Origin of the sequence: Streptosporangium sp. DT93 (genome assembly GCF_049844535.1) — a bacterium.
In the GTDB taxonomy this organism is placed as follows: Bacteria; Actinomycetota; Actinomycetes; order Streptosporangiales; family Streptosporangiaceae; genus Streptosporangium.
Window position 1 is genome coordinate 35,144 of record NZ_JBNCLF010000025.1, and the last position, 56,273, is coordinate 91,416.

General features: G+C 72.6%; 50 protein-coding genes and 1 riboswitch (1 of these 51 cut by a window edge). Of the genes, 19 read left to right on the plus strand and 31 right to left on the minus strand.

Annotation, left to right across the window (positions count from 1 at the left end; all coding sequences use genetic code 11):
• Positions 1–186: 186 nt before the first annotated feature.
• The 4 genes from ACLQ2R_RS35035 to ACLQ2R_RS35050 all read right to left on the minus strand — a co-directional run bounded on the left by ACLQ2R_RS35035 (position 187) and on the right by ACLQ2R_RS35050 (position 7,482).
• On the minus strand, positions 187–1,674 hold the full coding sequence (locus ACLQ2R_RS35035; RefSeq protein WP_425965714.1) for a pectinesterase family protein: 1,488 nt from the start codon (positions 1,672–1,674) through the stop codon (positions 187–189).
• 180 nt (positions 1,675–1,854) lie between these two features.
• Positions 1,855–3,384 carry an RICIN domain-containing protein gene (locus tag ACLQ2R_RS35040; RefSeq protein WP_425965715.1) on the minus strand — a complete coding sequence of 510 codons (1,530 nt, stop codon included), beginning with the start codon at positions 3,382–3,384 and terminating at the stop codon, positions 1,855–1,857.
• Positions 3,385–3,801: 417 nt separating this feature from the next.
• Positions 3,802–4,851, minus strand: coding sequence for a LacI family DNA-binding transcriptional regulator (locus tag ACLQ2R_RS35045; protein ID WP_425965716.1), 1,050 nt, complete (start codon positions 4,849–4,851; stop codon positions 3,802–3,804).
• Positions 4,852–5,241: 390 nt separating this feature from the next.
• On the minus strand, positions 5,242–7,482 hold the full coding sequence (locus ACLQ2R_RS35050) for a DUF6055 domain-containing protein (protein WP_425965717.1): 2,241 nt from the start codon (positions 7,480–7,482) through the stop codon (positions 5,242–5,244).
• 911 nt (positions 7,483–8,393) lie between these two features.
• Here ACLQ2R_RS35050 and ACLQ2R_RS35055 point away from each other — a divergent pair.
• Both ACLQ2R_RS35055 and ACLQ2R_RS35060 read left to right on the plus strand, forming a co-directional pair.
• Positions 8,394–8,867, plus strand: coding sequence for an MGH1-like glycoside hydrolase domain-containing protein (locus ACLQ2R_RS35055; protein ID WP_425965777.1), 474 nt, complete (start codon positions 8,394–8,396; stop codon positions 8,865–8,867).
• Complete coding sequence (locus ACLQ2R_RS35060; protein WP_425965718.1) at positions 8,861–9,115, plus strand: Ig-like domain-containing protein; 255 nt, start codon at positions 8,861–8,863, stop codon at positions 9,113–9,115. The genes ACLQ2R_RS35055 and ACLQ2R_RS35060 overlap by 7 nt, the downstream gene beginning before the upstream one ends.
• A 152-nt stretch (positions 9,116–9,267) precedes the next feature.
• On the opposite strand, the gene ACLQ2R_RS35065 is transcribed toward ACLQ2R_RS35060, so the two are convergent.
• The 3 genes from ACLQ2R_RS35065 to ACLQ2R_RS35075 form a co-directional block, all read right to left on the minus strand.
• Positions 9,268–9,903 (minus strand): DedA family protein, encoded by a 636-nt coding sequence (locus tag ACLQ2R_RS35065; RefSeq protein WP_425965719.1) that lies wholly within the window; start codon positions 9,901–9,903, stop codon positions 9,268–9,270.
• 445 nt (positions 9,904–10,348) lie between these two features.
• A complete protein-coding gene (locus ACLQ2R_RS35070; protein ID WP_425965720.1) occupies positions 10,349–10,975 on the minus strand; it encodes an IMPACT family protein in 627 nt (208 codons plus the stop codon).
• A gap of 109 nt (positions 10,976–11,084) precedes the next feature.
• Entirely contained in the window at positions 11,085–13,109 is a 2,025-nt protein-coding gene (locus ACLQ2R_RS35075) for a sigma-70 family RNA polymerase sigma factor (protein WP_425965721.1), read from the minus strand.
• A gap of 715 nt (positions 13,110–13,824) precedes the next feature.
• Between ACLQ2R_RS35075 and ACLQ2R_RS35080 the strand changes: the two genes are divergently transcribed.
• The 3 genes from ACLQ2R_RS35080 to ACLQ2R_RS35090 all read left to right on the plus strand — a co-directional run bounded on the left by ACLQ2R_RS35080 (position 13,825) and on the right by ACLQ2R_RS35090 (position 17,333).
• Positions 13,825–14,460, plus strand: a complete 636-nt coding sequence (locus tag ACLQ2R_RS35080; protein ID WP_425965722.1) for a DUF305 domain-containing protein — start codon at positions 13,825–13,827, stop codon at positions 14,458–14,460.
• A gap of 307 nt (positions 14,461–14,767) precedes the next feature.
• A complete protein-coding gene (locus tag ACLQ2R_RS35085) occupies positions 14,768–15,751 on the plus strand; it encodes an ABC transporter substrate-binding protein (protein WP_425965723.1) in 984 nt (327 codons plus the stop codon).
• A 595-nt stretch (positions 15,752–16,346) separates the two neighbouring features.
• The gene (locus tag ACLQ2R_RS35090) at positions 16,347–17,333 is read left to right on the plus strand and encodes a sulfotransferase family protein (RefSeq protein WP_425965724.1); all 987 of its coding nucleotides are present in this window, start codon (positions 16,347–16,349) and stop codon (positions 17,331–17,333) included.
• Positions 17,334–17,438: 105 nt separating this feature from the next.
• Here ACLQ2R_RS35090 and ACLQ2R_RS35095 read toward each other — a convergent pair whose 3' ends face one another.
• The 3 genes from ACLQ2R_RS35095 to ACLQ2R_RS35105 form a co-directional block, all read right to left on the minus strand.
• Positions 17,439–18,329, minus strand: coding sequence for a hypothetical protein (locus ACLQ2R_RS35095; protein WP_425965725.1), 891 nt, complete (start codon positions 18,327–18,329; stop codon positions 17,439–17,441).
• 281 nt (positions 18,330–18,610) lie between these two features.
• A complete protein-coding gene (locus ACLQ2R_RS35100; RefSeq protein WP_425965726.1) occupies positions 18,611–19,933 on the minus strand; it encodes a lanthionine synthetase LanC family protein in 1,323 nt (440 codons plus the stop codon).
• Positions 19,934–20,060: 127 nt separating this feature from the next.
• Entirely contained in the window at positions 20,061–20,864 is an 804-nt protein-coding gene (locus ACLQ2R_RS35105) for an inositol monophosphatase family protein (RefSeq protein ID WP_425965727.1), read from the minus strand.
• A gap of 244 nt (positions 20,865–21,108) precedes the next feature.
• Here ACLQ2R_RS35105 and ACLQ2R_RS35110 point away from each other — a divergent pair, with 244 nt between their 5' ends.
• Positions 21,109–22,413, plus strand: a complete 1,305-nt coding sequence (locus ACLQ2R_RS35110) for a helix-turn-helix transcriptional regulator (protein ID WP_425965728.1) — start codon at positions 21,109–21,111, stop codon at positions 22,411–22,413.
• 46 nt (positions 22,414–22,459) lie between these two features.
• On the opposite strand, the gene ACLQ2R_RS35115 is transcribed toward ACLQ2R_RS35110, so the two are convergent.
• The 3 genes from ACLQ2R_RS35115 to ACLQ2R_RS35125 form a co-directional block, all read right to left on the minus strand.
• Positions 22,460–22,945, minus strand: a complete 486-nt coding sequence (locus tag ACLQ2R_RS35115) for a general stress protein (protein ID WP_425965729.1) — start codon at positions 22,943–22,945, stop codon at positions 22,460–22,462.
• Between the two features lie 248 nt (positions 22,946–23,193).
• Positions 23,194–23,835 (minus strand): response regulator, encoded by a 642-nt coding sequence (locus ACLQ2R_RS35120; RefSeq protein ID WP_425965730.1) that lies wholly within the window; start codon positions 23,833–23,835, stop codon positions 23,194–23,196.
• Between the two features lie 307 nt (positions 23,836–24,142).
• Positions 24,143–25,243: a sensor histidine kinase gene (locus ACLQ2R_RS35125; protein WP_425965731.1), complete on the minus strand. Its 1,101-nt coding sequence runs from the start codon at positions 25,241–25,243 to the stop codon at positions 24,143–24,145.
• A gap of 155 nt (positions 25,244–25,398) precedes the next feature.
• Between ACLQ2R_RS35125 and ACLQ2R_RS35130 the strand changes: the two genes are divergently transcribed.
• Positions 25,399–26,085, plus strand: coding sequence for an ABC transporter ATP-binding protein (locus ACLQ2R_RS35130; protein ID WP_425965732.1), 687 nt, complete (start codon positions 25,399–25,401; stop codon positions 26,083–26,085).
• Entirely contained in the window at positions 26,082–26,816 is a 735-nt protein-coding gene (locus tag ACLQ2R_RS35135; RefSeq protein WP_425965733.1) for an ABC transporter permease, read from the plus strand. Before ACLQ2R_RS35130 ends, ACLQ2R_RS35135 begins: the two co-directional genes overlap by 4 nt.
• Positions 26,817–26,932: 116 nt before the next feature.
• Here ACLQ2R_RS35135 and menD read toward each other — a convergent pair whose 3' ends face one another.
• Entirely contained in the window at positions 26,933–28,591 is a 1,659-nt protein-coding gene (menD, locus tag ACLQ2R_RS35140; RefSeq protein WP_425965734.1) for a 2-succinyl-5-enolpyruvyl-6-hydroxy-3-cyclohexene-1-carboxylic-acid synthase, read from the minus strand.
• A 159-nt stretch (positions 28,592–28,750) separates the two neighbouring features.
• Positions 28,751–29,617 carry a 1,4-dihydroxy-2-naphthoyl-CoA synthase gene (gene menB / locus ACLQ2R_RS35145; RefSeq protein WP_386247596.1) on the minus strand — a complete coding sequence of 289 codons (867 nt, stop codon included), beginning with the start codon at positions 29,615–29,617 and terminating at the stop codon, positions 28,751–28,753.
• Between the two features lie 77 nt (positions 29,618–29,694).
• Here menB and ACLQ2R_RS35150 point away from each other — a divergent pair, with 77 nt between their 5' ends.
• The 3 genes from ACLQ2R_RS35150 to ACLQ2R_RS35160 all read left to right on the plus strand — a co-directional run bounded on the left by ACLQ2R_RS35150 (position 29,695) and on the right by ACLQ2R_RS35160 (position 33,068).
• Positions 29,695–30,894, plus strand: coding sequence for an AMP-binding protein (locus tag ACLQ2R_RS35150; RefSeq protein WP_425965778.1), 1,200 nt, complete (start codon positions 29,695–29,697; stop codon positions 30,892–30,894).
• A gap of 43 nt (positions 30,895–30,937) precedes the next feature.
• Entirely contained in the window at positions 30,938–31,306 is a 369-nt protein-coding gene (locus ACLQ2R_RS35155; RefSeq protein WP_425965735.1) for a hypothetical protein, read from the plus strand.
• Positions 31,307–31,682: 376 nt separating this feature from the next.
• Positions 31,683–33,068 (plus strand): RNA polymerase sigma factor, encoded by a 1,386-nt coding sequence (locus ACLQ2R_RS35160; RefSeq protein WP_425965736.1) that lies wholly within the window; start codon positions 31,683–31,685, stop codon positions 33,066–33,068.
• Between the two features lie 118 nt (positions 33,069–33,186).
• On the opposite strand, the gene ACLQ2R_RS35165 is transcribed toward ACLQ2R_RS35160, so the two are convergent.
• Positions 33,187–33,396, minus strand: coding sequence for an MbtH family protein (locus tag ACLQ2R_RS35165; RefSeq protein ID WP_425965737.1), 210 nt, complete (start codon positions 33,394–33,396; stop codon positions 33,187–33,189).
• A gap of 329 nt (positions 33,397–33,725) precedes the next feature.
• Entirely contained in the window at positions 33,726–34,127 is a 402-nt protein-coding gene (locus ACLQ2R_RS35170) for a hypothetical protein (RefSeq protein ID WP_425965738.1), read from the minus strand.
• A 164-nt stretch (positions 34,128–34,291) separates the two neighbouring features.
• Between ACLQ2R_RS35170 and ACLQ2R_RS35175 the strand changes: the two genes are divergently transcribed.
• Together ACLQ2R_RS35175 and ACLQ2R_RS35180 are read left to right on the plus strand one after the other, a co-directional pair.
• Complete coding sequence (locus tag ACLQ2R_RS35175; RefSeq protein WP_425965739.1) at positions 34,292–34,903, plus strand: TetR/AcrR family transcriptional regulator C-terminal domain-containing protein; 612 nt, start codon at positions 34,292–34,294, stop codon at positions 34,901–34,903.
• Between the two features lie 359 nt (positions 34,904–35,262).
• The gene (locus ACLQ2R_RS35180; protein ID WP_344908614.1) at positions 35,263–35,454 is read left to right on the plus strand and encodes a DUF5999 family protein; all 192 of its coding nucleotides are present in this window, start codon (positions 35,263–35,265) and stop codon (positions 35,452–35,454) included.
• Positions 35,455–35,658: 204 nt separating this feature from the next.
• Here the strand turns inward: ACLQ2R_RS35180 and ACLQ2R_RS35185 are convergent, their stop codons facing one another.
• Positions 35,659–36,279: an alpha/beta family hydrolase gene (locus ACLQ2R_RS35185; RefSeq protein WP_425965779.1), complete on the minus strand. Its 621-nt coding sequence runs from the start codon at positions 36,277–36,279 to the stop codon at positions 35,659–35,661.
• A 157-nt stretch (positions 36,280–36,436) separates the two neighbouring features.
• On the opposite strand from ACLQ2R_RS35185, the gene ACLQ2R_RS35190 reads away from it, so the two are divergent.
• Entirely contained in the window at positions 36,437–36,760 is a 324-nt protein-coding gene (locus ACLQ2R_RS35190) for a hypothetical protein (RefSeq protein WP_425965740.1), read from the plus strand.
• A 158-nt stretch (positions 36,761–36,918) separates the two neighbouring features.
• Here the strand turns inward: ACLQ2R_RS35190 and ACLQ2R_RS35195 are convergent, their stop codons facing one another.
• The 8 genes from ACLQ2R_RS35195 to ACLQ2R_RS35230 form a co-directional block, all read right to left on the minus strand.
• A complete protein-coding gene (locus ACLQ2R_RS35195; protein WP_425965741.1) occupies positions 36,919–37,752 on the minus strand; it encodes a hypothetical protein in 834 nt (277 codons plus the stop codon).
• 252 nt (positions 37,753–38,004) lie between these two features.
• Positions 38,005–40,866: an aminomethyl-transferring glycine dehydrogenase gene (gcvP, locus tag ACLQ2R_RS35200; RefSeq protein WP_425965742.1), complete on the minus strand. Its 2,862-nt coding sequence runs from the start codon at positions 40,864–40,866 to the stop codon at positions 38,005–38,007.
• Between the two features lie 174 nt (positions 40,867–41,040).
• Positions 41,041–41,132: riboswitch (glycine riboswitch) on the minus strand.
• 15 nt (positions 41,133–41,147) lie between these two features.
• Positions 41,148–41,768, minus strand: coding sequence for a MerR family transcriptional regulator (locus ACLQ2R_RS35205; RefSeq protein ID WP_386247561.1), 621 nt, complete (start codon positions 41,766–41,768; stop codon positions 41,148–41,150).
• A gap of 144 nt (positions 41,769–41,912) precedes the next feature.
• Complete coding sequence (locus tag ACLQ2R_RS35210; RefSeq protein WP_362808356.1) at positions 41,913–42,383, minus strand: bifunctional nuclease family protein; 471 nt, start codon at positions 42,381–42,383, stop codon at positions 41,913–41,915.
• A 78-nt stretch (positions 42,384–42,461) separates the two neighbouring features.
• Positions 42,462–43,112 carry a MerR family transcriptional regulator gene (locus tag ACLQ2R_RS35215; protein ID WP_425965743.1) on the minus strand — a complete coding sequence of 217 codons (651 nt, stop codon included), beginning with the start codon at positions 43,110–43,112 and terminating at the stop codon, positions 42,462–42,464.
• Between the two features lie 26 nt (positions 43,113–43,138).
• Positions 43,139–43,651 (minus strand): FHA domain-containing protein, encoded by a 513-nt coding sequence (locus tag ACLQ2R_RS35220; RefSeq protein WP_344908558.1) that lies wholly within the window; start codon positions 43,649–43,651, stop codon positions 43,139–43,141.
• 399 nt (positions 43,652–44,050) lie between these two features.
• A complete protein-coding gene (locus tag ACLQ2R_RS35225) occupies positions 44,051–46,552 on the minus strand; it encodes a sugar phosphate nucleotidyltransferase (protein WP_425965744.1) in 2,502 nt (833 codons plus the stop codon).
• Positions 46,553–46,555: 3 nt separating this feature from the next.
• Positions 46,556–47,152, minus strand: coding sequence for a CDP-alcohol phosphatidyltransferase family protein (locus ACLQ2R_RS35230; protein WP_425965745.1), 597 nt, complete (start codon positions 47,150–47,152; stop codon positions 46,556–46,558).
• Between the two features lie 167 nt (positions 47,153–47,319).
• Here ACLQ2R_RS35230 and ACLQ2R_RS35235 point away from each other — a divergent pair, with 167 nt between their 5' ends.
• The 3 genes from ACLQ2R_RS35235 (at position 47,320) to ACLQ2R_RS35245 (ending at position 49,763) form a co-directional block, all read left to right on the plus strand.
• Complete coding sequence (locus tag ACLQ2R_RS35235) at positions 47,320–47,928, plus strand: class I SAM-dependent methyltransferase (protein ID WP_425965746.1); 609 nt, start codon at positions 47,320–47,322, stop codon at positions 47,926–47,928.
• A 155-nt stretch (positions 47,929–48,083) separates the two neighbouring features.
• Positions 48,084–49,265 carry an acyl-CoA dehydrogenase family protein gene (locus ACLQ2R_RS35240; protein ID WP_425965747.1) on the plus strand — a complete coding sequence of 394 codons (1,182 nt, stop codon included), beginning with the start codon at positions 48,084–48,086 and terminating at the stop codon, positions 49,263–49,265.
• 69 nt (positions 49,266–49,334) lie between these two features.
• Positions 49,335–49,763, plus strand: coding sequence for an SRPBCC family protein (locus tag ACLQ2R_RS35245; protein ID WP_425965748.1), 429 nt, complete (start codon positions 49,335–49,337; stop codon positions 49,761–49,763).
• Between the two features lie 155 nt (positions 49,764–49,918).
• Here the strand turns inward: ACLQ2R_RS35245 and ACLQ2R_RS35250 are convergent, their stop codons facing one another.
• The 3 genes from ACLQ2R_RS35250 to ACLQ2R_RS35260 are packed head-to-tail and all read right to left on the minus strand — an operon-like array spanning position 49,919 to position 52,331.
• Complete coding sequence (locus ACLQ2R_RS35250; protein WP_425965749.1) at positions 49,919–50,701, minus strand: enoyl-CoA hydratase/isomerase family protein; 783 nt, start codon at positions 50,699–50,701, stop codon at positions 49,919–49,921.
• Entirely contained in the window at positions 50,698–51,612 is a 915-nt protein-coding gene (locus ACLQ2R_RS35255; protein ID WP_425965750.1) for an alpha/beta hydrolase, read from the minus strand. The genes ACLQ2R_RS35250 and ACLQ2R_RS35255 overlap by 4 nt, the downstream gene beginning before the upstream one ends.
• A gap of 32 nt (positions 51,613–51,644) precedes the next feature.
• A complete protein-coding gene (locus tag ACLQ2R_RS35260) occupies positions 51,645–52,331 on the minus strand; it encodes a gamma-glutamyl-gamma-aminobutyrate hydrolase family protein (RefSeq protein ID WP_425965751.1) in 687 nt (228 codons plus the stop codon).
• Between the two features lie 488 nt (positions 52,332–52,819).
• On the opposite strand from ACLQ2R_RS35260, the gene ACLQ2R_RS35265 reads away from it, so the two are divergent.
• Both ACLQ2R_RS35265 and ACLQ2R_RS35270 read left to right on the plus strand, forming a co-directional pair.
• Entirely contained in the window at positions 52,820–54,055 is a 1,236-nt protein-coding gene (locus ACLQ2R_RS35265; RefSeq protein WP_425965752.1) for a globin domain-containing protein, read from the plus strand.
• A gap of 324 nt (positions 54,056–54,379) precedes the next feature.
• Complete coding sequence (locus tag ACLQ2R_RS35270; protein ID WP_425965753.1) at positions 54,380–54,718, plus strand: molybdopterin synthase sulfur carrier subunit; 339 nt, start codon at positions 54,380–54,382, stop codon at positions 54,716–54,718.
• 112 nt (positions 54,719–54,830) lie between these two features.
• Here the strand turns inward: ACLQ2R_RS35270 and thyX are convergent, their stop codons facing one another.
• Together thyX and ACLQ2R_RS35280 are read right to left on the minus strand one after the other, a co-directional pair.
• Positions 54,831–55,562 (minus strand): FAD-dependent thymidylate synthase, encoded by a 732-nt coding sequence (gene thyX / locus ACLQ2R_RS35275; protein WP_425965754.1) that lies wholly within the window; start codon positions 55,560–55,562, stop codon positions 54,831–54,833.
• Between the two features lie 151 nt (positions 55,563–55,713).
• Positions 55,714–56,273, minus strand: the 3' portion of a protein-coding gene (locus ACLQ2R_RS35280) for an amidohydrolase (RefSeq protein ID WP_425965755.1). The gene runs 670 nt beyond the window's last position; 560 of the gene's 1,230 nt are visible here — the last part of the coding sequence; its start codon lies beyond the right edge, outside the window — the gene reads right to left on this strand; the stop codon is at positions 55,714–55,716.

Genomic DNA, 56,273 nt, shown 5'->3' on the forward strand with positions numbered 1-56,273 from the left:
CCCCCCTGGGTGGGGCGGGGGGGGGGGGTGGGGGGGTGGGGGGGGGGGCCCCGGGGGCGCCGCCCGCCGGGGGCCCCCCCGCCACGCGTGTCACATGCCGTTGCCGATGAGGACGCTCGGGTGCGGCGGCTGGTTGTGTTCTCTCGCTCCCGGGGAGTCGGGGGGTGGAGCCGCGTCACCGGCGGGTCAGCCGACGGGGTTCCAGCCGTCGGATCCGGCCAGGTACTTCTGCGGTGTGTGGTTCGCGGCCTGGGAGTCGCTCAGCTGCGGCCGGTTGGAGTTGACGGTCGCGCCGGAGCCGGTGTTGCGGTACTCCTTGAAACGGGCGTTCTGCCAGACGTTGCTCGACATGTTCGTCCAGGGCTGCGCGTTCGCGATCGTCGCGCTCAGCGTCGACTCGCGGTACAGCACCTGCGCGTCGGGCCGCCACGGCCGTCCCAGCGAGGTGTTGCCGTTGGCGGCGCCGGTGATGCGCGACCTGTAGAACAGGTAGCCGTACGTCTTGTTCGCCGGGGTGCTGGCCGCGGTGATGGGGCCGCCGGTGCTGCGCTTCTCGTGGATGTCGCAGCCGTGGAAGACGATGGTGCCGCCGCCGAAGACGAAGTCGACGGTGCCCTCGACGTAGGAGTTCCTGACGTACGCGCGGGCCGAGTCGTTGACCAGCAGGGTGTCCTGGTCGCCGAGCACGCGGACGTTCGTCAGGGTGGTGCGGTCGCCGTCCAGCCGCAGCGCCACGGCCTGCGCGCCGCTCGGGACGGAGTTCTCGTCCAGGTCGTTGGAGAAGGTCAGGTTGGTGGCGGTGACGTCGCGGGCCGAGACCCGGGCGGTGAAGCTGCCCGAGGTGCCGCTGGTGTACGCCGACCGGTTGTTGACGATGAGCGTGCCGGACGGCGAGGAGCCCAGCCCCTGGAGGGTCACGTACGGCTTGTCGACGGTGACGATCTCCCGGTAGGTGCCCGGCTTGATCGTGATGACGACCCGGCTCGTGTTGTTCGACGGCACCGCGTCGATCGCGGCCTGCACGGTCCGGTAGCGGCCGGTTCCGTCGGCGGCCACGGTCGGGGTCCCCGTGCTCGGCGTCGGCGACGGGTTCGTGGGGCCGGAGACCTGGGTGAGGTTCCACTGCATCCGCGCGACGTCGGAGCAGGTCTCCTCGACGATCGGGTTGTTGCCCGCCGTGGAACCGTCCTTGTTGGCCACGCACAACCCGGAGACGACGCTCTTGATCAGGTACTTGCCGGACACGGCCGAGGAGGCCGAGATCGCCCACTGCTGCGGGAGCTTGGTGCCGTCCCCGCACCCCCACTGCTGGAGCTGGGTGCCCGAGACGGTCGAGGAGTTCGGCACGTCCACGCACCGGCCGCTGCCGACGTTGACCAGGTTGAAGGCGCTCCCCCGCGCGACGGTGGTGAACCGCTGCGAGCCGGACGCGGTGTCACAGGCCACCTGCACCAGCAGCGCGCCGTTGTCGGCCGAGGCTCCGGCCACGTTCACGCACTTGCCGCTGGAGCCCGAGGCGAGCGTGTACACACCGCCGTCGACCGGCGCCGCCGCGGCCATGCCCGGCCCCGCGGTGAGGGCGACGAGCGCGACGGGCGCCGCGAGAGCGGCTGCGATCGCACCGGCGAGCCTGGCTCTGGGTGCGCGGCGCGGAGGGGGTACTGCCTGACGCATGACGCGTCCTTTCCGGGGGTGGGGGGCGGGTTCCGGCCGGTCACGAGACCGCGTGGAGGTCCGGACGAGAGGGGATGACGGGTTCCTGGAGGCCGCGGGATCAGCCGGGTCCGCGGGTGAGGGTCCGATGGGGCGGCCCGGGCCGGCCGAGCCCTCCTCTTGCCGGCCCGGGGCACCCGGTCACAGACCGATGTTCGCCTGGGGTCCCGCGTAGGTGCGCAGGAGGGCGGGTACCTGGGCGGCCGGGTCCAGGGTGTAGGAGTAGAACGACCGCGGGTCGAACGCCGAGCCCCTGGTGGTCCGGTTGCCGGTGGAGTTGACCACGATGCTGCCGCTCTGGCGGAGCTGCGCGCCGGCGTCGGGGTAGTAGGGGTCCTTGACGGTGTCGTAGTAGCTGTTCTCGATCACCATCTTGGTGGCGCCGCGCGCGTAGTTGCCGTACGAGGTGACGTTCTGCAGGTGGTTGTTGTACAGGTGGGCGTAGGCCACGTTGTCGGTGCTGGGGTTGCGCTGGTTGGTGTGGTGGATCCAGTTGTGGTGGATCGTCATCCGCGCGGTGACGTTGTCGGTCCAGCCGATGCCGAAGGCCTTGTTGTTCTCCGACAGGACGTTCCAGCTCACGGTCAGGTGGCTGGTGTCCTTGCGGCTGTCGATCAGGCCGTCGTTCATGCGGGTGATGGTGTTGTGGTCGATCCAGATGTGGTGGGCGGTGTCCATCTGGATGCCGTCGTAGTCGAACTCCTTGTCGTCCGGGTCGTCGGACGCCATGCGGGTGTCGCGGATCGTCAGGTTGCGGATGATGACGTTGTTCACCCCGGCGCCGAGGAAGAAGCCTCCGTTGACGATGTGGCCCCCGGTGCCGACGCCGACGATGGTCTTGTTCGAGGCGACCCTGAGCTCGTTGCCGTACGGGGTGGCCGTGACGGCGCCGTTGACCCTGATGACGTAGGGCGTGCTCGCGGTGGCGTACCTGACCAGGTCGGCGTAGGTGGTGACGGTGACCGTGGGTCCGGCGGCGCCGCCGGTGGTGGTCGCCACGCCGCTGCCGCCGGTGGCGGCGAACCCGTCGGCGTTGTTCGACCAGACCCGGCCGGTGGGCGAGCTCGGCGTGGGCGACGGGCTCGCGGTGGGCCCGGAGACCTGGGTGAGGTTCCACTGCATCCGCGCGACGTCGGAGCAGGTCTCCTGGACGACGGGGTTGTTGCCCGCGGTGGAGCCGTCCCTGTTGGCCACGCACAGGCCGGTGGCGGCGCTCTTGATCAGGTACTTGCCGGACGCGGCCGCCGAGGCCGAGATCGTCCACTGCTGCGGGAGCTTGGAGCCGTCCCCGCACCCCCACTGCTGAAGCTGCGTGCCCGGCACGGTCGAGGAACTGGGAACGTCCACGCACCGGCCGCTGTTCGCGTTGACAAGATTGAACGCACCGCCCCGCGCGACGGTGGTGAACCGCTGCGAGCCGGACGCGGTGTCGCACGCGACCTGCACCAGCAGCGCGCCGTTGTCGGCCGAGGCTCCGGCCACGTTCACGCACTTGCCGCTGGAGCCCGAGGCGAGCGTGTACACACCGCCGTCGACCGGCGCCGCCGCGGCCTGGGAGGGCCACGCCACCGCCACCAGGGCGGTCGCGGCCACCAGCGCCGAGGCGGCGGGAAGACCCACCAGCCGCACCGCGGAACGCCGGCGGCGGGTGTGTGCTGGGTTCGCGTCCATCTGATTCTCATTCTCGAGGTTCGGTGGGAGGTGCTCCTCGTGGCCGGCGAGGCGGCCGCGCAGGACGCCGGCGCGCCCCGGCGACGACGGTCCCGCGCCCGGGGAGGGCGGCGGCCGATCGAGGCCGGCACGGTCGGCACCTGTCCGCCGAGCCCGTACGGGACGTTTTCGGCGGTTGGATATGACCGAATCTCCGAGATACGGTCAACGACTGCCCGTACCATAGATAACGGCAATAAGTTTGTCAATGGTACAAACTAAATTCCCAGTTCGCCTTGTCGTGACGTATGAAAGTAAGCACTTTCCCGTTTCATGGTTCATTTACGGAAAGGGCGGGCACGACCGCAGGGGCGTCTCGCGTAATACCACTCCCGGGAATTCCGCGGAGGGCGGGGACCTCACGCGCGGCGACACGGGTCAGACCGGGGCGGGCACATCACCCGGCGCCGACGCCCCGGGGGGCGCGGTGCTGCCGCGCAGGACCAGCGTCGTCGGCAGGACGTGTCCCCTGACCTCGTCGTCGGAGAGCAGCATGGTCAGCGCGGCCGCCCCGAGCTCGACCCACGGCTGCCGGACGGTCGTCAGCGGGGGCGCGAACCCCTCGGCGATCACGGAGTCGTCGAAGCCGACGACGCTGATGTCGTCCGGCACGCGCAGGCCGAGGTCGCCGATCGCCCGGATGACCCCGCCCGCCATGTCGTCCGAGCAGGCGAAGACCGCGGTCGGGAGGACCGGGCGGGAGGTGAGCATCGACCGGGTGACCTGGAAGGACTCCTCTCCCTTGAACCGGCCGCAGACCCTCCAGCGCGGATCGGCCGGCAGGCCCGCCGCGGCCATCGCCTGGCGGTAGCCGGCCAGCCTCTCGGCGGCGCACGGCACGCCGGGACGCCCCGTGACGACGGCGATCCGCTGGTGCCCGAGGGTGATGAGATGCTCGACCGCGGCGCGGGCGCCCGCCTGGTTCGCGGAGGTGACGACGCGCAGGCCGGGCGGGGGTTTGCGACGGGGGTCGACGACGACGAGGGGGACCTCGTGGTCGGTGAACCACGCCTGCTGCGCGGTGGTCGGGATCGTCCGCACCAGCAGCACCCCGGCCGTGTCACGTGCCCTGATGCGGTCGAACCAGGCCGGTGGGGGCTGCCCGTTCTTGGTGCGCCCCACGACGGTCGACACCACCAGGTCCACGCCCAGCCGCCACGCCGCCTCCTCGATCCCCTGGAGGATCGCCAGCGCGTACGGCGAGCCCAGCCCCTGCAGGACCACGTCGACCATGCTCCCCCGGCGCGGCTTGAGCCGCTGCCGCGGGTAGCCCTGCCGCTCCAGCACCTCGGCGACGGCCCGGCGGGTGCGGGACGAGACGTCGGGCCTGCCGTTGAGCACCTTGGAGACCGTACCGACGGACACGCCCGCCTCGCGGGCGATCACCGCCAGTTTCGGCGGGCTCCCCGCGTCGTCATCGGCGACCATTCGGCTCACCTACCCTTTCCGTCGTGGAATGGCCGCTCCGAAATTATCGAATTTTCGGCGCTCGCCTTTGCCGGGATGACGCGGCCGCCTTTACGCCTTGACGACACGTTCGCATTCCGGAAGGCCCCGGCATCGGGCACCGGTGGTTTCGGACAACCCCGCGAGGGGGAATCGCTCACGTGGCCGTGGTGCGGACGGCACGGATTCGCGCGGGCTCGGGGCCGGCGCGACCGGCCCCCTACCGGGCCGCGGCCTGCCGTTGGGTCGGTGAACGCGAAAGCCGGCCGCCGCGCGGGGGCGGAGGCCGGGTGCCGTACGGGCACGGAGGAGGCGGGCCGTGGTGACGGCCGGTGCCCCTCCGCGCCCGTGCGGTGGATGGTCAGATTCCGGTCATCCGAAGGCCCTGACCTCCAGCAGCCCGACCGAACCCTGCCCGCTCTGCAGCACGACGCGCAGTCTGGTGGTGCCGATCTGGGCGAAGGTCGCGGTGTTGTAGCCGTTCGCGGCGGTCGGGTAGGTGGTGGCGATGTCGGCGTAGGCGCTGCCGGTCCACCTCTGGAGCTTCCAGGAGGCGGGCAGGCGCACGCCTCCGTTGTCGTCGAAGAAGTACACCTGGGCCGACGTCAGGGTCTGCGCCGACGGCCAGGTCAGCTCTGCCCACTGCTCGCCGGTGTTCGGCCAGGTGCCCCAGCGGGGGTTGGCCGTGTCGTTCGAGCTCGGCGGGTCGATGCCGTCGTTGACCGCGGCCACGCTCTCCCAGGGGGAGGTGTAGGAGGCGGTGGCTCCCGCCGTCCGCGCCAGGTTCACCGGCGTCGGGTCGGGGTCGGGGTCGGGGTTGCCGCCGCCGAAGGACAGGTCGGCGTCGGTGAAGACGGGGTGGGGCGGGTTGACGTCCGTCTCCCCGGCCCTTCCGTCGCAGCCCCGGTCGGGGTTGAACATCAGGTACGTGCCCGAGCCGCACGCGATCGCGGGCTCGGCGTCACCGCCCACGACCACCGAACCGCTCAGGTTCGCACCGCCCTGGACCAGGGCGTTGTTCTTGACGACCGCGTTGCCGGTGACGGTCGCGCCGCCGTTCACCCAGGCCAGGTCCTCGATGCGGGCGTTGGCCGACACCGTGCTGTTGCCGTAGACGGCGGCACGCGGGCCGACGTAGGCGCTCGCGGGGACGTTGGCCCGGTTGTCGACCCAGCCGCCGCCGTTGGAGTGCCAGCGGCCGTTGCCCGGCGCGGCCGGGCGGACGTAGCCGGGCTCGTGGCCGGAGGGGGTCGCGCCCTGGAGGCGGAACTCGTACGGGTAGCGGTAGTTGCGGGGGTAGCCGTCGAGGAAGGGGTACTTGTGCACGGTCCCGGGGGCCCCGGTGACCACCAGGTAGACGTCCCTCTCGCCGGCCTGGGTCTGGAAGGTCACCTCCCCGTCGGAGGAGCTGTGGATCGGGCCGTACCGGGGGGTTCCGTTCCGCACCGCGACGAACCCGTACGACCAGCCCGACTGCGCGGCCGCGTTGACGTGGCCCCTGAACCGCAGCCGGATCAGCGCGCCGTCACTGCCGGGGACGAGCTTGATCTTGTTGTAGCCGTAGTCCGAGGGGGCCAGCGCGTCCGAGATGCGGTAGTGCTGGGAGACCTTCTCCACCGGGACGCCGTTGTAGGCGGTGATGAAGGGATACAGGCCGTTGATGAACGGCATGATGTCGGCGCGGTTGGCGTAGTCCCAGGTGACGTTGCGCTGGGCGTACTCCCCCATGCGGCGGTTCAGCTCGGCCTGGGTGATGCCGCTGATGCGCCGGTAGACCTCCAGCGGGTGCTCGTCGCTGCGGGCCTCGTTCCAGATCCGGTTGAACATGGCCAGGCCGTCGCGCTCCTTGATGTACTGCAGGAGCATCCAGGCGCCGTAGTGGTGACGGCTGCTGCTGTAGGCGAGGTTCTCGGTGCGGATGAACCGGGTCAGGTCGCCGGCGGCCATTTTGGGGTAGACCTGCATGGCCATGAACTCGGCGCTGGCCTCCCAGAACGTGCCCGAGCCCGGGTGGGTGAACCCGGCCCCGGACCTGCCGAGGAAGGTGTAGTTCTGGAAGACGTGGGCCAGCTCGTGCGCCAGCCCCCACGAGCCGGGCGCCGCCGCGCCGGGCGCGACGTTGATGACGCCGACCCTGTTGTCGGTCGAGCCGCCGGTGGCCCAGGCGTCCAGCGGCGCGTTGGACCAGGTACGGGTGATGATGACGATGATCTTGTGCTGGGCGAGCAGGCCGGTCTCCGGCGTGAACCTCATCGTGTTCACGTAGAAGGAGTACAGGTTCTCCAGCTGGGAGAGCACGTTGTCGGGGTCGAAGCGGTACTGCGAGGGCGCGCTCCTGGGGTCGGTGCCGGAGCGGTCACCCCACAGCAGGATGAAGTTGGCCGACTCCTTCGTCCGGGAGGAGACCCACGGCACCTCTCCGGTGCTCACCCAGCGGCTGGGGATCCAGACCGTCTTGGCCAGCGCCGACGCCGCCGACGCCTCCGCCCCCGAGGCGGAGACGGACGCGGACGCGGAGGTGGAGACGGAGGCCGCCGCCGGTGGGGCCGCCGTCAGCGGGGTGAGGACGAGTGAGATCAGCGCGCTCATGGCGATGATCAACCGTTTTTTCATCGTGCGGACCCTCCTGGGGGGTTGTCCGTCATCGGACATCGAGGGAGATCTCAAGCGGTCGTTCGCTTCTTGCCGACGTTCACAGCCCCTTCGCGGAGCCGTACGGCCCGTGGACCGGCCGAAGTGGTGCCCGAGTTTTCGCGATGTCACCACCGCTGTCAAGATCGGCCGAGCCCGGCACCCGCCGTCGCGGTGAAACTCCGTGAAACGTTCATCCGGTACGAGGGGGCACCCCCGTCCCGGGGCGCGATCGGCGCGTCACCCCGTCCGCGGGACGCCTTCGAGGTCACGGCGACCGGCGTCCCGGCCGGCGAGGAGAACGCGCCGGTGAAGTCCGGGCACCCGTCCTTCACCTTTTCTCGAAATCGTTTTTACCACTCTCCGGCGAGAGTGTCCACAACCTCCGTTAACAGCGGGTGGAGTTGTCTTCTACCTTCCGAAAACCTTTTAGTTTTCGGGTACTCCGGAGGAGTCCGCGATCGGGCGGGGACCGGACGGACCGTCCCGGACGGACCGCCGGCGCGACGGCACGCGGTGGCGACGGTGGCACCGAGCAAGGGAGGAACCCGTGCGTACGCACCTGTCCTGGTTAACGGTGGTGGCGCTGACCTCCGGCCTGCTCGCGGCGGCGCCACCCGCCGCCGCGATCCCGGACGACCTCGGCATGCCGGTGTTCACCGGCGCCGACCCGGTCCCCGGCGAGCCCGTCGCCTACGACGGCCGCGACATGCTCGCGGAGATCTACCGGAAGGAGAAGGGCGGGGACTCCTACTGGATCGACCGCATGCTCTCCCGCCCCGGCGCCGACCCCGCGGCTTCCCCCGGCGAGGTTCAACTTCCTCGACGCCGACATCCCCGGCAACGACGCCGACGCGGTCTCCTTCCACTACTACGACCGGGCCAACGAGCGGCTGGAGGGCTCCTACGTCTACGCCAACGCCCGCGCGGCGGCGCAGGCGTACGAGCTGATCGGCGACGGCGCCAAGGCGGCCGAGATGCGCGGCGTCGCCGACAGGGTCCGGGACGCCGTCCTGACCATGTGGGACGCCGACGCCAGGGTCTTCAAGCACCGCGACCTGCAGACCGGCACCCTGATCCCGTGGAAGGAGTCCAACAACTACATCCCGTTCAGCACCGGCCTGGTCCCGGCCGGCGACCCGAAGTACCGCGAGGCACTGCGCCTGTGGGCCGACCCCGCGGAGTACCCGATCTTCCCCGTCTACACGGCCAACCAGAAGGACAAGGCCGAGGCCGCCGCGGCGGGCAAACCGGGTCGAACAACTTCTCCCAGATCAACTCGACCCGGAACTTCTCGCTGTTCTCCAAGGCGCTGCGCGAGTACGCCTCGCCGCACATCACCGCCGAGCGGTACAAGCAGTTGCTGAAGTGGAAGGTGTACGCGGTGCCGCCGGACGGCGTCCGGCCGGTGCACGTGCCCACCCTCGCCGACACGCTCCCCGCGCTGCCCGCGACCGTGACGGCCACCTTCAACGACGGTTCGAAGGACAGCTCGGTGGCGGTGACGTGGGACGCGGTGGACCCCGCCTCCTACGCCGCGCCGGGCACCTTCACGGTCGACGGCCGGGTGACCGGCACGACGGTCACCGCCAGGGCGGTGGTCACCGTCACCTGACCCGCGAGTACCCGGGCCCCCGTGGGAACGCCCCGCGGGGGCCCGGCACGGGACGAGCCCGGGCCGGTGTGATCGGCCCGGGCTCGTCCCGTATCGGGTGTTCGCCCAGGCCACGCCGAGGCGACGACCGTGGACGACGACGGCTCCCCCGGTCAGGCGTGGTGCCTGCCCTTGCGGCGGTCGGAGAGCCTGACCACCACGAAGACCACGACGGCCAGGATCACGATGCCCAGCACCGCCTTCGAGACGACGCCCATGTACCGCTCGACCAGCTCCCACTGCTCACCGAGCAGGAAGCCGGCCATCACGAAGGCCGTGTTCCAGATGAGGCTGCCCGCCGTGGTCAGGAGGGTGAAGATCGTGATCGGCATCCGCTCGACCCCGGCCGGGATCGAGATGAGGCTGCGGAAGATCGGGATCATCCGCCCGAAGAAGACGGTCTTCTTGCCGTGCCGGGCGAACCACGCCTCGGTCCTCTCGATGTCCGCGACGTTGATCAGCGGCAGCTTGGAGGCGATGGCCACCACGCGGCTGCGTCCCAGCAGCGCCCCGAGCGCGTACAGCGCCAGCGCGCCGATCACCGACCCCATGGTCGTCCAGAGCACGGCGTCGACCAGCCCCATGTTCCCCTTGCTCGCGGTGAATCCGGCCAGTGGCAGGATCACCTCGCTCGGCAGGGGCGGGAACAGGTTCTCGAGCGCGATGGCCAGACCCGCCCCCGGCGCGCCCAGGGTTTCCATAAGGCTGATCGCCCAGCCGGCGATCCCGTCGGGATTCGGTGAACTCATGGGGACAAGGCTACGGAGAGCCGGGGTGCGGCGTGGATGAGGAGCGCTCCCGGATCGGCCTGGCGCGCACCGCAGACCACCGGCTGCGGAAAACCGCACCCCGCGCCGCCGGGCCCGTCACCCCCGGCACTTTTCCGTGTTTCCGCACGTCAGAGCATTTTCGGATGATCTCTCCGGGAGTGGCGCAAGGGTCCATCGCCCTCTCCGGCCACCGGGAGCGGGGGAATTCACCCGCCGATCCGCACCACCTCTCCCCGTCGAGTGTGACCTATCCCACATTGACGACGCGCCGGAGGCGTCTTCCGCAGGTGTCCCCCCCTCCCGGAAGAACGCGAGACGGACCCGAAAGGACGCGGCGGACTCGAAAGAACGCCAGGCGGGCCCAGGAGGACACGACGCGGCCCCAAGAGGACGCGAGACGGGCTCAGGGGAACGCGAGGCGAACTCAGGACGCGAGATGGACCGCCTCGCCCGGTTCGACCCCGGCCCGCCCGGCCGTCAGGGTGGCGATCCAGCCGGGAAAGACCGGAAGGTCCCGATCGCGCACGGCGACGCGGAACCCCACCTCGGCGCCGTAGACGACCTCCCTGATCTCGTACGGGGAGGCGTGCAGGTCGTTCTCCAGCCGTCCGGCCCGGACGTGGTCCACGGTCACGGTCATCACCCGGGCGGGCACCATCTCGACCAGCGGCGTCACGTCCAGCGTCTTGCCGACCGAGGAGCCGTAGGCGCGCACCAGGCCGCCCGCGCCGAGCTTCACCCCGCCGAAGTAGCGGGTCACCACCGCCACCGCGTCGGCCACGCCCCGGCGCAGCAGGGTCTCCAGCATCGGGGTCCCGGCGGTGCCGCCCGGCTCGCCGTCGTCGTCGGCCCGCTGGACGCCCCGGTCGCCGCCGATCACGTACGCCGAGCAGTTGTGGGTGGCGTCGCCGTACAGCCGCCTGCGCCCGGCGACGAACTCCCTGGCCGCCTCCTCGGAGGGGGCCGGGCCGACCGCGCACAGGAAACGGGACCGCTTGATCTCGATCTCGTGTTCCACGGTCCCGCGCGGGGTCAGGTACGGTTCGGGCACCCGGCCAGGCTACCGGCGGGGCCGGCTCCCCCCGCGCGGGCCGAACGCCACCGGCCGGACCGGGTCCCTCCACGCCGGCCGGAGGGTCGAACGGCCTGACGGTGGGTGGTCAGCGGGCCGCCTGGAAGGCGCGGCCCGCCCGGGTCGCCGTCCCGTCCGCGCGGAACAGCCCGCTGCCCGGCTCGGTCTCCGAGGACGGCAGCCCGAACCAGGCGTAGCGCCGCACGTACGGCAGGGTGGCCAGCATCCTGGTGGAGGCGGTGACGAACGCGGCCTGCCGGGCGTCGTCGGCGTAGCGGGTCCCGTTCGAGAAGTCGATCAGCGCGTACTCGGTGAGCCAGATCGGCTTGCGGTAGCGCCTGTACACCGCCTGGATGTACGACCTGAGCTGCCCGACCGCGGCCTCGGTGCGGAAGTCGGCGCCGTACCAGTGCAGGGCGATGAAGTCGACCCGGTAGCCCCGCTCGGCGGCGCCGGACATGAAGCGGTCCAGCCAGCCGCCGGGGGTGTCGGCGCCGAACGCCACGGAGGGGCTGCCGAGCACCCGCCCCGCGGACATGAGTTGCGGCCAGAGCGAGAGTGCCCGCTCCACGGTCATGTTCGCCTGCGCGGGCAGGTCGGGCTCGTTGAAGGCCAGCAGGTACGGGCCCGCCCTCCTGGCCTGGGCGAGGTTCTCGGGGGTGACGCTGCCGGATCCCCAGATCATCGGGACGAACCCGCCGGCGCCGCGACCGGTGCCGCCCTCGGGCCGGGCGGACCAGTTGTAGTACCAGCCGGCGCCGGAGGCGGCGAGCGCCGAGCCGAGGCCGGGCATCTTCCACACGCCGACGCCCTTCCTGGCGGAGGTCACCCGGGCGGGCGGCGAGGACGGCCGGGCGCTCCGGCTCCGCCCGGTGGACGGCCGGGGCGTGGCGCGTGCCGTTGTCCGCGCCGAGGGAGTCGGGGACGCCGGTGGAGCCGACGTGGCCGCTGCGGTCGAGATGGCCGTGCGGACCGGTTGCGCCCGCACCGGCCCCGGCCGCGGGGGCGCCGGATCGGGGGCGACCAGGTAGCCGACCACCAGCAGGGCCGCGACGACGACGGCCGCCGCCCCGCCGAGCACGGCGGGACCCGCCGGGAGCTGGGACGCCAGGCCGTGCCGGCCGGTGGACTCCACGGCGTGCGCGCCCGTGCTCGGCGAGGCGGCGTGCGCGGCGGTGCCCGGCGGGGAGGCGTGCGCGGCGGCGCTCGACGGGGAGGCGTGCGCGGCGGGCGAGGCGCCCCAGGAGGCGGCGTGCGCCACCGCCTCGGCGGCCGGGGGGAGGGCCTGGAGGTGGTGCAGGGCGAAGCCGACCGGCAGCGGCAGCAGCGGCAGCCCCGCGAGCAGGCGGTCGATGGGCAGCAGGCCCGCGGTGCGCCCCTGGCACAGGTCGCAGTCGCGGATGTGCCGGGAGAGGCGCTTGCGCCACAGCGGGCTGGGCACCCCGTTCCAGTTCGACGCCAGGGCGCGCAGCCCGGCGCACCCGGAGTCGGCGCGCAGGGCCCGCACGATGCTCCGGGCGGCCTGCACCTGTTCCTTCATCCGCTGGACGCGCACGGCGGCGTGCCGGCCGGACAGGCCCAGTGCCCCGGCGAGCTCCGCGCGGCCGAGCTCGCCGGTCTCCTCCAGCCACCACAGCGCGAGCAGCGTCTGGTCGTCGCCGTCGAGCCAGCGGGTGGCCTCGGCCACCTCGCGGCGCTGGTCGGTGAGGCCGAGCCGCAGGATGGTCACGGCGGCGAAGTCCGAGGCCGGGTCGGGCAGTTCCTCGGCGGACTCCAGGTCGGCCGTGCGGTGCTGCGCGGCCCTGCGGTGCTGCTCGTGGTCGCGTACCTGGCGCACCGCGATGGCCACCAGCCAGGACCGGTACGCCCCCGCGTCCCGCAGCCCGGGCAGGGACCGCACCACCCGCAGCAGCGTCTCCTGGACCACGTCGTCGACGTCGCCGTGGCCGTTCAGCGCCCGCCCGACGATGTTGTAGACGAGCGGGAGGGAACCGGCGACCAGGGCGTCCAGCGCCCGCCGGTCCCCGGCGCGCGCCGCGCTCACCATCGCCGTGTCGGGTCCGTCCCTGCCGGTCTCCGGCATCACGCCCTCGCCTCCGTTCCCGTTCGTCATCCCTCGTCCGCCGCCGTCTCCGTCACCCGTGGCCCGCCGCCATCCGTCGTCCGCCGTCGTCCGCCGTCACCCGTCGTCCGCCGGTGGCGCGCCTCGGCGGCCCGCCCCGAACTCGGACGATTCTCTCCATATCTCCCATACCGGGAGACCCGTGAGCCGCCCCTCACGCGCCCCGGCCCCTGCGCGGAGACCGGCACCCTCAACGGAGACCGCCGGAGGGCGGGGCGGGCAACAGGAATCCGGTGTCTTTCTTTTTCTGTGCGATCTCCGTTTTTTCGTTGTCGCCCTCCGGGCCCCCGGTCTCCGGTACAGGAGCGGAAAGCGCCCGGCGCCTCCCGCCGGGTGTGACGACAGGAAGGCGCACGGCGATAGACACCCTCACCCGGCGCGGCCGGCCGCTCCCGCACCGGACGTCACCGGCCCGCGGGGGCACCGCCCGGCCCGGAACACGACGCCTCGATCCCCCCAGGAGGCCATTAAAGATCACAGAAGCCTACACAAGCTCACAGACAGCCACAAACAACCACGAAAAAGGGCTGGTTCGGCCCGCATTGACCGGACTGTCGTGATCGGTTGACATGACCGGTTGACGGCGGGGCATGCGGCACCGTACGTCTGTCTCATCCCCACCCCCATCCGAACGACGGGCGGGCCCCGCCCCGGGCCCCGTCCCACCCCGGGCCCCCTCCGGTACGGCCCGGGCGAAGGGAGCGACATGAGAGCGTCCGTCGTCGGTGTCCCGGTGCTCGCGGTGCTCACCGTGCTGCTGGTCGGGCGCTGCGTCGCCGCCGAACCGGCGCCCCATTCGGCCGCCGGTCACCACCGGTCGGGACCGGCCGTCGCCGTGACCTCCCCCCAGACCTCCCCGGCGCCCTCCGGTGCGCCGTCCGGCGGGGCCGCCACCCCGCCCGCCTCCTTCAACGCCACCGACCTCGCCTGGCTGCAGCTGATGATCCCGATGACCGAGCAGTCGGTACGCCTGCTGGAACTGGCCCCGCGCAAGACCTCCGACCCGGCGATCACGCGGTTCGCCGCCGAGGTCGTACCGGCCCGCCGGGCGACGCTGCGGGGGCTGCGCGACCTGCTGCGCCGGGCCGGGGTGCCGCAGAGCCGCGAGCACGAGGGACACGACATGCCCGGCATGACGACCCCCGCCGACTTCGCCGCCCTGGAGCGCGCGGACGGCGCCGCCTTCGACCGGCTCTTCACCGGGAACGCGCGGGAGTACCTCACCCAGTCCGTGCTGGTGGCGAAGGGCGAGGGGGCGTCCGGGGCCGACCCGGCCACCAGGACGTTCGCCGCGGCCACCGCCAAGGCCCACGCCGGCCAGCTCACCCGGCTGGCCCCCTGAGCGGTGCCGTGAGCCGTCCGGCCCCCGGGGCGGACCGGAAAAGGCGCGCGACGGCTTTCCCGCCGTCATTCGACGCGGCCGGCGGATGATCGCGTAATACGATCCGCGAGCTCCGGACGGCCGTTGTACGACTCATTACGAAAGGGGCATCGTTCGCGTTTTCGCTGATCTTCTCCGCTATTCTGATCCGCGGTCGGCGTCCCCCTGACCGGTACGCCTCCCGGAACCACCTCGGTGCCGCCCGACGTCGCCGGACGCGCTTCACAAGAGGTCCGGCCATGGCGGTTACATGCAACTGAGGAGACCCATGCGGTTCACACGTGCGAGCCGGGCCGTCGTCGCGGGAATCGCCCTGGTCCTGACGCTGAGCGCCTGTGGCGACGAGGAGGGGACCGGGACCGCCGCCGGGGGTGAGGGGGGCCTGGAGAGGACCGCCATCACGGTCGGCGCGCTGCCCATCCCCGACTCGGCCTCGCTCTACATCGCCGAGCACAGGGGCTACTTCAAGGAGGAGGGGCTCGACGTCACCATCGAGTCGGTGGTCGGAGGGGCCCAGGCGCAGCAGGCCCTGCTCTCGGGCGCGCTGGACGCCACCCAGACGAACTACGTCTCGACCTTCCTGTCCGTCGCCGCGGGCGAGAAACTGAAGATCGTCGCAGACCTCTACCAGGCGACCCCGAACTCCTTCAACATCATGGTGTCCGAGGATTCCTCGATCAAGGAACCCGCCGACCTCAAGGGCAAGAGAATCGCGGTCAACAGCCGAAAGAGCATCGGCACGCTGGCGGTGACCTCGGTGCTCACGGCGAACGGCCTGAAGGAGGGCGACGTCACCTTCCTGGAATGCCCCTTCCCCGAGATGAAGGACAAGCTGGCCGAGGGTGTCGTCGACGCCGCCTGGATGACCGAACCGCACCTGACCATCGCGCAGAGGAGCACCGGCGCCCAGAAACTCGCCGACACGATGGCCGGTTCCACCGCGGATCTCCCCGTCGCCGGCGTGGCCGTCACCGAGCGGTTCGCCAGGGACAATCCCGGGACCGTCGCCGCCTTCCAGCGGGCGATGGGCAAGGCCCAGCAGGTCGCCACCTCCGACCGCAGGGCGGTCGAGGAGATCCTGCCGACGTACACGAAGATCGACGCCGCGACCGCGGCGGTCATCACCCTCGGGGCCTTCCCCGTCCGGCTCGGTGAGACCCGGCTGCAGCGGGTCGCGGACCTGATGGTCGCGCACGGGTACCTGAAGAAGCCGATCGAGGCCAAGACCGTCCTGCTCGAGGACGCCGGGTGAGGGCGCCCGCGCCCCGGAAGGCCTGACACACGGCGCGGGGTGTCCCTCGCCCCTCGAAGGACCGTTTCCGAGGATGCGGAGCGTGTAAAAGCCGCCCGTCATGTTCGTATCGGCGGGGGGGCGGGTACACCGTCTCGGGCCGGGCGGTACGGAGATCGGTGCGGTGTGACGGCACCGCGGCACAGACCCGGCGGGAGCGGTCCGGCACCACGGAACGGCAGCGGAATCCCCGCACCATGGAACGGCACGAGGATCGCGAACGGGAACCCACCGGTACGGCATGGCACGAGAACCGCGAACGGGGACGACGCGTAACAAACCGGTAACACGGCCTGGATATCCTGCCTGGTCACGGGAGCACGAGACCTCTACATGATCGACGAACACCCGGAAGGGAACCGGCGCCCGCCGGACGGCACCCGCACCGGCGGCCCCCGCCGCCCGAGGACGAGACGCGGGGACGAGGACCGGCGACCGAGGTCGCGGCCCCCGGGAACTTCTCCCGGGCCGTCACGACCCCTCGGCCGGGCACTTGCCTTCGTCCGAGAAGGGGCTATATTTACCAATAATGACAGTAGGGATTAAGGGTAATAACATGCCCCTGCCGAACTTCCTCACCATCGGTGCCCCTAAGTCCGGGACCACCGCGCTGCACTCCGCCCTGGCCCGGCACCCGCAGTTGTTCATGTCCCCGGTGAAGGAGCCGAAGTTCTTCCTCAGTGACGGCCCGCCCCCGACCAAGGGAGGCCCCGGGGACGCGCAGACCTACCGCGAGCACGTCTGGCGGCGCGAGGACTACGAGGCGCTGTTCGACGCGGCCCCGCCGGGAACGCTCACCGGCGAGTCCACCCCGTTCTACCTCTACGACCGGGCCGCCCAGCGGCGGATCAGGGAGACCGTTCCCGACGCCAGGCTCATCGTGGTGCTGCGCGACCCGGTGGAGCGCGCGCACTCCAACTGGACGCACCTGTGGTCGGCCGGGCTCGAGCCCATCGGGGACGTGCTGAGGGCCTGCGCCGAGGAGGAGCGACGGGTCAGGGCCGGCTGGGCGCCGTTCTGGCACTACCTCGGACTCGGCAGGTACGGCGAGCAGCTGGAGCACCTGTACACGCTCTTCCCCCGCGAGCAGGTGCTCGTCTACCGCTACCGCGACCTGGTCGACCGCCCGGTCGACACCCTCGACCGGATCTGCCGCTTCCTCGGGGTGGAGAGCGGAGTGGTGACCGAGGTGCCCCGGGAGAACGTGACCGCCCACCCCGAACCGACCCGGGGACACCGGCTGCTGTCGCGGGCGCTGCGGGTGGGGGCGGCGATGGGACGGTTCCTGCCTCCCCGGGCGAGCGTGGCGCTGACCGACCCGCTGGAGCGCAGGCTGCAGGAGCGGGCCCGCCCTCGCCAGCCGCTGACCTGGGACCAGCGGGAGAGGCTCATCACCTACTTCACCGAGGACGTGGCGCTGCTCCAGCGGGTGACCGGTGAGGACTTCAGCGACTGGCTCCGCCCCCGCGAGCGCTCGGGCGGCCTGGTGGGCACCCGCCCCAACGGGCAGCGTCAGGCGCGCAACGGCCGCCCCCAGCCCTAACCCCCGCGCTGCGGGCTCGCCGCGGGCGCGGTGGCCGTTCCCGGCCCCGGACACGGCGGGAGCGATCGGGGGACTCCGGGTGCGCCGTCGCACCCGGAGCCGTGGTCAGCGAAGTTCGGTGCGGAGGTCGTGGGCCCCGTCCGCGCGGGTGTACTCGTAGTAGAGCCGCCGCCCGCCACCGGGCAGGTCCACGATCTCCAGGTAGCGCAGGCCGCCGCCCGCGTGGGGCGAGACCGCCACGGGCTCGGTGCCGACCGGGGTCAGCTCGGCGGGATCGGTGCCGATCGCGACCCCGGTCCTCTCCTCGTAGTTCTCCGCGGCGGTGGCACGGCCGTCGTAGAAGGCCACCACCTGCCCGTCCGTGAAACGGACCGCCGCCACCCGCGCGCCCCGGGCGTCCCAGGTGCCGGGACGGCCGCTGAGCGCGGTGCCCTGCCAGGTCCACTCGATGCCGTCGGCGCTGGTGGCGTAGTCGGTCACCATCTGGTCGGCCTCGTCGGCCTGGTCCAGCGGGTGACAGGAGGCCCACAGGTGCCAGACGCCGTCCCGGACCACGATCACCGGGTCCTTCACGCCGGTCTTGGGGTCACCGGGCAGCACGACCCGCCGCTGCGACGCGCGGAAGCCCGACGGGTCGTCGGCCTCCAGCACCTCGACCCTCCAGTGCTTGGTGTCGTAGGTGGCACAGCTGAGGTAGAGCCGCCACCGGCCCTCGGGGGTGCGGACCAGCGTGGGCCGCTCCAGCGACTCGGTGTCCATCTCCTCCCTGCCGATGGTCAGCAGGGTCTCGAAGCGCTCGCCGTCGGCGGAACGGGCGATCGCGACCGCGTAGCCGCGGCCCTCGCCGACGGGGCGGCGCAGCCGGTAGGCGAGGTAGGTCGTCCCGTCGCTCCACACCGCGCTCGGGGCACCGGCCCAGTGTCCCGCGCCGGCCTGGGCGGGCTCGATCGCGACGACGGAACGGTCGGGGTCGGGAAGGAAATCCTGGATTGTCACGGGACCGAGACTAGGCAGGCTCTGGGCAGCACTCACGGAGAATCACCAATCATCATCACGAGCTTTGTCACCCCTTGACAGCCAAAGGGCATATCGTCCGAAGCTTCCGGCACGCGCCGCGCCGACCTGCCGTTCCTCCCCGGCCGGTATGACCGGCAGGATACGACCGGCGGGGCGCCCCCGGGACCGGGGAGGCGCCCGCAGGACCGGTGAGGACGTCCCGCAGGACCGGTGAGGCGTTTTCAGGATCGTCACGGCGCGCCCGGGGACCGGTGAGACGCTCAGGACCGGCGGAGCGTCGAGCTCGGCAGCGGGATGGCCGGGAAGGGGTTGTCCGGCGGCAGGACGAGCCGCCGCGCCTCCGCCGGGTGCGCGGTGGCGTCCAGGTGCAGGAGCGCGGCCCCGACACCGGCGGCGCCGACCATGTACCCGGTGTCGGCGGTCACCTCTCCCGGCCGCAGCCTGCGGTAGGCCTGGTACCAGCGCGACCCCCGGCCGTCGTGGCGGGTGGCCCGCGCGGTCAGGTCCTCCCCCAGGGTGCGGGCGTACTCCAGGTGCCGTTGCTCGCCGGTCGCCGCCCACAGCCCGACGAACAGCTCCACCAGGCCGGCGGTGCCGCAGCACTGGCAGGCCGAGTTCCAGTAGCCGCCGCTCTGCACGGGCGGGGCGCCGCTGCGGACGATCCCCCTGGCCAGCCGCTCGGTCCAGTCGAGATCCCCGGCGTCGCCGGAGACGCGGTGCAGTTCGTAGAACATCCGGGCGACGCCGGCGGATCCGGAGCAGAAGCCCAGGTAGTGCAGTTCCCGCCCCTGCGGGATGTGGTGCGGCACCAGCGCGCACCGCTCGGTCACGGTGCTGACCGCCCGGACGAAGTCGGCCCCCCTGCGGGCCGCGTCCAGGAAACGGCTCTCCCCGGTCACCCCGTACAGGCGGGCGAGGAGGAACGCGGTGCCGGCCGTGCCGGACAGGAACCCCGGGGTGACCGCGTCCAGCGGCAGGTCGGCGCAGGCCTCCTCGCCGAAACGGTGCCCGGGGACGACGAGCGCGGCGATGCGGTTCCCGGCCTCGACCGCGACCTCCTGGTAGGCGGGCACCCCCAGGATGCCCGCGGCGTGCAGCAGGCCGAGGATGGTGCCGCCGTCGCCCCGCTGGGCGGGGTCGCCGGTCCAGCCCAGGCCGCCGTCGACGGGACGGGCGCTGCGCACGATGCGGTCGGCGATCGCGCCGGCCTCGACCTCGAACTCCTGCTCGCCGGTGGCCCATCCGGCCTCGGACAGGACGAACATCACCCCGGCCAGGCCCTGGTGGAGGGAGAGGTCGGCCTGGTCGCGCCAGGTGGCCATGAGGTAGCGGGCGCCGGCCCGGGCGTCGTCGAGGTAGTCGTCGTCACCGGTGGCGGCGGCGAGCTCCAGGAAGAACAGCACGATCCCGGCGGCCCCCGAGTACAGGGAGAGCGGGTGGTCGGGCATCGCGGCCCGGCCGTGCGGATCGGGGTTGGCCCGCCAGTGCCGGCCCCGCCCGTCCTCCACGGCCGCCGCCCGGATCCAGCGCGCGGCCTCGACGGCGGTGGCCAGCGGGCTCTCGGCCCCCGGCTCAAGGCTCATGGCGGCTCCTTCGTACGGCGACACGACCACCTTACCTGTATTTCCTACAGGATCAATTGGTAATGCGGTCACGGATGTGGTGAACGACCTCGTCGGGACCGGTCCCCCGGCCCCCTCTCACGCGCGCTCAGACCTGGCGGCCGTTCAGGACCAGGTCGTTCATGACCGACCCCGCCAGATCGAACCCCCCGACGTGGGCGATGTAACCGCCGGGCTCGAAGATCGACCCGTCCAGCGGGACGAAGGCGCCCCCGGCCTGACGGATCAGCAGCGAGCCCGCCGCCACGTCCCACGGACTGACCCTACTGCCGTAGGCGACGTCCGCCCACCCTCCCGCGACATGTGCCAGCTTGAGCGCGGTGCTGCCGGGACGGCGGGTGGAGGCGAAGGACGTCACCATCCTGCCGAACCGGCGCAGCGTCCCGTCCCCGCCCGCGGTCACCTCACGGGGGGTGGGGTAGCTGGTCAGCAGCACCGCCTCGCGGTCGCGCGTGGCCCCGGCGCTGCGCAGCCGCTCCCCGTTGCACCAGGACCCGCCGAGATCGGCCCGGAACTCGTCGTCGCGCACCGGGTCGTAGACCACGCCCGCGACCACCTCGTCGCCGACGGCGGCGGCGATCGACACGCAGAAGAACGGCAGTCCCACGGCGAAGTTCGCGGTCCCGTCGATCGGGTCGACGTACCAGCGGATCTCCCCCGAACCGGCGCTGCCGCCCTCCTCGCCGATGACCGTGCTGCCCGGGACGCGGCTCTCGATGATCTCCCTGATGGTCTCCTCGGACGCGCGGTCGTGCTCGGTCACCGGGTCGTGGAAATCGCTCTTGGTCTCGACGGCGGGGCGCGATCTGAACACCTCGCGCAGCCGCTCCCCGGCGGTGCGGGCGGCCTCCACCGCGACGGTGGCGAGCTCGGCCGAGGTGCTCGGGTCCATGACGTCCTCCAGTGGCGCGAACCGGGCGCCGGTCGTACGGGACGGGGCCGGGGATGCCCCGCCCCCATCCTGCAGGAAAGGAGCGGCCGCGCGGGTGGCCCGGCGCGGAAACCACCGCGGGAGTGCCGTTTCGCGGTCAAATCTCCGCCAAGCCACGTGAGTGCGGAGATCACCGCCGCGTGGCGATTCGTCCCGCCGGGGATGTCATACGGGTGATCGTCGGGGACGACGCGCGGACGGCGCGATGAGGGAGGGCTGCTGCTCGCCCTGCTGGCGGGACCTGCGGGATCAGGCCGGATACGGCGCCCCTACGCGCCCGCTGACCGGTCTCGCCCAGCTGGCCTGGGACGAGGGCATGCTCGCGCACGGGCTGGAGGTGGCCCGCGAGGCCGCGGACCGGCCCGCCCGCGGGCGGCGGAGGCAGCCACGGGCCGTCCTGGCCGCCATGCTCGTCGATCTGTGGCTGCTCGACGAGGCCGAGGCCGTGGTGGAGGACGCCGCCGCCGAGGCCGGGGACGAGCCCGTCTGGGGCGTCGAGATCGGCGTGCTCCGCGCGCGCCTGTGCCTGGCCGCGGGCCGGTCCGACCGCGTGGCCGAGCACGCCGAGGCCGCGCTGGCCGCCGCCCGGGTCCTGGAGGCGCCCGGCCCCGCCGTGTCCGGCCCGGCCCGCTCGGCCCTGTCGGTGCTCGCCCTCGCGTCGCTGCGGGCGGGCGACCTGCCGCGAGCCGTCAGGTACGCGAAAGGGGAACCGGGCCGGTGGTCGTGGGGCGTGCCCGCGCACACCCGGCTCCGGTCGGAGCTGGTGGCCGGACGGATCGCCGAGGCGCGTCACGGGGCGGCCGGCGCGATGGGCCCGCTCGGCGGCGTCTACGCGGCACTGCCCCGGCACACCGCGGCGCTGACCTGCGAGCCCGCCGCGGCGGCGTGGCTGGTGCGGACGGCGATGGCGGCGGGCGAGCCGGAGCGCGCCGACACCGTGGCCGAGGCGGCCTCACGACTGGCACGGCGCAACCCCGGCCTTCCGGCCCCCTCGGTGCCCGCGGTGGCCGCCGTCCACGCGCGGGGCCTGCGCGAGGGCGACGCCGAGGCCCTGGGCCGCGCCGTGGCCGGGTACGCCGATCCGTGGGCCAGAGGTTCGGCGGCGGAGGATCTCGGCGTGCTGCTGGGCGCGGGCGACCACCAGCGGGACCCGGCCACGGAGAGCCTGAGGACCGCCCTGGCCTGCTACGGGACGGCCGGGGCCACCCGTGACGCCGCACGGGTCAGGGGCAGGCTCCGCCGGCTGGGCGAGCGACGCCGCCACTGGGTCAGGACCGACCGTCCCGTGTCGGGGTGGGCCAGCCTGACCGGCACCGAACGGGCGGTCTGCGATCTGGTCGCGCAGGGACTGACGAACCGGAACGCCGCCGCGCAGCTGTTCGTCAGCGAGCACACGGTCGCCTTCCACCTGCGCCAGGTCTTCCGCAAGCTGGGCATCCGCTCACGGGTCGAGCTGGCCGTGCTCGCCGCGCAGGAGAACGGCCACCGGGACGGCCGGAGTCTCCGCTGAGGCGACGGACACCCCCACCGGGCACCGTCGTGCGCCGAACGCCCGGTCAGATCTGCTGCCGGGGCATCGGCTCGGAGGTTCCCACGTTGAGCAGCCTGCGGGCCTCGGCCGCCTCGGCAGCGGCGACCAGCACCTCGTAGCGGTCGGCGACGATCGCGCTCGACGACAGGAAGTCCCGCTTGCCGCCGGTGAACGCGTGGCTGATCAACCCGAAGATCGCTCCGGCCACCGCGCCCCAGATCAGTCCCCACAGGACCAGGACGAACGGGAAGGGCCCCGGGGTGAAGATCGCGAAGAACAGGCCGATCAGCAGGCCGAACCAGGCGCCCGTCCCCGCGCCCATCGCGGCCGCGCGCAGGAAGGTCAGCCGCCCGAGCACCTGCTCGACGAGCCGCAGGCCGACACCGACGATCATCGCGTGCTCGACCGGGAACTTCTGGTCCGACAACCGGTCCACGGCGCGCTGGGCCTCGGCGTAGGTGCTGAAACCGGCCACGGTCTCGTGGGTGGTCAGGGTGACGTCAGGTCGCATGGCACTTCCCTTCGGCAGACGCTCGCGGAGCGGGTCCGTACCCGGATCACCCTTGCCTCGCGGCGGCGTTCCCACATCCCCAGACCTGACGGTTCTCCCTCCCGGATCACCGGTCCACGGCCCCGGCTCGCCCCGCTGTCCCGCTGTCCCGCTCCCCGGTTTCCGCCCCCGCGTTCCCGGCCCGTCCTTCCCGCCTCGTGTTCCCCGCCTGTGTCCTCGCGTCCTCACCCTGGATCCCCGGTCCCGCCTCAGTCGGACATCAGGCCGTGCCGGAAGGCGTACGTCACCGCCTGGGCCCGGTCGCGCAGTCCCGCCTTGGCGAAGAGGTTGTTGATGTGCGTCTTGACCGTCGCCTCGGAGATGAACAGCGTCCCGGCGATCTCCGCGTTCGAACGGCCCTCCGCTATCAGCCGCAACACCTCGCCCTCGCGGCGGGTGAGCCCGTCGGGCAGGTCCGGCGCCCGCCGGTTCACGGTCACGGCCTCGGCCAGGCGGCGCTGGATACCGGGGTCGAACTGGGCCTCGCCCCGCACCACGGTGGTGATCGCCGAGGCCAGGGACTCGGCGTCGGCGTCCTTGGTCAGGTAGCCCCGCGCCCCGGCGGCCAGCGCGGCGAAGACCGACTCGTCGTCGGAGTAGGTGGTCAGGACCACCACGTGGATCTCCGGATGCTCCGCCCTGATCCTGCGGGTCGCCTCCACCCCGTCCATGCGCGGCATCCGCAGGTCCATCAGGACCACGTCGGGCCTGAGCGCCCCGGCGAGCCGGACCGCCTCCCGCCCGTCGGCCGCCGCCCCGGCGACCTCGATGCCGGGCAGCAGGCCCAGCAGCAGCACCAGCCCCTCGCGCACCACCGTCTGGTCGTCGGCGACCAGCACCCGCACGTTCACCCCGGCACTCCCGACACCCTCAGCACTCCCGGCACCCTCGACATCTCGGAAACCCTCGACACCCCGGAAACCCTGAAGTCCCGGAAACCCCGGCGCCCGCGAGGTTCGCGACCCACCTGAAGGCTCCAGCGTCCATGAGACCCGTGAACTCCATGAACACCTTGGGCTGCGTGAGCCCCGTGAACCCCGTGAACCGCATGAACCCCATGGACCGCATGAACCGCATGAACCGCATGAACTCCGTGAGCCCTGTGAACCGCGCGCGGCGCGGCGCCCGCCCCCGTGGCGGCGCCGCGCCGCGGGCGGCTCACGCCGGAACCCGCAGGAGGACCTCGAAGCCCTCCGCTCCCGGCCGGGCGGTCAACGACCCGCCGATCAGCTCGGCCCGTTCGCGCATCCCCACCAGCCCGTAGCCCCCCTCCGAGGCCACCGGCCGGTCCGGCGCGCCTCCCGTGTCGCGTACCCGGAGCTCGCACCAGTCCCCGGCGCGGCGCAGCGCCACCGAGACCGCGGCGCCCGGCGCGTGCCTGCGCGCGTTCGTCAGCGCCTCCTGGGCGGTCCTGGCCACCGCCAGGCGGGCCCCGGCCCTCAGCGAGCCGAGGTCGCCGGTGACCGAGACCGCACAGGGCGCCCCGGTCGCCGACCGGAACTCCACCGCCAGCCGTTCCAGCCGCTCGGCCAGCGGCAGCTCCTGCCCGCGCAGCGCGTCGAGCGCCCTGCGGGTCTCCTCCAGCCCGGTCCTGGCCAGCCGTACGGCCCGGTTGACCCGGTCGAGGGCCGCCGCCGGGTCCTCCCCCCGCTCCAGCAGCAGCCGCGCCCCCTCCAGGTGGACGATCTGCGCCGACTGCGAGTGCGCCAGGATGTCGTGCACCTCCCTGGCCAGCCGGGCCCGATCGGCCAGCACCGCCTCCCCCGCCCGGGACTCGGCCAGTGCCGCGCCCTGCTCCCGGATCACCCTCATGTGCCGCACCAGGAACGCCAGCACGGCCGCGTAGGCCATCCCGAAGACGTTCCCCATCACCTCCCAGCCCTGCATGCCGAGCAGCAGTCCCTGTCCCCCCGTACCGGCGACCGCGACGACCACCATCAGCACCGCGGGGCCCGTCCGGGCCCTGAGCGGCGCGGCGATCAGCAGGGGGTAGAGAAGCCCCAGGCCGCTGTAGTACTCGACGACGTTCAGGGCGAGCCCGCCGGCCAGCGGTACCGCCAGCAGCAGGGTGGCACGCCGTACGTCCCCGCCCCGCAGCGCCCACAGGAAACACCCCGCACAGGCCGCCCCGAGCAGCAGGACGGGCGGCCCCCACGGCATACCGGCCTCGGCCGCGGCGCTCACCGGGCCGAAGAGGAGGTAGACGCCCAGCAGGCCGGTGAGGAACCGGCGCACCGCTGGGCGACGGAGAAGCGTCACGAACGACAAGCTACCCGCGCCCTCCACGACCGGCCATGGACCCGCGGGTGGAGGTCCTCTCCACCCCGGCCTCCCGGCCGCCCCCCGGGGGTGGACCTCACGCGGTCCACCCCCGGGACCGTGCGTTCCCCCCTCCGCGGGGCCATCGTCGAGGCATGTCAGCGATCGGTGTCACCCACCTCGGCAAGTCGTTCGGCACGGTCCGTGCCGTGGACGACCTGTCGTTCATGGTGGAACGGGGAACACTCACGGCCTTCCTCGGCCCCAACGGGGCGGGCAAGACCACCACCCTGCGCATGATCCTCGGCCTGGTCACCCCCACCGAGGGCACCGCCGTGATCGGCGGCGTGCCCTACCGCGACCTGCAGCGGCCCGTCTCCACCGTCGGGGCCGTACTGGAGGCGACGGCCTTCCACCCCGGGCTCAGCGCCCGTACCCACCTGGAGGCGCTCCGCGTCGCCGCGGGCCTGGAGGCCGGGCGCGTGGCGCACGTGCTGGAGCAGGTCGACCTCGCCGGCGCGGCCGACCGCGCGACGAAGGGCTTCTCCCTGGGCATGCGCCAGCGGCTCGCCCTGGCCTCCGCCATGCTCGGCGATCCGGAGATCCTCATCCTCGACGAGCCCGCGAACGGCCTGGACCCGGCCGGCATGCACTGGCTGCGCGGTTTCCTGAAGGCCTGCGTCCACCGGGGGCGGACGGTCCTGGTCTCCACCCACGTCCTGGCCGAGATCGGCCAGATCGCCGACCACGCGATCATCATCGGGACGGGCCGGCTCGCCTGGCAGGGCCCGCTGACCTCCCGCACCGACCTGGAGGAGCTCTACCTGGAGGTCACACGATGAACCGCCTGATCCGCGCCGAACTGATCAAGGTGCGCGCGAACCGCGTCACCTGGATCCTGGCCGCCCTCGCCCCCGTGACGTGCGTGGCCTGGGCCGCGCTGATGGTCCTCCTGCCGGGGGCCGAGGGCGCGCCGCCCGGCCGGCGGGCCGAGTCCGTCTACAGCATGGCCCAGCAGGCCTACATCTTCCCCCTGCTGCTCGGCGTCCTCGGCATGGCCGGGGAGAACCGCCACCGGACGATCACCTGGCAGTTCCTGGTCAGTCCCCGGCGCGGCCGGGTGGTGGGCGCCAAGCTGGCCGCGTACGGGATCGTGGGAGCGCTGATCGCCGTCCTGTCGGGGCTGGCGACGCTGGCGGCGGGCCTGCTCATGATGGGGGCGGCGGGCCAGGAGGCGTGGTCCCCGCGGGCTCCCGCGGTCCTGCTCGGCTCGATGCTGGCCGTCACCCTGTACGGCACGTTCGGGGTGGCGCTGGGCGCCCTGATCCGCAACCAGGTCGCCGCGGTGGCGGTGGCGCTGGCGTGGTTCATGTACGCCGACTACCTGCTCGTCAGCTTCCTGCCGGACCTGGGCAGGTGGCTGCCGACCGGGGCGGCCCGCGCGCTGAGCGGCATGCCCCTGCGGAACGCGGAGCTGCTGCCCGTCTGGGGTGGCGGGCTGCTGTTCGCCGGTTACGTCGCGGTGATCGTGCTCGCCGCCCACACCCTGACGCTCCGCCGCGACGTCACCTGACCCCGCGCACCCGCCCTGCCCGCCAGGCCCACCCGCCCGGCGGGCCAGGACGGTCAGGACGGTCAGGACGGTCAGGACGGTCAGGACGGTCAGGACGGTCAGGACGGTCAGGACGGTCAGGACAGGGTGGCGAGGACGGCGGCGTGCGCGGTGTCGCGCATCGTGGTGTGCAGCACCGCGTTGGACTCCCGGTCGGTCCGCACCTCGACCAGGCGCACCCCCTCGCCGCGCACCGCCCGCTCCAGCCCTCCGGGCTCGTCCACGAACGTGTACGGCGTGCCCGTGGCGGCGGCCACGTGGCCCAGGTCCACCCCGTGCGCGGTGCCGAAGATCCGTTCGAAGGGGTCGCGCAGCGCGGCCTGGGGCAGCAGCGAGAAGATCCCGCCGCCGTCGTTGTTCACCACGACCAGGCACAGGTCGGGGCGGGGCTCGCGCGGACCCAGCAGCAGGCCGTTCTGGTCGTGCAGGAAGGTCAGGTCGCCCATCAGGGCGTAGGAGGGCCCGGGGTGGGCCAGGGCGGCGCCCATCGCGGACGACACCACGCCGTCGATCCCCGCCGCCCCCCGGTTCGCCATGATCCGCAGGCCCCGGCGGGGGCGCATCGCCTGGTCCAGGTCGCGAACCGGCATGGAGGAGCCCGAGAACAGCAGCGACCCGTCGGGCAGCATTCCGGCCAGGTCCCGGGCCAGGCGGGGCTCGCTGAGCCCGGAGGCGTCCATCACCCCGTCGATCGCGTCCCTGGCGGCCGTCTCGGCGCGGCGCCAGGAGCGCAGCCAGGCGTCGTCGCCCGCGGCGACCGGGATCTCCACCGTCTGGACGACCTGCGTGGCCGAGCGGGTCGGGTCGGGCCAGCGGGTCATGTCGGCGGCGACCACGATGTGCTCGCCGGCCTGCCCGATCCAGTTCAGCAGCGGCTTCGACAGGCTCGGACGGCCCAGGGTCACGACCACGTCGGGGCGGTGGGCTCCGGCGAACTCCGGGGTGCCCAGCAGGAAGTGGTAGGCCGACACGGCGTGGTCGCCGTAGCGTGCGCCTCCGCTGGGCTCCGACAGGACCGGCCAGCCGGCCATGCCCGCGGCCGCCACGTACCGGCGCGTACCGGTCGCGCCGTCGCCGACGACCAGCACGCCCCGCCGGGTCGGCGGCAGGTGCAGCGCCGTAGCCGGAGCGGCCGTCCGGGCGCGCACCCACGGCCCCTTCCCGTCCCTCTCCAGGGGCTCGCACCAGGACTCGTCGCCGTCCGGGACCAGCGGCTCACGGAAGGCCACGTTGAGGTGGACCGGGCCGGGGTCGCAGGGGCCCAGCGCGCGCTGGTAGGCCCGGCAGGTCAGCGACCGCCAGTAGGCGACCTGGCCGGGGCGCTCCTCGGGCACGCCGACCTCGCTGAACCAGCGCACGGCCGTGCCGTACAGCTTGACCTGGTCGACGGTCTGGCTGGCGCCGGTGTCGCGCAGCTCGGGCGGGCGGTCGGCGGTGAGCACCAGCAGCGGCACCCCCGACTCGTGCGCCTCGACGACCGCCGGGTGGAAGTTCACGGCGGCCGTGCCGGAGGTGCAGATCAGCGCGACCGGACGGCCGCCGCGACGGGCCAGGCCCACCGCCAGGAAGGACGCCGAGCGCTCGTCCACCCGCACGTGCAGCCGGATGCGGCTGTCGGCGTGCACGGCCAGGGCCAGCGGCGTCGAGCGCGAACCGGGGGCGAGCACCACGTCGGTGAGACCGCAGCGGGCCAGCTCGTCGACCAGCACCGCCGCGAGCGCGGTCGCGGGATTCACCGCACCGCCTCCTTACCCCCGTCTCCCGGGGCGAGTCGCTTCCGAGAACCCCGTCTCCCGGGGCGAACCGCTTCCGAGAACCCCGTCCCCGGGGCGAACCGCTTCCGAGAACCCCGTCCCCGGGGCGAACCGCTTCCGAGAACCCCGTCCCCGGACCCCCTACGGCCGGCGCGGGAACCTGCCGAAGTCGGGGGCGCGCTTCTCCTTGAACGCGTCGCGGCCCTCCTGGGCCTCCTCGCTCATGTAGTAGAGCAGGGTGGCGTCCCCGGCGAACTGCTGCATCCCGGCGGCGCCGTCGGTCACCGCGTTCAGCGCGCCCTTGAGCATGCGCAGCGCCAGCGGCGACTTCTCCAGCAGCTCCCTGGCCCACCTGACCGTCTCGGCCTCCAGCTCGGCGAGCGGCACGACGGCGTTGACCAGGCCCCAGTCCAGGGCGGTCTTCGCGTCGTACTGACGGCACAGGTACCAGATCTCGCGGGCCCGCTTGAGGCCGACCGTCTCGGCCAGCAGCCAGGAGCCGTAGCCGCCGTCGAAGGAGCCGACCTTGGGGCCGGTCTGGCCGAAGACCGCGTTGTCGGCGGCGATGGACAGGTCGCAGCAGACGTGCAGCACGTGGCCGCCGCCGATGGCGTACCCGGCGATCATCGCGATGATCGGCTTGGGGCAGCGGCGGATCTGCACCTGCAGGTCCAGCACGTTGAGCCTGCCGACGTGCGGGGTGGACTTGTCGACGTAGCCGTCGTCGCCGCGGATCTTCTGGTCGCCGCCGGAGCAGAAGGCCCTCTCGCCGGCGCCGGTGAAGATGATCACACCGACCTCGGCGTCCTCCTGGGCCAGGTTGAAGGCGTCCTTGAGCTCGAAGAGCGTCGTCGGGCGGAACGCGTTGTGCCGCTCCGGACGGTTGATCGTGATCTTGGCGATGCCCTCGGCGGTCTCGTAGACGATGTCCTCGTACTCGCCGGACCTCTTCCAGTCGACCGCGCCGTCCCGCTCGTCCGTGCCCGGCTCGACCCGCTCCGTGCCCACGATCGCTTCACCCTCTCCGCTGTGCCGGGGCCCACCCCCGGCCGTTGTCCGGCTTCGGCACTAACCTTACGACCGTGATGACCACCCCCGTGCACGAGGCGTGGCTTTCCGTGCCACGGGAATTGCACGCCGTGGTCGCGGCGCCCGGCCCCCGGCTGCTCCGGGCCGTCCGCGACGCCGTGGAGGGCGACGGCCCCGCCGTGCTGCCCCTGCCCCCCGGCCTGCCCGCCCCCGCGCTGCGTGCGGCCCTGGAGGCACTGCGCCCCACCCACCTCGACGGGGTACGCCGCGAGGACGGGATCGGCGTCCCCGCCGAGGTGGCGGTCGTCATCGCCACCAGCGGCTCGACCGGCGTCCCCAAGGGCGTGCAGCTCTCCGCCGCCGCCCTGCGCGCCTCCGCGTCGGCCTCGCTGCGCCGCCTGGGCGCCCGGCCGGGCGAGCGGTGGCTGTGCTGCCTGCCCCCCTCCCACGTGTCCGGCCTCCAGGTGCTGGTCAGGGCGTTGCTGGGCGGGACCGAGCCGATCGTGCACGAGGGCTTCTCCGCCGGGGCGGTGCTCGCCGCCGGTGCCGACCACGTCTCGCTGGTGCCCACCCAGCTGCGCCGGCTGCTCGACGCGTTCCCGCCCGGCCGGGCGGACCTGTCGGGGTTCGCGACGATCCTGCTCGGCGGGGCCGCCGCGCCGGCGGACCTGCTCGCCTCGGCCCGCGCGGCGGGCGCCCGGGTGGTCACCACGTACGGCATGAGCGAGACCTGCGGCGGGTGCGTCTACGACGGCGAGCCGCTGGACGGGGTGGAGCTGGAGATCGGCGGCGACGGCCTGATCCGGCTGGGCGGTCCCGTGCTGTTCTCCGGGTACCGCCTGCGCGCGGACCTGACCGAGGCGGCCCGCGACGGCGGCCGGTTCCTCACCTCCGACCTGGGCGTCCTCGAAGGGGGGCGGCTGCGCGTGCTGGGGCGGGCCGACGACGTCATCAACACCGGGGGCGAGAAGGTGGTGGCCGGGGTGGTGGCCGGGGTGGTGGCCGGGCATCCCGCGATCGCCGACGCCGTGGTGGTCGGCCGCCCCGACCCCGAGTGGGGACAGCGGGTGACGGCCGTCGTCGTCTCGCCGGACCCGCCGTCCCTGGCCGAGCTGCGCGCCTTCGTCAAGGAGCGGCTGCCCGCCCACGCCGCCCCCGCCGAGCTGGTCGTCCTGCCCGGGATACCGCTCCTGCCCAACGGCAAACCCGACCTTGAGTTCCTCCGTCATGGTCGTGACCGGGAACCGCGGGGGTAGTGTCACACGTCCAAGGAGCAGCCGAAGCAGGAAGGACGCGCCGATGAACGTCACCCGTAGGACATGGGTCTCGGCCGGGGTCGTGGGCCTGGTCCTCGCCGGTGGTATCTCCGTCACGGCGGCCGCGGCGGCGGGCGGCGTCGAGCGGGCCCTGGGGACCGAGCGGGTGAGGGAGCCCGTGAGCGAGCCGGCACCGGTCGCCCCGCACGACCCGCTCCCCTCCGGACAGCCCCGCCCCTCTCAGGAGCCCTCACCGACCACGACGTCCCCGCCCGCGGAGGACTACGTGATCTCCAGGGAGATCAACCCCGACCCCGAGAAGATCGTCGGCTACTGGACCGAGGACCGGCTGGAGGAGGCCGAACCCTTCCCCATGCCGATCGTCGAGGGCCCCCTGCGGGTGGCCGAGTAGGTCCCCTCCCGCCGATCGCCTCCCGCGTTCCACGGCGGCGGTGCCCGCGGCCTCACGGGTCCTCACGGGTCCTCGCGAGGTCTCGCGAGGTCTCGCGAGGGTGCGCCGATGTGACGGCCGGCCACGCGCCGATCCCCCGCGGGCCGTGCCCGATCACGCGCCGGTCGTTCACCGTTCAGGCCCTGGTCGCCCGCCGGCTCCCGGCCGGTCAGGGAAAAAGGTGGTCCGCTCCTCGCATGTTCCGGGTCGGGCCGGGAACAGAAAGTTCTTCGCTGGGGTTATTGATACTGGTGCGCCGAGCGGCCCCCGGACCGCCCCACCCACAGACCAAGCAGACCGATTCATCAGACGACTCCGTGATGGAGGAGGTGTCCTCATGCCCCCAACCGCCGTGGCGACCTCATCTGAGGCCCCGTCGACCCTCGATCAGCTTCTCGACCGAGGGCGAGTCCAGGGCCATCTCTCACTCGCGGAGCTGCGTCACGCCTTCGCCGAGGCCGGTATCAGCCCCGCCGTGGGCAGGTCGATCCTGCGCGGGCTCACCGAGGCGGGCGTCAGCCTGGCCGCCGAGAACGAGCCCTCGCTCTCGTCGGCCACCGCCCGTAAGGCCAAGACCCCCCGCAAGACCGCCGGCCGCAAGGTGAATGCCGCCCCCGCCAAGAAGAGCGCGGCCGGGACCGAGCCCGCCGCGCCCTCCGGCAGGACCACGGCCAAGAAGGCCGCCAAGGACGCTTCGGGTCCCGACGGCGCTCCGGCCGACCTGGACGAGCTGAACGTGCCCGAGGCCGCCGAGCTGGAGGCCGTGGAGGAGATCGAGGCCGAGCCGGCGATGGACCTGGACGACCAGTCCTCGGTCATGGGCGACTCGGTTCACACCTACCTCAAGTCGATCGGCCGCCGCACGCTGCTCACCGCCGCGCAGGAGGTCGAGCTGGCCAAGCGGATCGAGGCCGGCCTGTACGCCGAGGCCAAGCTGGAGGCCGAGCCGGGTCTGTCCGCGGTCGCCCGCGACGACCTGGAGTGGATCGCCGAGGACGGCCGCCGGGCCAAGAACCACATGCTGGAGGCCAACCTCCGCCTGGTCGTCTCCGTCGCCAAGAAGTACACCGACCGTGGCATGGCCCTGCTCGACGTGGTCCAGGAGGGCAACCTGGGCCTGATCCGCGCGGTGGAGAAGTTCGACTACACCAAGGGCTACAAGTTCTCCACCTACGCCATGTGGTGGATCCGCCAGGCCATCCAGCGCGGTTTCGCCGACTCGGCCCGCACCATCAGGCTGCCGGTGCACGTGCTGGAGATGCTCTCCAAGCTCTCGCGCGTCGAGCGTGACATGCACCAGCGTCTGGGGCGCGAGCCCACGCCGGAGGAGCTCGGCGTCGAGCTGGACAGGACCCCCGACCAGATCGAGGAGCTGCTGCGCACCAGCCGCCAGCCGATCAGCCTCAACGCCACCATCGGCGACGACGGCGAGACCACCATCGGCGACCTGATCGAGGACGTCGACTCGCCCGAGGCGTCGGAGGTCGTCGACCGCCAGTTGCTGGGCGAGCAGCTGCGCGGTGTGCTCGGCAACCTCTCCCCGAGGGAGGCCAAGATCATGGCGCTGCGTTTCGGCCTGGTCGACGGCAAGCCCCACACCCTCGACGAGATCGGCAAGCACCTCGGGCTGACGCGCGAGCGCATCCGCCAGCTCGAGAAGGAGTCGCTCTCCAAGCTCCGCCACCCCAGCAACACCCGTCCGCTGCTCGACTGGGCGAGCTGACCGGCCACCGGGACGCCCGGCCCACGCCGAAGGGCGCCGCCGCGAGACCTCACACGGTCCGCGACGGCGCCCTTCGCCGCTCCGGGCACGGGGGCGCCGCCTCGCCGTGCGGGGGTGCTCAGCCCCCCATGCGGGCGACGAGGCTCCTGGGGCGCATGTCGGTCCAGGTGCTCTCGACGTAGGCCAGGCAGGCGGCGCGGGAGGCCTCGCCGTGGGCGACCTCCCAGCCCGCGGGGATCTCGGCGAACGCGGGCCACAGCGAGTGCTGCCCCTCGGCGTTCACCAGCACCAGGTAGGACGCGTCCTCGTCCTCGAAGGGGTTGGTCATGGATACCTCCGGCGGCAGGCTTCCGGACGACCGGGTCCGGGAGCGTCGGACACGCCCGGAGGGAAGTCCGGCCGGGCGCGACACGGTGAGAATGGGAACGGGACGGCACGGCGAGCCTCAGGACGTTCCTCCCCGTACGGCACCGGGAGGGCGGTCGTCGATCGCCGTAAAGACTTAGGAAAGGCTCACCTAAGATCGACCGTACGAGGGCCGATGTCAAGTACGTCCCGCATGACCCGGATCACAGGTGCCCGCGAGCCCGGCGGCTCGCACCCGGACATGACGAAGCCGCCCGTCATGGCGGAGCGTGACGGGCGGCGGGGCGAGGGTCAGCGGGCCGAGGCCTCGACCGGTCGCGGGACCCGGGGGATGCCGGTCAGCCGGTTGCGCTCACGCAGGGTGCGCAGCCGGTTGACCTCGTCGGTCCACCCGGACCCCATGGGGGTGGCCCTGCCCTTGCGGCGCCGGATCCGGTCGTCGTACGACCTCACGCCGAACGTCGCGCGCTGGTTGGCCTCGGCCGCGCGCAGGGCCTCGGTCAACGCCCTGTCCAGGGCCAGACCGGCCGCCCGCACCTCCTCCACCGGAGCCGCGGCGGCCTGCACCCTGCGCAGCTCCGCGTCGGCGGCCCGCGCCTTCTCCAGAAGCTCGGGGAAGCCCTTCCCGACCTCCTGGTCGGCGTGGTGGCGAACCTCCGCCTCCCGGCTCACACGCGGTCGGAAAAACGCCATCGTCCACCCTCTCTCACCGGTCGCCGGGCCCTCTCCGGCAGATCACCGCTCGTAGCCTACGCCGTCCGGTCCCGGCCCATCATCCCGGTCCCCGGCGCCCGCCGGAGGTGCCGTCACGGCGCGTCGTCCTTTACGCAGTAAGGTCAAGCTGGCAGGATGATCGCATGCCTGCCAAGCGACCACCCGTACCGCTCTCCCGGGAGCGCATCATCGACGCCGCCCTCCACATCGCCGACGGACAGGGGCTGCGGCGGCTGACGATGCGCAGGCTCGGCGACGCGCTCCAGGTGGAGGCGATGGCCATCTACCACCACCTGCCCCGGGGCAAGGACGCCCTGATGGACGCCCTGGCCGAGCACGTCACCACGGTTCACGCCGAGCCCGCCCCGACCTGGCAGGAGAGCGCGAGGGCCTGGTGCCGGGCCGGCCGGGACGCGCTCAGGGAACACCCGGGAGTGCTGGCGCTCGCGCTGACCAAACCGCCCCGGGGGCGGGCCGCGATCGCGATCAGGGAGCAGATCGACCAGCTCACCGACGCCGGGCTGGCCGACGCTCCGGCGGCGGTGCGGGCGCTGCGGGCCTACGTGTTCGGGGCGGTGGCGGTGGAGGTGCAGCAGTCGGGCTGGGCCGAGCCGGCCGACGACGACGACGAGCCGTGGCGCCCCCCGTCGCGGGGAGGCGGCAGCCCCGGCGCGGACGCCGACTTCGAGCACGGGCTGGAGGCCCTGCTGGCCGGCCTGGGCGCACGGGGCCGAGCACGTGTCACGAACCTGTAACCGATCGTTTACTCTGCGCTCGGCGTGTTGCTCTTGGTCGAATGTCCGTATATCAGGCATGATGTGTCATAGGTCACATCACCCGGCACGGCCCCAACGGACTGGCCCTCTCCAGCCTGTAAACAGTCCTAACGGGCTATGTCGCCAGGGTGCGATCGATCGCACACTTGATCTGCTTGATGTACGGGCCCCGTTCTGTTACGGGCGCCTGTATGGTCATATGTCAACATTCAGATGCTCGTCCCCCGTCACACGTGGGAACGGAGACCCATCGGTGACGGTGCCGCCGGATGTCCGATGCCCACTCCATGCCCGATGTGACCCGGGTGAGCCGACACGAGAGATCCGGAGGCACGCCGATGTGCCCGCATGAGCCGTCCTGTCCGTCCGCGGACGCACTGGACCGCGAGGCCGCCCGCACCCTGGCGGCCCACCCCGAGCAGGGATGGAGCCTGCTCTGCAACGGTGTGGTGCTGTTCGACGACACCGGCGAGCTTCTCCCCGACGGTGCCGTCATCGAGCCGCACCGTCCCCTGGTGGGCGTCGGCTGACGACCGGGTCACCCCGGCAGGTCACCCGGAGGGAACCGGCGCGCGCAGCGCCACCCCGGCGGATCGTCCCCGGAGGCCCGGACCGGCCCGGGCCACCACGGCCGCCGCATCGGACACACGGCCACCCCGTCGGGTGAGCGTCAGGTCATCCCCATCGGACCGGGTCACCTCAGGTCGTCCCAGGTCCCCTCAGGTCACCTCGGGTCACCCAGACCCCGTCTCCGGCGGCTGCGGCCGCATCGTCGCGTCGAGCCACCCGGCGACCAGCTCGCCCACCCTGGCGGGATCCTTCCCGAGGTCGTGTCCCTCTCCCGGCAGGACCACCAGACGGGCGGCGTCCGCCGCATCGGGCACCCCGAACGGGTCGCGATCCCCGTTCACCACCAGCACGTCCACCCCGGCCGCGCGCAGTTCCGCGGCCCGGGAGCGCTCCGGCTTTCCCGGCGGGTGCAGGGGGAACGCCAGCGCCACCACCGCGCGGGCCCCGACCGCCCCCGCCGTACGGCAGGCGACCCTGGCCCCGTTGCTCCGCCCGCCCTGGACCAGCGGCAGCCCCGGATAGCGTCCGCGCAGCTCCGCCACCAGCACCTCCCACGCCTCGTCCTGCTTGACGGCCGACCCCGGGGCGCGGGCCCCCCGCATCCGGAACGGCTGCAGCACCCGGGCGACCGTCCCCCCGATCGCCGTCGTGGCGTCCCGTACGGCCAGCAGGTCGCCCGCGTCCACTCCCCCGGCCGAGCCGTGGGTGAGCACGAGCAGGAAACGCGGGCCGGTCACCTCGTCGATCTCCACCCGTCCCGGCCCGTGCGGGGTCTCGATCTCCACCGACGTCGTCGTCGGGGGCGTACCTCGCGAGGATGAGGCGTCCTCGGGCGACTGGTTCGCGGAGACGGGCATGGATCTCGTCCTATCGACCGATGCGGGACGGGCGGGCGCGGGGAACAATCGGAGGGTGCAGAATCATCACGATATCCGTCAGGACATGCGCGCCACCGTCGAGGCCCGCCGGGATCTCGGCCCGGAGTACGAGACCGCTCTGATCGAGTCGTTCGTCTCACGTCTCGACGCGACCATCGCCCAGCGGGTGCACGCGGAGATGCACGCCACCGAGGCCCCGAAGGCCCGGAGCAAGCACAGGAACAGGAACCCGTCGGCCGCGATCGCGCTGGGCTCGATGGGCATCGGCGTCCCGCTGACCGCCATCGCCGCGGCCGAGGCGGGCACCGCCGGGCTGCTGCTGGCCTGGGGCGGCATCGTCGCGATCAACTTCGCCCACGCCGTGAGCGGCTGGCGGGGACGCGACTGACGCCCCCGCCCCACCGGCCCGCCCCACCGGCCCGCCCCTCCGGCCGGCGTCGTCGGCGGTCGGCGCCTGCCCGGCGTCACGGTCGATCGGTGCCGACGCCGGCGTCACAGTCGGCCCGTGCCGGCCCGGTGCCACAGTCGGCCCGTGCCGGCCCGGTGTCACAGGTCCCGGTCGAGGCGGAGCCTGACCTCGCCGGCCAGGTCGGCGTCGGCGCTGTCGAGACCGTAGCGCCAGACTCGTTCGGCGTCCTCGTCCCGCCCCCTCAGGGGAAGCGTGCGGGCCAGCAGCTCGATGGCCAGCGCGCCCGTCTCCGTGTCACCGCCGTAGCCACCGTCGCCGCCGTCGCCGCCGTCGCCGTCACCGCCGTCACCGCCCTCCTCGACCGCGGCCGAGAACTCGGCGCACGCCAGGTCCAGGTGGGCGATGCCGAGCATCACCCTCAGCCTCGCGACCTCGGTCACCTCGGGCACCGAGAGAGCCTCCAGGAGCACCCGGGCGGCCTCACCCGGCTCGCCGTCCTCCAGGTACCCCTCCGCCAGGCGCTGCGCCGCGTGAGAGGCGATCTCCGGGTCGGCCGTGGCCAGCGCGTCCCGCAGGGAGCGCTCCGCCTCCCGGGCGTCGGTGGCGAGCCTCGCCAGGGCCATGTGCGCCGGCGGGACGTAGGCCGGATGGCCGACGCCGAGGGCGGCCTGCCAGGCGGCGCGCGCCTGGTCGGCCAGGCCCTCGCGCTCGAAGCTCCCGGCGAGCAGGCAGGCGGCCTGGGCGGCGAACTCCGGGTGCCCGGTCGCCAGGGCGGTGCGGGCGGCGGCGCGGGAGCCCGCCACGTCCCCCCGCTCGCCGAGCACGACCGCGAGACCCACCGCCGCCTGGGCGCGATCGGGGTCGTCGGGATCGGCGGCCAGTTCCGCGAAGATCACGGCGGCGGCGTCGAGGTCGCCGGACTCGGCCAGTCGTCGCGCGGTGTCCAAGGGACGGGTGTCCACCTCAGGCATGCAGGGTCCTTCCCGGGTAAGGAGACGCCCCGAGCCTAACGACTCGGGGCGCCGTCCGTCCCGGCACATTCCGCGTGGATCTGCGGCCCGCACGGGGTTTCCGCATGATCCGCACGGGACCGGGGCCGCTTCCCCGAGCGTTTCCGGCACGGAACCGCGCGGGGCCCGCAGACTCCCGGCCGGACGGCACGGAGGCCGCCGGGATCACCCGGTTCGCCCGGGTTGCCCGTCCCGGCCCCGCGCGGTGCGGGGTCAGTCCTCGTAGGACGCCAGCGGGGGGCAGGAGCAGACCAGGTTGCGGTCGCCGTAGGCCTGGTCGATGCGCCGGACCGGCGGCCAGTACTTGCCCTCGCGCAGCGACGGCAGCGGGTAGGCCGCCTCGGTGCGGGTGTAGCCGTGCTCCCACTCGTCGGCGGCCACGCTGTCGGCCGTGTGCGGGGCGTTGCGCAGCGGGTTGCCGGTCCTGTCGTACGCGCCGGAGGCGACCTTGGCGATCTCACCGCGGATGGCGATCATCGCCTCGCAGAACCGGTCGAGCTCGGCCAGGTCCTCGCTCTCGGTCGGCTCGATCATGAGCGTCCCGGCGACGGGGAAGGACATGGTCGGCGCGTGGAAGCCGTAGTCGACCAGGCGCTTGGCCACGTCGTCGACGGTCACGCCGGTCTCCTTGGTGATCTGGCGCAGGTCCACGATGCACTCGTGGGCCACCAGGCCGCCCCGGCCGGTGTAGAGGACCGGGTAGTGCGGGCTGAGCCTGCGGGCCAGGTAGTTGGCCGACAGGATGGCCTGCTCGGTGGCCGCCCTGAGGCCGTCGGCGCCCATCATCCGGATGTAGGCCCAGGAGATGGGCAGGATGCCGGCCGAGCCGTACGGGGCGGCCGCGACCGGGCCGACGCCCTTGCCGTCGCCCGCGCGCAGCGGGTGGCCGGGCAGGTGGTCGGCGAGGTGGGCGCGGACCGCGACCGGGCCGACCCCGGGGCCGCCGCCGCCGTGCGGGATGCAGAAGGTCTTGTGCAGGTTGAGGTGGGAGACGTCCGCGCCGAACTCGCCGAGCCTGGCCAGGCCCACCAGCGCGTTGAGGTTGGCGCCGTCGACGTAGACCTGCCCTCCGGCCTCGTGCACCAGCTCGCAGACCTTGACGATCGTCTCCTCGTACACGCCGTGCGTGGACGGGTACGTCACCATGATCGCGGCGAGCCGGTCGCGGTGCTTGCCGATCTTCGCGACCAGGTCGCCGACGTCCACGTTGCCCTCGTCGTCGCAGGCCACCACGGCGACCCGCATGCCCGCCATGACGGCGCTGGCGGCGTTGGTGCCGTGCGCGGAGGAGGGGATCAGGCAGACGTCGCGCTCGGACTCGCCGCGCGCGGCGTGGTAGGCGCGGATCGCCAGCAGCCCGGCGAACTCGCCCTGCGAGCCCGCGTTCGGCTGGAGCGACACGGCGTCGTAGCCGGTGACCTCGGCCAGCCAGCGCTCCAGCTCGGCGATCAGCTCCAGGTAGCCCCGGGTCTGCTCCTCGGGGGCGTAGGGGTGCAGGCCGGCGAACTCGGGCCAGGTGATCGGCTCCATCTCGGTGGTCGCGTTGAGCTTCATCGTGCAGGAGCCCAGCGGGATCATCGACCGGTCGAGCGCGACGTCCTTGTCCTGGAGGCGGCGCAGGTAGCGCAGCATCGCCGTCTCGGAGCGGTGGGCGTGGAAGACCGGGTGGGTCAGGTAGTCACCGGTGCGCGCCAGCGCGGCGGGCAGCGCGTCGTGCGCGGCGGCGTCCAGGTCCGCCGGGACGATCCCGCCCACCTCGAAGGCGGCCAGGACCTGCTCCAGGTGCAGCAGCTCGGTCCGCTCGTCGCAGGTGACGCCCACGTGGTCGTCGTCGACCAGGCGCAGGTTCACCCCGTTGTCCAGGGCGGTGGCGACGACCGCCGCGGCCCTGCCGGGGACGTGGGCGAGCACGGTGTCGAAGAAGGTGTCGTGCACGACCTCGACGCCGCCCTGGCGCAGCCCCTCGGCCAGCACCACGGCGTGCCGGTGGACGCGGCGGCCGATCCTGCGCAGGCCCTCGGGGCCGTGGTACACGGCGTACATGCCGGCGATCACCGCGAGCAGGACCTGCGCGGTGCAGATGTTGCTGGTGGCCTTCTCCCGGCGGATGTGCTGCTCGCGGGTCTGCAGCGCGAGCCGGTACGCCGGGCGCCCGTCGGCGTCCTGGGAGACGCCGACCAGGCGGCCGGGCATCTGACGCTGGAGGCCGTCGCGGACCGCCATGTAGGCCGCGTGGGGGCCGCCGAAGCCCAGCGGGACGCCGAAGCGCTGCGAGGAGCCGATCGCGATGTCGGCGCCGAGCTCGCCGGGGGCGGCCAGCAGGGTGAGGGCGAGCAGGTCGGCGGCGGCGACCACCTGGGCGCCGCGGGCGTGGGCGGCCTCGGCCACGGCGCGGAAGTCGCGCACCCTGCCGCTCGCGCCGGGGTACTGCACGAGCACGCCGAAGCAGTCGGGCAGCTCGCCGGACAGGTCGCTCTCGAGGAGCTCGATGCCGAGCGGCTCGGCGCGGGTGCGCAGCACCGCCTTGGTCTGCGGCAGCGCGTCGGCGTCGACCACGAACACCTTCGACGGGCCGCGGCCCGCGCGCCGGGCCAGGGTCATCGCCTCGGCGGCCGCGGTGGCCTCGTCCAGCAGGGAGGCCCCCGCCACGTCCAGGGCGGTCAGGTCCGAGATCACGGTCTGGAAGTTCAGCAGGGCCTCCAGGCGGCCCTGGGAGATCTCCGGCTGGTAGGGCGTGTACGCGGTGTACCAGCCCGGGTTCTCCAGGAGGTTGCGGCGGATGACGGCGGGCGTGATCGTGTCGTGGTAGCCCAGGCCGATCATCGAGGTGAGCACGGTGTTGCGCCCGGCCAGGACGCGCAGCTCGGCCAGGGCCTCGGCCTCGGAGGCCGCCGGGGGCAGGTTCAGCCGCCCGGCCGAGCGGATCGCCTCGGGCACGGCCACCGCGATCATGTCGGCGACGGAGGCGAATCCGACGGCCTCCAGCATGCGGGCCTGCTGGTCGTCGTCGGGCCCGATGTGGCGGGTGGCGAACGGCGGGGCGGCGAGCTCTGCGAGCGGGGACAGATCGGTCATGGAAAGCCTCCCAGACGGGGTGGAGACCGGCGCCGGGCGCGGGCGTGCGGCCGGAGTCTCCCCCTCTGTCATCACGGCTGCCGCCGCGACCTGAGAGCTTCACCTGCCCGGGAAAGGGAGGCTTGCACCGTCGGTGAGGCACACCTGGCCGGCGTGCCTGCTTTCCAGAGTTGCCTCGTCCGTGCGGTACAGGGTGCCTGAGAGATTCCGGGGAGGTTGCTCCTTCGGCGCCCCGGCCGTGCCGGGGTCTCTCCCGCACAGGGTCAATGGCGAGTCCGAGCTTACCCGGTTCGCCGCGCCCTGCGGCGGCGGGCCAGCTCATCCGCGTGATGATCGCCTAAAGGGCCGCCGCCCGACTCCGCACGTTCGCCGGGAAGATCCGCCAGAGAGCCCTCCACCTCCTGCCAGACCCGTCCGAGCGCTATGCCGAAGACTCCCTGACCGCCCTGGAGCAGGTCGATGACCTCGTCGGGCGAGGTGCACTCGTAGACGCTCACCCCGTCGCTCATCAGGGTGATCCCGGCGAGGTCGTTGACGCCCCGGTCGCGCAGGTGCTGGACGGCGATGCGGATCTGCTGGAGGGAGACGCCGGTGTCGAGGAGGCGCTTGACGACCTTGAGGACCAGGATGTCGCGGAAGCCGTACAGCCGCTGGGAGCCCGAGCCGTGCGCGGCCCGCACGGTGGGCTCGACCAGGCCGGTGCGCGCCCAGTAGTCGAGCTGCCGGTAGGTGATCCCGGCCGCGGAACAGGCCGTCGGGCCCCGGTAGCCGAGATCGGCGGGCACGTTCACCGGTTCCCCGTCGAACAGCAGACCCTCTTCACCCGCGCGCTGACGTGCCGACTGGCGCCGTTCCGGGTCATCCTGATCGGCGTTTCTACCCTCGCCGCTGCTGACCGCCACGCGGACCTCCGGCTTTCTCTCATCCCACGGCCTGATCTGGGGGTTTACGCACGGCCGTGGGGTTCACTTGCACCGTAGAACTGGGGCCAAGTCCAGTCAACGACCCCACCCGGCGCGTCGTGAAGCGTAAATGCACCGAAATTCCTACCCCGCGCGGCCGAAGTCCTCGGGCGTGATCGTGTCAAGGAACTCCCTGAACTTCTCCACCTCGTCCTCCTGGTCGTCGGGGATGATCACCCCCGCCTCCCGGACCACCTCCTCGCTCGCGAAGATACGTGCGCCGGTGCGCAGTGCCAAGGCGATCGAGTCGGAGGGACGGGCGCTCACCTCCACCCCGTTGGAGAAGACCAGGTCGGCGAAGAAGATCCCGTCGCGCAGGGCGACGATGTTGACCGTGTTCAGCCGGACGCCGAGCCCGTCGAGCACGTCCCTGAACAGGTCATGGGTGAGCGGCCGAGGCGGTGGCTCCTCGGCCTGGGCCATGGCGATCGCCGTGGCCTCGGTCATGCCGATCCAGATGGGCAGGTAACGCTCCCCCTGCGCCTCCTTCAACAGGACGATCGGCTGGTTGGAGGGCATCTCGACTCGAACGCCCACGACCTCCATCTGCAACACGGGCTGCTCCGCTTCGCTGGATTCCGACCGGTTTGTTCAACGTAACACTCGTGGGGGTACGAGTGCCTGGTCAGGTTCTCACCGGCCCAGTGCCCCACGAACGCCCGAACGCAGGAGTGAGGCGTGCAATTCCAGCAACAGGCCGGAGATCTCCCTGGCCGTCTCGTCGGCCCGGTCGATCGCGCCCGGTCCCCGGCGGCGCAGCAGGGGCGCCACGGCCTGCTCCACCAGCCCGGCCTCGCGTTCCGCGGCGGCCCTGACGGCCCGCAGGTGGCGGGCGCGCAGGCCGAAGGCGGCCAGGGCGCCGACGCTGCGGGCCACGGCGAGCGCCTCGGCGTCGTAGTAGCGGGCCACGGCGGCCAGCAGCCCGTAGTCCTCCAGCTCGGCGAGGGTGTCCTCGTCGAGCTCGGCGGCGCGCAGCAGCTCCTCGCGGGTGAGACGGACCTCTCCCGGCCCCTCGTCGGGGACGGCCCGCGGCCGGGCCGCAGGGCGCTCCTCGCGGTCGGCGGCCTCCAGCCGGTCCTTGATCACCCGTAGCGGGAGGTAGCGGTCCCGCTGCTCGCCGAGGATGTAGCGGAGGCGTTCGACGTCGGCGTAGGTGAACTTGCGGTACCCGGAGGGACTGCGCTCCGGCTCGATCAGCCCCTCGCCCTCCAGGAAGCGAATCTTGGAGATGCTGACATCGGGGAACTCGCCCTGCAGGAGAGCGAGCACCTCCCCGATGCCCATGTGCGCACGAGCGGCCTGCGAGCTCATCATCCTCCAGCGGCGCCGCGGGTGAGGAAGACCAGGCGGAACTTGCCGATCTGCACCTCGTCGCCGCCGTAGAGCGGGACCTCCTCGATGCGCTCGCGGTTCACGTACGTGCCGTTCAGGCTGCCGACGTCGCGGACGGTGAAGACCCCGCCGCCGCGCCGGTAGAACTCCACGTGGCGGCGCGAGACCGTGATGTCGTCGAGGAAGATGTCGCTCTCGGGGTGGCGGCCCACGGTGGTGAGATCGCTGTCGAGCAGGAAGCGGCTGCCGGCGTTGGGGCCGCGCATCGCCACCAGCAACGCGCTGCCGGGAGGCAACTGCTCCACGGCCTGCCGTTCGGCGAGGAGCGTCTCCCCGGTCTCCGCCTCGTAGGCCTCGATCCCGGAGAGGGAGATCGTCGACGTGCTGTCTCCGGGTGTGTCGGACCTGGTAAGCGGCGACCCGCATCGAGAACAGAAACGGGCATCCTCAGGGTTGGCATGACCGCACTGCGTGCAGTAGACGCTCGGCATCGATCGGCTCGGCCTCCTACCGCGAAGACGCGGCAACGGTGCTCAGTGATGCGCGCGCCTCGCTTCTTCGCTTCTCAAGGGATTTCTCAGACTGCGAATGCCGCAACATACAGTGATGAGAAGCGAAGGTCAAGGCTGACGCTGAACCGCGGGTACGGTCGGTGACAAAGTTACAGCGGGGTACGTCCCCGGTCCATGGTGCCGCGCTGTGTTTGTCGCATTCGCTCGGTCCACAACGCCCGATAAAGTCTTTAATGCACTTCATATCCCTTTTCAGGGTTTCCCGGGGTGTCCCGTCGGCCTCCGGACGGGGCGGGGAGACCGGCTCACCCGGGGACCGGCCTTCCAGGAACCGTCCTTCCGGGGACCGTCCTTCCGGGGACCGTCCTTCCGGGCGTGTCAGCCGCCGGCGGCTTCTTCCACCACCCGCGCCCAGCGTTCGATCATGGCCTGGGCGGAGTCGACGTCGAAGCCCTCGGCCCACAGGTGGGTGACCGCCTCGGTCGGGTCGGGCAGCACCAGGGCCCAGCCGCCGTCCTCGGCGACCACCCGCACCCCGTCGGTGGTGTCGATCAGGTGGTGCTCGGCGGCCTCGATGACCGAGCGCATCACCGCCCCCTTGGCCGCCCACGGGGTCGGCACGGTACGGCGCAGCAGCCTGGCCTCGGGGATCCTGGCGTCGATCTGGCTGAGCGAGAGGCGGGTCCTGGCCACCAGGCCCAGCAGGCGCAGGAACACCGCCAGGCCGTCCACGGTGGGGCCGAACTCCGGCACGATGAAGCCCCCGCGCCCGTCCGCGGCGAAGATCATCTCAGGGCCCCTGGCGGCGGCGGTGAGCGCGTCGATGGCGGTGGCGGTCCACTCGGCCTGGACGCCGTGGAACCTGCAGACCTGCTCGGCCACCCGGGTGGTGGTGACCGGCAGCGCCACCCGGCCGCCGCGCCGCTCGGCCGCGACCAGGTCGAGCACCACCAGCAGGGCACGCTCCTCGCTGATGAGCTGGCCCATCTCGTCCACCAGCGCCACCCGCTCCCCCACCGGGTCGAAGCGCACCCCGAAGGCCGCCCTGGAGGAGCTGACCAGCTCCGACAGGCGCTGCAGGTCGCGCCGTCGCTCGGCCAGGGTCTCGGTGGGCGAGGCGTCGTCCAGGCGGTTGTTGACGGTCAGCACGTCCACCCCGACCCGGCCGAGAAGGCTGGGCAGCACCAGCGAGGAGGTGCCGCCGGCGCAGTCGACCACGACCTTCATGTCGGCGTCGCGGACCCCGCTGATGTCCACCAGGCGCAGCAGCTCGTGGGTGTAGTCCTCCACCGACCTGGCCGGGAAGCTCAGCTCGGCGATCTCGCCGGGGAAGGCGCGGCGGAACTCCTGGCGGGAGAAGACCCGGTCCAGCTTGCGCTGGGCCGGTGGGGACAGGTCCGCGCCGTTCTCGTCCATGAAGATGATGTCGACGCTCTGCGGGTCGCCGGGGGTGGTGCGCAGCGCGATGCCGCCGACCGCCTTCTCCCTGGCGGTGTGGAAGCGGGCCACCGGCAGCGGGGAGGCCTCCAGGTCGAGCACGTTGATCGCGCTGGCGTTCAGGGCGCTGATCACCGCCCGCTTCAGCGCCCGCGCGGCGCGGGAGGAGTCGCGCGAGGTGATGACCGAGGCGCCCTTCTTCAGCGTGGTGGCGTAGGCGCTGGCCAGCCGTACGCACAGCTCGGGGGTGATCTCCACGTTGACCAGCCCGGAGACCCCGCGCGGGCCGAACAGGTTGCGCTGGGCGCGCGGCTCCCAGATGACGCTGTTGTTGATCACCGCCCCGGCCTCGATGGTCTTGAACGGGTAGATCTTGACGCCGGAGGAGATGTACGCCTCGGCCTCGATGATGCACTCGTCGCCGACGACGGCGCCCTCCTCGACCCGGGCCCCGGTCATCAGGTCGGTGTTCTTGCCGATCACACAGCCGCGCAGGTGGGCGCTGGGCCCGACGTAGACGTTGTCGTGGACGACCGCGCGGTGCAGGAAGGCCCCCTCCCGCACCACCGCGTTGCTGCCCAGCACGGTGTACTCGCGCAGCTCCGCCCCGGCCTCGACCTTGGCGTAGTCGCCGATGTAGAGCGGGCCCTTCAGGACGGCGTCGGCGTCCACCGAGGCGCCCTCGGCGACCCAGACGCCGGGCGAGACCTCGAAGGCGTCGATGTCCACCCGGACCCGCCCCGACAGGACGTCGGCCTGGGCCTTGAGGTAGCTCTCGTGGGTGCCGACGTCCTCCCAGTAGCCGTCGGCCACGTAGCCGTAGAGCGGGGCCCCGCGCTCCAGCAGGCGGGGGAAGACGTCGCCCGACCAGTCCACCGGCTCCCCGGCCGCGATCTCGTCGAGGACCTCGGGCTCCATCACGTAGATGCCGGTGTTGGCGGTGTCGGAGAAGACCTGGCCCCAGGTGGGCTTCTCCAGGAAGCGCTCCACCCGGCCCCGGTCGTCGACGATGACGATGCCGAACTCCAGGGGGTTGGGGACGCGCTTGAGCCCGATCGTGACCATCGCGCCGTTCTCGCGGTGGAAGCGGATCATGTCGGTCAGGTCGATGTCGGTGAGCGCGTCGCCGGAGATGACCAGGAAGCGGTCGTCGCGGAGCCGGTCGGCGGCGTTCTTGACGCTTCCGGCGGTGCCCAGGGGGACGTCCTCGGTGGCGTAGTACAGGCTCATGCCGAGTTCGTCGCCGTCACCGAAGTAGTTGCGGACCAGGGCGGCCAGGAACTGCACGGTGACCACGGTCTCGGTGAAGCCGTGCCGCTTCAGCAGGCGCAGCACGTGCTCCATGATCGGCCGGTTGATCACGGGCAACAGGGGTTTCGGCTGGTTGGCGGTCATCGGCCGGAGCCGTGTCCCCTCCCCGCCCGCCATGACGACGGCCTTCACAGATCACCTCTTAAGGCGTTTGGCCTCGCGTGCCAGCTGACGCACCTGTACCCAATACAGCACGCCCGACCACCAGTACAGGCCGGTGCCCCAGATGGCCAGCGACCAGCCGACGATCCCGGCGAACGTGGCGTACCACAGGTCGTGGTAGGCGAGGAAGAGCAGGGGAAAGGCGTAGAGCAGGTTGGCGGTCGCGGCCTTGCCGAGGAAGTGCACGGGCAACGCCGGGCCGTACCCGAGACGGCGCAGGACGAGCGGGATGCCGAGCAGCATCACGTCACGCAGCGGGATGGCCAGGGCCAGCCACCAGGGAATGATCTCGCGCATGGCGAGGCCGAACAGGGTGGCCAGGATGTAGAGCCGGTCGGCCAGCGGGTCGAGCAGCCGCCCGAGCCTGCTGGTCTGGTTCCAGGCGCGGGCGATCTTGCCGTCCAGCCAGTCGGAGAAGCCCGCCAGCATCAGCAGCGCGACCGCCCAGCCGTCGGCCTTCGGGCCGAGCACCAGCCAGAGGAAGACGGGCACGCCCAGGAGCCTGGCCAGGCTCAACGCGTTGGGAACCGTCCAGATACGATCTTCGGCTCCCGATGCCTCCGGATTCACCGGCAGTCTCCCTCCCCGCGCCTGATCCCCGACCCTACCCGTGCCGGGACCGCGTGGCCGTACGGCCCGCCCGGGGCGGGGCGGGACGGGGCCGATGGCCGCGGCATGACCGAAATAACCGGTAATGACGCGTCGCTTGTCCCGCCGCACCCCTTAGCCTTCACAGCATGACCAATGACACCGCGCTCTTCCTGAGGCAGTGGATCCGCTCGCCGGGAACCGTCGGGGCGGTGGCACCGAGCTCGCGGCGGCTCGCCGAGACGGTGACCTCGTCCGTCCCGCACCGGGGCGACCCTGTGATCGTCGAGCTCGGCCCCGGCACGGGGGCGTTCACCGCGGAGATCCAGCGCCGCCTGGGGGGGCGTGGACACCACCTGGCCGTCGAGATCAATCCCAGCATGGCCGAGTTCCTCGCCTCCAGGAACCCGGGCGTGGACGTCGTGGTCGACGACGCGGCGCGGTTGCCGCAGCTGCTGCGGGAGCGCGGCCTGCCCGAGGCCGACGTGATCGTGAGCGGGCTGCCCTGGGCGGCGTTCTCCGAGGAGACGCAGGCCCGGCTGCTGGACGCGGTCACCGGGGCCATGGGGCCGAACACGGCCTTCACCACCTTCGCCTACAGCTTCGCCAAGCGCCTGCCCCCGGCGCGGCGCTTCCGCAGGCGGCTGTCGGACACGTTCGAGGAGGTCGTCCTGGGGCGGACGGTGTGGGGGAACGTGCCGCCCGCCTTCGTCTACCACGCGCGCAGGCCCCGCCAGGCGTCCGGCGCACCGGCCTGACGTCGCGCTCCCGCCGCCGGTGATCGTGACGACGCGGGTGACCTCTCCGCGGGAGAGCCCGCCGGTGGGGACCCTGTCGCGGGGAGGTCTTCGCGCTGGAGACGAACCGAACTTCGTTCTATCATTGCGGCCGCAACGAGAACGGAGCTGATCACGTGGACTTCACCCTTCCGGAGAGCGCCCTCGCCGTCCAGCGCGGCGTGGGCGACATCTGCGCCCGCTACGACCTGGACTACTGGCAGCGCTGCGAGAGCGAGAAGCGCTGGCCGGAGGAGGTCTGGCGGGACCTGGCGGAGGGCGGCTGGCTCGGCCTGGCCGTTCCCGAGGAGTACGGGGGCGGCGGCCAGGGCCTGCTGGAGCTGGCCGTGGCCACCGAGACCCTCTCGGCCTCCGGCTCGGCCGGAGGCTCGGCCTTCACCTACGTGCTCACCCCCGGGTTCGGCGCGCTGACCCTGGCCAGGCACGGCAGCGCGTGGCAGCGCGACGAGCTGCTGCCCCCCATGGCCGCCGGCGAGCTGGAGACCTGCTTCGCGCTGACCGAGCCGGACGCCGGGTCCAACGCCCTGGGCATCTCCACCTTCGCCCGCCGCGACGGCGGCGAGTTCGTCGTCTCCGGCCAGAAGATCTGGATCACCGGCGTGCAGCGCGCCACCTGGATGCTCCTGGTCACCCGGACCGTCCCGGCCGCGGAGGCCAGGCCCCGCAGCGACGGCATGACCGTCCTGCTGGTGAACGTCCCCGAGGCCGTCGCCGCCGGGCGGCTGTCCTTCCGGCCGATCCCGAAGATGGGGGCGAACACCACCCCCTCCAACATGGTCTTCGTCGACGAGCTGCGGGTGCCGGAGCGGAACGTGGTGGGCGAGGTCGACCAGGGCGCCCGGGTGCTGTGGGACATCCTCAACCCCGAGCGCATCCTGCTCGCCGCCTCCGGGCTCGGCGGCGCCGAGGTGGCGCTGCGGGTGGCCGTGAGGTACGCCAAGGAGCGCGAGGTCTTCGGCCGCCCGATCGGCGCCAACCAGGCCATCGCCTTCCCCCTCGCCCAGGTCAAGGCGAAGATCGAACTGGCCAGGCTGATGCTCTACAAGGCCGCCTGGCTGTTCGACCGGGGGCTGCCGTGCGGCACCGAGGCCAACATCGCCAAGCTGACCGCCTCCCAGGCGGCCTGGGAGGCGGCCGACCACGCCTTCCAGACGCACGGCGGGATGGCCTACTCGCTGGAGTACCCGGTGGCCCGGCTGCTGGCCGACGCCCGCATCGGCCGGGTCGCCCCGGTCACCGAGGAGCTGCTGCTCAACCACCTGGCCACCCAGGTGCTCGGGCTCCCCCGCAGTTTCTGACCGGTTGCCGTGCGCGGCAGGGGGAATGACCACCGTCGGCAGGTCCGGGCGAGCACGAGGGAGTGGCCGATGTCCACGTACGCCAGCACGGTGGTCGACGCCTCCGCCGACGAGGTGTGGGGGTATATGAGGGACTTCGGCAACCTGGCCGAGTGGCTGCCCGGGATCGACCTGTGCGTGATCGAGGAGGGCGGCGGCTCCCGCCCGGGCACGGTGCGCAGGCTGGAGGGCCTCGGCGGCGTCTACAGGGAACGCCTGCTCACCCTCGACGACGACTCGCGCTCGGCGACGTACGAGATCCTCGAGTCCCCGCTGCCGGTGCGCGACTACCGCGCGGTCTACCGGGTGTCGCCGGTCACCGACAGCGGCCGGGCGTTCGTGGAGTGGTCGGCCACCTTCGCCGCCGACGACGTGGCGAAGCTGGACAAGGTCGTCGTCAGGGGCGTCTTCGAGCCCGGCCTGGCCGCCCTGCACGGAAGGTTCCGGCCCGGCGCGTGAACGTGGACCCGGACGTGGCCCCAGGGCGTGCGCACGGCACCTGAGCCGCGCGCACGACGTCCGGACGGCGGCTTCTCCCACCGTCGTGTCGTCGTCGCGGCCTGAGCCGCGCGCACGACGTCCGGACCCGCGTACGGACCCGCGCGTGAACCCGCTCAGCCGAAGGACGGCGGGCGCTTCTCGCGCAGGGCGCGCACCCCCTCGGCGACGTCCGGGCCGGTGAACCCGAGGAACTCCATCGCCAGCGAGGCGTCGAAGGAGGGACCGGCCAGGCGGAGCCAGTTGTTGAGGGAGTACTTGGTCAGCCGGATCGCCTCGGCCGAGCCCTCGGCCAGCCGCACCGCGATCTCCAGGGCCCGCTCGTGGACGAGGTCGTCGTCGACGCAGAGGCTGACCAGTCCCATCGCCTCGGCCTGCTCGCCGGTCACCGGCTCGCAGAGCAGCAGGTGGTACTTGGCCTTGGCCAGGCCGCACAGCAGCGGCCAGACGATGGCGGCGTGGTCACCGGCCGCGACCCCCAGCCGGGTGTGGCCGTCGATGATCCGCGCGGTGCGGCCCGCGACGGAGATGTCGGCCAGCAGGGCCACGGCGAGCCCGGCGCCCACCGCCGGGCCCTGGATGGCCGACACGACGGGCTTGGAGCAGTTGATCACGTTGTAGACGATGTCGCGGGCCTCGGTGAAGACGCGCATGCGGACGGCGTGGTCGCGCGTCATCTCCTCGATCATCGACAGGTCGCCGCCCGCGGAGAACGCCTCGCCCTCGCCGCGGACGAGCACCGCGCGCACCTCGTCGTCGCGGTCGGCCTCGCGCCAGATCTCGGCCAGCTCGCGGTGGCCGGTCATGTCCACCGCGTTGAGCCTGCGCGGCTCGCTGATCACGATCCTGAGCACGCCGGGGGCGGCCCAGTCGGTCCTGAGCTTCTCGTACTCCCTCACCGGAACGCCTCCCTCAGGCGGGCCGCGGCGTACTCGCGCGCCTCGACGGCCTGGTCGAAGAAGCCCGGCAGGCCGAAGAACCCGTGGATGGCCCCCTCGTACCTGCGGGCCTCGACCGGCACCCCGGCCTTGGCGAGCTGGGCGGCGTAGGCCTCGCCCTCGTCGCAGAGCGGGTCGCACTCGGCCGTGATCACCGTCGCCGGGGCCAGCCCCGCCTTGTCGGCCAGGCGGACCGGGGCCAGCCGCGGATCGGCCGGGTCCCCGCCGTAGCAGGAGACGAACCAGGCCATCTCATCGGCGCCGAGCCCGAAGCCGGTGGCGTAGGCGCGGTAGCTCGGCGTGTCCATCGCCACGTCGGCCACCGGGTAGACGAGCACCTGGTGGACCAGGCGGAGCCCGGCGTCCCTGGCCCGCCAGGCGGCCACGGCCGCGAGGTTGCCCCCGGCGCTGTCGCCGCAGACCGCGACGCGTCCGGGGTCGGCCCCGTAGGCCTCGGGGCGGGCGAAGACGTCTGCGACGACGCTCCAGGCGTCGTCGGCCGCCGCCGGGAAGGGGTGGTCGGGGGCGAGCCGGTAGTCGACCGAGATCACGACCGCGCCGGTACGCGCCGCGAGGTCGCGGCCCAGCGCGTCGTTGCGCTCGACGCTCCCGAAGACCCAGCCCCCGCCGTGCAGGTAGACGAGCGCGGGAAGGGGACGGTCGCCCTCCTCGGGCCGGTAGACGCGGACCGGGACGCCGTCGGCCAGGTCGTCCCTGACCAGCGGGAGGGGGACGATCGGGCCGCGCTGCTCGGCGAAGGCGTCCAGCGTCCGGAGCTGCGCGATCGCCTCGGGGGTGAGCGTCGAGAGCGGGACCCCGAGGTCGGTCCGGAAGAGTTTCAGGTAGGCCTCGGCCTGCGGGTGCAAGGGCATGAACGCACCATACCCGCCGGGCTCCGGAACGATCAGGGGCGGACGGCCCCCAGCAGCGCCTCGACGAGCCGGTTGTCGCCGGTGCGCTCGGGGTGCCACTGCACGCCCAGGCCGAAGCGGTGCCCCTGCAGCTCGACGCCCTCGACGACCTGGTCGTCGGCCCAGGCCACGGCGAGCAGCCCGCCGCCCAGCCGCCTGATCGCCTGACGGTGCGGGGCGGTCACCTCGGCCCGGTCGCCCAGCACCCGGCCGAGCCCGCTGGAGGCGCCGATCCTGACGAGGTGGGGCCCCGGGGCGGCGTGCCGGTCGTGGCCGACCACGTCGGGCAGCCACGGGATCAGGTCCCCGCCCTGGGCGACGTTCAGCACGTGCATGCCCCGGCCCGTCGCGAGCAGCGGCAGGCCGGCCCGGACGGCGGCGCGGGCCAGCGCCAGCTCGAAGCGGTCGCGGTGCGGCTGGGGGGCGCCGGCCCGGTCCTCGGGGGCGGCCCCGTACAGGGTCGGGTCCAGCTCGCCGCCGTCGGCCAGGATCACCCCGGACAGGCCCCGGACGTAGGCGTCGGCGCCGCCCGGGCCGAGCGGGGGCAGCAGCACCGGCGCGCCGCCCGCCTTCTCCACGGCCCTCGCGTACGACGCCGGCGACAGGACCGCCTCCTTGACCCAGTCGCTCCAGCGGGCGGCCTCGAGGTAGGCGGTGATACCGATCAGGGGTGGGGACATGCGTTCTCCCAGGGCCGTACGCGATACGGCACCCCCGGTTTCGGACAGTACCGATCCCATCTCCAGCAGACCCCTATCATGACGCACCCTATTTCGGTCATGTCACACATCTGAGGTATCAGTGTCGTCTCGCCGGGAGACCTCAATCGTCACCCCGGGGCGAGTTCACGGGCCCGGCCACCGGGAACGCGGAAACGACTTTCCCTCCCACCACCCGTAAAGACACGAATAAATTTGAACGTGATTCTTTTTCGGCTTTAACGGCGAACCGGATTCGGTAATGACACAAAATAACATCACCATTACCGAGAGTTAGATTTCCCACCATATTGATGAGAAACGGTTGTGACGGTCTCATGGTGATGGAAGACTCAAATATCGAGTGACCAGGTGCGCCGGGGCCGCCTGTCACTCGTCACCCGGAACCGTCAGGGAGGTGGATCTGCATGATCGGGCCATGGTCCGGTCAATTAGGGTGGGTTCGTTAAATGTCGTTGAATCCGCGTCTTGTCAAGGAAAGTTTCGCCCTTATCGAACCCGTCGCGGACAAGGCCGCGGCGTACTTCTACGGGCGCCTGTTCGTCGAGAACCCGCAGCTGCGGGCGATGTTCCCGCCCGCGATGGACGTCCAGCGCGACCGCCTGTTCGGCGCGCTGACCAGGATCGTGTGGAGCGTGGACAGCCCGGACGGCATGTCCGCGTTCCTCGGCCAGCTCGGCCGCGACCACCGCAAGTACGGGGTGGTCGCCGAGCACTACACCGCCATCGGAAAGGCGCTGCTCGCCACGGTCCGGCGCTTCGCCGCCGAGATCTGGGACGCCGAGATGGAGGCGGCCTGGGTGTCCGCGTACACCGCCGCCGCCAACCTCATGATCGACGCCGCCCAGGCGGACGCCGGGGTGTCGCCCGCCTGGTGGCCCGCCGAGGTGATCGACCACGAGCGCCGCACGCCGGACATCGCGGTGATCACCCTGCGGCTCACCCAGGAGATGCCCTACCTTCCCGGCCAGTACGTCACGGTGCAGACCCCGCGCTGGCCGCGCGTGTGGCGCATGTTCTCCGTCGCGAACGCGCCACGGCCGGACAACACCGTCCGCCTGCACGTCCGCGCGATCTCCGGGGGCTGGGTCTCCACCGCCCTGGTCCAGCACACCCGGATCGGGGACACCCTGACGCTGGGCCCCCCGATCGGCACCATGGTGCCCGTCGACTCCGGGCGCGACCTGCTCTGCGTGGCCGGCGGCACCGGACTGGCACCCATCAAGGCGATCGTGGAGCACGTGATCGCCTCCGGCCGCCGCCCCAACATCCACCTGCTCCACGGCGCCCGCACCGGCCGGGAGCTCTACGACCTGCCCGACCTGAGGCGGATGGCGGAGACCTTCCCCTGGCTGCGGGTGCTGCCGGTGGTCTCCGACGAGCCCGGGTACGACGGCATGCGCGGCCGGGTGACCGAGGCGATGGAGCGCTTCCACTCCTGGTCCGACCACGAGGCCTACGTCTGCGGCCCGGACGCCATGGTCGCCGAGACGGTCCGCGGGCTGGTGCGGGGCGGGATGCCCGCGGCGAACATCCACAGGGACACCGCGCACGGGGAGATCCCGGGCGGCTGCCCGCACGACACGTCCCGCGCGGTCCCGGACGCCGGCCCGGCACGGGGGGCTCCGGGCGTCCGCCCGCACGATGCGTCCCGGACGGTCCCGGACGTGGACCCGGCACGGTGAGTCCCGGACGCCGGCCCGGCGATGCGTCCCGGACGGTCCCGGACGCCGGTCCGGGTCGGCGAGTCCTGGGCAATAAAGGGCAAATCCCCCGGATTGATCGGTCAGATCACGCAGAGCCCGGCGGGACGCGGCACGGCATGGCAGCATGAGGCCCGATCCGAAAGGAGATGGCCATGCGCCAGGGCTCCCCTCCCAGCCCGTGTTCCCCTCTCGACCACCGTCCGCACGGGTCCGCCCGCGACCGGCCCGGCCCGCACGACCGTCGCGGTTCGCGGCCGCCCGCACCCTCGACGCCCCTCGCGTCCGTCCCGGCGCGCTGAGCCGATGGCCAGGCCCGTCACGCTCGTGACCTTCCTCCTCCCCGCCCCGCTCCGGCACTGGGCGGGCGAGACCCCCGGCGCCTCCGAGATCCGCGTCTTCGCCGTCGCCGACCGGGAGGACGGCCACCCGACCCTGGGCTCCGCCCTGGACACCCTCCGCCGCGTCCACCCGGCCCTCGAACAGCGCCTGCGTGACGACTACGGAGGCATCCGCCGCCACATCGCCCTGTTCGTCTGCGGTGAGAACGCCCGCCACCTCGGCGGCCTCGACTGCGCGCTGCCCCCGGGCGCCGAGATCTTCGTCCTGCCCGCCCTGTCCCGCCGCCAGGAGACCACCGGCTGACCCACCCTGACCCGGCTCCCCCACCCGGCCCGGTGCCCCCCGGGAGGCCGTCGGCCGGCCCGGCGGTGCTCCCGGGACGGCCCCCGGGCGGGCGTGTCAGGTCAGAGCGCCGTCACGGGGCGACGCGGCCCGCGGCCACGAAGGCCGCGTGCGTGAGGGGCATCAGCCCCGCCCAGGCGGCCTCCATCTTCTCGGCCACCATCTCGATCTCGCGCTGCGGGAACGAGGGCACCCTGGCCTGCTCGTTCTTGGTGCGCAGCGAGAGGAAGTGCATGAGCGAGCGGGCGTTGCAGGTCGCGTACATGGAGGAGAACAGGCCGACGGGCAGCACGGCCCTGGCCACCTCGCGGGCGATCCCCGCCTCCAGCATCTCCTGGTAGGCGGCATAGGAGGCCCGGTACGACGACTCCATCACCTCGGTGACGATCTTGTGCTGCTCGGCGCTGCCGTCCGCGAAGACGTACTGCCCGGGCTTTCCCTCCTGGACCAGCTTCCGCTCCGGACCAGGAACGTAGAAAAACGGACGAAGCTCACGATATCTCCCGCTCTCCTCGTTGTAGGACCAGCCGGCCCTGTGGCGGTGGAACTCACGGAAGACGAAGATCGGCGCCGAGACGAGGAAGGTCATCGAGTTGTGCTCGAAGGGGCTGCCGTGCCGGTCGCGCATCAGGAAGTTGATCAGGCCCTTCGAGCGCGCCGGGTCCTTGCCGACCTCCTCCAGCGACTGCTCCCCCGCGGTCGAGACCCGCGCGGCCCAGAGCACGTCGGAGTCGGAGGCGCTGTGCTTGACCAGCTCCACGGTCACGTCGTCGAGAAAACGTGCCGCCGCCTCATCGCCCGCCACTTGGGTCCCCTCGTCACATCGTCGGTCGCGCCACATCCTAGGGCTTCAACCTCGGGGAATCAGAAACCCCGGGGATCGTCGGGCCACGGCCCCGCAAGGTCCCCGGCTTCCTGAGGGCCCACGGGATCGGCAGGTTCCCGGCGGGGAACCCTCACAGCCGGTAGAGGCGGCGGGCGTTGCCGGAGCCGATCATCTGGGCGACCCGGGCGGCGTCGGCCGTGCTCCACTCGCCGTCGGCCAGCCGCGCGGCCAGCGCCCCGGCCAGGCCGCGCCGGTAGTGCAGGGCGCCGAGGTGGCAGGTCTCGGCCACGCCGTGGCCGCCGGAGCCGAACACCTGCCGGTGGAACGGCACCGACTCCAGCAGCTCCGCCATCACGGCGGCCGATCCTGTGACGCCGCGGGCCGGGGCGGCTCCCACGTCGATGTAGACGTGCGGCAGGGTGCTCGCCAGGTGGGCCGCCCCGCGGTGGAACGGGTGGCAGCGCAGCAGGACGACGGGAACGCCCATCGGCTGTACGGCCGCGACGAAGTCGGTGGCGGGGCCGGAGTGCCCGGCGAGGAACTGCAGCGGCCGCCCGTACTCCCTGGCGACGTCCGCGGCCGTCCAGAGCAGGTGACGCAGCAGCACCTGGTCGGTGAGGCCCTCCCCGGGACGGGCCAGCCGCCGCGCCGCCGCCGCGATGACCGCTCCCCTGCTCGGCCTGGTCACGT

Coding starts and splice junctions, on each gene's coding strand:
- ACLQ2R_RS35035 (WP_425965714.1), bottom strand. CDS start 1,674: ATGCGTCAGGCAGTACCCCCTCCGCGCCGCGCACCCAGAGCCAGGCTC.
- ACLQ2R_RS35040 (WP_425965715.1), bottom strand. CDS start 3,384: ATGGACGCGAACCCAGCACACACCCGCCGCCGGCGTTCCGCGGTGCGG.
- ACLQ2R_RS35045 (WP_425965716.1), bottom strand. CDS start 4,851: ATGGTCGCCGATGACGACGCGGGGAGCCCGCCGAAACTGGCGGTGATC.
- ACLQ2R_RS35050 (WP_425965717.1), bottom strand. CDS start 7,482: ATGAAAAAACGGTTGATCATCGCCATGAGCGCGCTGATCTCACTCGTC.
- ACLQ2R_RS35065 (WP_425965719.1), bottom strand. CDS start 9,903: ATGAGTTCACCGAATCCCGACGGGATCGCCGGCTGGGCGATCAGCCTT.
- ACLQ2R_RS35075 (WP_425965721.1), bottom strand. CDS start 13,109: ATGACGAACGGGAACGGAGGCGAGGGCGTGATGCCGGAGACCGGCAGG.
- ACLQ2R_RS35080 (WP_425965722.1), top strand. CDS start 13,825: ATGAGAGCGTCCGTCGTCGGTGTCCCGGTGCTCGCGGTGCTCACCGTG.
- ACLQ2R_RS35085 (WP_425965723.1), top strand. CDS start 14,768: ATGCGGTTCACACGTGCGAGCCGGGCCGTCGTCGCGGGAATCGCCCTG.
- ACLQ2R_RS35090 (WP_425965724.1), top strand. CDS start 16,347: ATGCCCCTGCCGAACTTCCTCACCATCGGTGCCCCTAAGTCCGGGACC.
- ACLQ2R_RS35100 (WP_425965726.1), bottom strand. CDS start 19,933: ATGAGCCTTGAGCCGGGGGCCGAGAGCCCGCTGGCCACCGCCGTCGAG.
- ACLQ2R_RS35105 (WP_425965727.1), bottom strand. CDS start 20,864: ATGGACCCGAGCACCTCGGCCGAGCTCGCCACCGTCGCGGTGGAGGCC.
- ACLQ2R_RS35110 (WP_425965728.1), top strand. CDS start 21,109: ATGAGGGAGGGCTGCTGCTCGCCCTGCTGGCGGGACCTGCGGGATCAG.
- ACLQ2R_RS35115 (WP_425965729.1), bottom strand. CDS start 22,945: ATGCGACCTGACGTCACCCTGACCACCCACGAGACCGTGGCCGGTTTC.
- ACLQ2R_RS35130 (WP_425965732.1), top strand. CDS start 25,399: ATGTCAGCGATCGGTGTCACCCACCTCGGCAAGTCGTTCGGCACGGTC.
- ACLQ2R_RS35135 (WP_425965733.1), top strand. CDS start 26,082: ATGAACCGCCTGATCCGCGCCGAACTGATCAAGGTGCGCGCGAACCGC.
- ACLQ2R_RS35150 (WP_425965778.1), top strand. CDS start 29,695: ATGACCACCCCCGTGCACGAGGCGTGGCTTTCCGTGCCACGGGAATTG.
- ACLQ2R_RS35155 (WP_425965735.1), top strand. CDS start 30,938: ATGAACGTCACCCGTAGGACATGGGTCTCGGCCGGGGTCGTGGGCCTG.
- ACLQ2R_RS35160 (WP_425965736.1), top strand. CDS start 31,683: ATGCCCCCAACCGCCGTGGCGACCTCATCTGAGGCCCCGTCGACCCTC.
- ACLQ2R_RS35165 (WP_425965737.1), bottom strand. CDS start 33,396: ATGACCAACCCCTTCGAGGACGAGGACGCGTCCTACCTGGTGCTGGTG.
- ACLQ2R_RS35170 (WP_425965738.1), bottom strand. CDS start 34,127: ATGGCGTTTTTCCGACCGCGTGTGAGCCGGGAGGCGGAGGTTCGCCAC.
- ACLQ2R_RS35175 (WP_425965739.1), top strand. CDS start 34,292: ATGCCTGCCAAGCGACCACCCGTACCGCTCTCCCGGGAGCGCATCATC.
- ACLQ2R_RS35180 (WP_344908614.1), top strand. CDS start 35,263: ATGTGCCCGCATGAGCCGTCCTGTCCGTCCGCGGACGCACTGGACCGC.
- ACLQ2R_RS35190 (WP_425965740.1), top strand. CDS start 36,437: ATGCGCGCCACCGTCGAGGCCCGCCGGGATCTCGGCCCGGAGTACGAG.
- ACLQ2R_RS35195 (WP_425965741.1), bottom strand. CDS start 37,752: ATGCCTGAGGTGGACACCCGTCCCTTGGACACCGCGCGACGACTGGCC.
- gcvP (WP_425965742.1), bottom strand. CDS start 40,866: ATGACCGATCTGTCCCCGCTCGCAGAGCTCGCCGCCCCGCCGTTCGCC.
- ACLQ2R_RS35215 (WP_425965743.1), bottom strand. CDS start 43,112: ATGGGCATCGGGGAGGTGCTCGCTCTCCTGCAGGGCGAGTTCCCCGAT.
- ACLQ2R_RS35220 (WP_344908558.1), bottom strand. CDS start 43,651: ATGCCGAGCGTCTACTGCACGCAGTGCGGTCATGCCAACCCTGAGGAT.
- ACLQ2R_RS35235 (WP_425965746.1), top strand. CDS start 47,320: ATGACCAATGACACCGCGCTCTTCCTGAGGCAGTGGATCCGCTCGCCG.
- ACLQ2R_RS35245 (WP_425965748.1), top strand. CDS start 49,335: ATGTCCACGTACGCCAGCACGGTGGTCGACGCCTCCGCCGACGAGGTG.
- ACLQ2R_RS35255 (WP_425965750.1), bottom strand. CDS start 51,612: ATGCCCTTGCACCCGCAGGCCGAGGCCTACCTGAAACTCTTCCGGACC.
- ACLQ2R_RS35260 (WP_425965751.1), bottom strand. CDS start 52,331: ATGTCCCCACCCCTGATCGGTATCACCGCCTACCTCGAGGCCGCCCGC.
- ACLQ2R_RS35265 (WP_425965752.1), top strand. CDS start 52,820: ATGTCGTTGAATCCGCGTCTTGTCAAGGAAAGTTTCGCCCTTATCGAA.
- ACLQ2R_RS35270 (WP_425965753.1), top strand. CDS start 54,380: ATGGCCAGGCCCGTCACGCTCGTGACCTTCCTCCTCCCCGCCCCGCTC.